The sequence below is a fragment of the Nonomuraea harbinensis genome (genome assembly GCF_019396385.1).
GTDB lineage: Bacteria > Actinomycetota > Actinomycetes > Streptosporangiales > Streptosporangiaceae > Nonomuraea > Nonomuraea ferruginea.
The window spans coordinates 1-56153 of the sequence record NZ_JAHKRN010000057.1; the positions used below are offsets into that span (position 1 = coordinate 1).

Genomic DNA, 56153 nt, shown 5'->3' on the forward strand with positions numbered 1-56153 from the left:
GTCAGACTTGCGAGCGGCCGACAGCGCAGCGTTCTTCTCATCAATCCAGTTGAACACCCGCTCGACGGTCGGCACGAACACCTTGTCCATCCGCACGTTCTCGAGCACTCCCCGGATATGCGTCTCATAGTGGGAGACGTAGCCGAGCAGCGTGCTCTCACGGATGTCTTTGAGGCGCTCCCGCCGCTCCTTCCAGTGCTGCCAGTACTCACCGAAGGTCATCGCCTGCAGCGGCTGCCCTGTCCGGTACTTCCGGTGTAGTTCCTCATGCGCCGGTAGCGGCACGTGCCTTTGATGCGCCTCCTTGATCATCTCCAGGATCTCCATCCTGGCCTCGTGCCCCTCCGGACCGGGCTCGGGGATGTCGAGCAGGCGTCCGGCCTGCTGATAGAAGGCAGACAGCTCGGTTTCGCTTCTGAAACCACCCAGCCTCAGGTAGACGCGCTTGCCATCAGGTCCGGCCGGCAATTCTTCCTTGCCGTGCCAGGTGCCGTGATGCGGATTCCACGTGCCGTCCTTGCGGCGGAGCTTGGGGCACTTAGCGCCGAGCTCGCGGCCGTTCTCCCGGCATTTGCAGCGTTTGTATCCGTTTCCCGTCAACTGCTTGTACTCACTTCATTCCGGTTTCACGGTGCCTGTATGCGATCTTCCTCGCTTCCAGGTAGTCCTCGATGCTCACCTCCAGCTCGGCGGCCACATCTTCCGGCGACTGCTGGGGTTGGCCACGTTGGTTCAGGGCTATCCGGGCCGCCAGGCTTTCCAGATAATCCAGGCGATCTTCTGGTTGCCGGTCGCCGATCTGCCGCAGCCTGCGGTCGATTTCCTTCGTGACCGCGTCGGTGGGGTGTGTGGTGCCGCGCTCGTAGGCGTCAATGACACCGATTGCGGTCTCTTGCATTCCGGTGCGCACCAGCGCCTCGGTGACGTGGTAGATGAGGTCCGGCACCACCCGCACCGGTGTGCTGGGGATCTTGGTGGCGAACAGTTCACGCAGGCGGAGAAGGTCGGCTACGGCGCTGTGGCGCCGGCGGGACTCTTGTGCCGGCGGAGTCAGGTCGCGTCCGTCGCCCATGGCCTGCAGGATTCGGTGCAGCTTGTCGTAGCCGGCCGTCGCCTCGCGCCAGGAGTCGGCGTCCCGCCACAAGGCAATCGCCTGCTCGGCTGCGTCCGGGTCGACTCTTCGCTGCGCCAGGAAGCCCTCGTAGGCGGCGCGGCTCTGCTCTTGGGCAAAGCGGTGACGCAGGCGGGCCCAGGCTAGGAGGAAGCGTGCATACTGCTCTGTAGCGTTGCGACCTTCGTGGGTGACCGTGCGGCTCAGGTCATGCAGGTCCCGGCCTTCGGCGTCGTCCATGGGGAGCGGGAGTTCTTCCAGGGCGATGCCGAACACTCGGGCCAGCGCGATGGCCTCGTCCACGCTGATCGCACGGCGGCTGCCGTCAGGCTTGGGGTTGACGATCTTGGAGATGGCGGACTGGTGGGTGGGACATCCGGCGTTGGTGAGCTCCTGGGCCATGCGTTCCTGTGACCAGCCGCGGCGGCGCATCTCCCAGGCAATGCGAAGGGCGACGTTCTCCTCGCTGAGGCTGCGTACTCCCGACTGATTGGTCTGGTCCGGATCACTTCGCTTCCCGGCTACCGGCACGCGTCACTCCTTGACATCATCCGAGTTTAATCCTGAAGGGATGGAAGATTACCAACGATCGGGTTGATCGGCCACCATCGATCATGCCATCCTGATCGCGAGCGTCAACCCATCCCATTCGCGATGAACCGCTCGGCGCTGCCCGACACGGTCCGAGCGGATCCCTCATCAGAAAGGCGCGTCCTCATGGCCGAAGCATTGACTACCGCGGAACTGCTTGCTCTGCCCGTCACCATCGACATCGTGACCGCCGCACGAGCGTTCGGCATCGGCCGGACCAAAGCGCACGAACTCGCCCGCAAGGGCGAGTTTCCCTGCCCCGTCCTCCGGGTCGGCCACACCTACCGCGTCGGCCGCGCCGCCCTCCTTCGCTGCCTCGACATCGACGACCCCGCCCTCACGCAGGCACCGCCCGCCCAGGCCACCGACCTCGCCTCCTGAACCGAGGTCACCCGATGACCACTCCGTTCACGCACATCCTGCAGGCCCTCTACGAAAAGACCGGCTACGCCCCTCGCGGCTCACGCACTCAGAAGAGCGCGGCCTGTCCCGCCCATGACGATCGGCAGCCGTCGTTATCCGTCGGCGTCACCAGCGACGGCATCGTCATGATCACCTGTCATGGAGGGCCGAAATGCCCCACCGAGGACGTCATGCAGGCGCTCGATCTGCCCATGTCCGCCCTCTGGCCCGAGCAGTTACGAAACCCACACTCCCCCAAGCACTCTGGCGATCGCTGGATGCCCTGCGGTCACGACCGGGTGGCCGAGTACCTCTACCGGGACGAACAGGGCACCGTCCTGTACGGCGTCGCCCGGTGCAGCCGGAAAGGGAACGGTTGTCAGGGTTTCCGCCAGTGGCGACCCGACCCGGCCAAGCGCTCCGGCCGGCGCTGGAGCCTGTACGGCGAGGACGGCAGCATGGCCGTGCGTCTGGTGCCCTACCGCCTGCCCGACGTCATTGCCGCCGTCCGCGAAACCCGGGTCGTGATGATCACCGAAGGCGAGAAGGACGTCGAAGCTCTCCGCGCGCATCCGGGTATCACCGCGACCTGCAACGCCATGGGAGCCGGAAAGTGGCGACCGGACTTCGCGCGCTACTTCTACGGCGCCGACGTCTCCATCGTCGCCGACCGCGACCAGGCTGGGCGTGACCACGCCCTCACGGTCGTGGAGAACCTCATGCCCGTGGCCCGCTCCATCTACGTCCTGCAGGCCCGGCACGGCAAGGACGCCCACGACCACCTCTCCGCCGGCGGCACGATCGGCGACTTCCTCGAGGTATGGGCGCCCAAGCCCTACATCCTTGCGGGAGTCAGTGGGTGAATGCCGAAGGCAGCCCGAACTGGGCACCGGACATCGAGAAATCGGGGCGTGTACCGCAAGCCGATCCTCCAGGCGGGCAAGAGGCCTGGGATGAGGTCATTCCTCTCGGGTCCCGCCTCGTACCGCCTCCGTTCCCGCTCGCCAGCCTGCCAGCGTGGCTGGAGGACATCATCACGGCAGTCGCCGAAGAGACCCAGACCGCCCCCGACATCGCCGCGGCCTTCGCCCTGGGTGGACTCTCCACCGCTGCCGGCGGCAAGGCCGTGGTCCGGGTGCGCGGCGACTGGCACGAGCCGCTCAACCTCTTCCTCGCCTCGGTCGCCCCGCCCGCCACTCGCAAGTCGGCCGTCTTCCGGGCCATGACCGCACCGCTGTACCAGGCCGAGGAAGCTCTCATCACCGCGGGGAGAGCCAAGGGCCGGCAGGCCGAACTGCTCCGGCTGCAGTTGGAGGAGGCCGACAAGCAGGCCCGGACCAAGGCGGTACGCAGCGGCTCCGCGAGCGATCTGGCCGAGGCCGAGTCCACCACCCTCGCCCTCCAGGAGGCGGTCGTGCCTCCGGAAGTCCAGCTGATCGGCAAGAACGTCACTCCCGAGGAGTGCTCCACCATCCTGTCCGAGCAGGGCGGCCGGCTGGCCATCCTGTCGGCCGAGGGCGACCTGTTCGACATCGTGTGCGGCCGATACAGCAACGGCGTGCCCGCCCTGACTCCGTTCCTCGAAGCCCACGCTGGCGACGTGCTCAAGGTGAACCGTCGCGGCCGATCCGAGTACGTGCGCTCCCCCGCCCTGACCATCGCGGTGTGTATCCAGCCCACCGTGCTGGCCTTCATCGCCCAAAAGCCCCGCCTGCGCGGCCAGGGCCTGCTGGCCCGTTTCCTGTACGCGCTGCCGAAGGACACAGTCGGCTACCGCAAGAGCGAACCCGACCTCGTCCCCGACGAGGTTCGGAACACCTACGAGCAGAACATGAAACACCTCGTCATCAGCCTGGCCGAGTGGGACAAGCCGCAGATCCTGGCGCTGTCCCCGCCGGCCACCAAGCTCGTTATCGAGTTCCAGGACGAGATCGAGCCCAAGCTCCGTGCAGGGGTCGGCGAGCTCGACAGCCTGCGCGACTGGGCGGGCAAGCTCGTCGGCGCCGCCGTCCGCATCGCCGGGCTCCTCCACCTGGCAGAGCATCCGCAGGATGGCTTCCGCAAACCGGTCGCTGAGGAGACCATGCGGCATGCGATCGATATCGCCCGCTATTACACCGCCCATGCCTCAGCCTGTTTCGGTGTGATGGTGGAAGGCCGGTATACCCAACTGGCCCGGGACTCCCTGGCGTGGATCACCAAGAACGAGACCGTCAGGAAGGCCCGGAAATTCAGCCAGCGTGACCTCCACCGCGGGATGCAGACGAGGTTCAGGGACGCCTCGACCGTAACCGCCGTGCTATCTCTCTTGGACGCGCACGGTTACATTAGGCCCCTTCCCGAGGCTTCCCGCGGATCGCGAGGCGGGCGCAGACCTTCCCCGCAGTACGCTCTCAACCCCGCACTCATCGGAGAGTCGTGACAGAACTGCCACAGCAGAAATGACCTGCGAAAACAGCTGAGACAGATGGTCAGACAGAACAGTGACAGAATGACGGGCAGTGACAGAACACCTCCCAGTGCGTTGTATTTGCCATAACCCACACACAGGGCTCCGGTTCTGTCACCCACCAAGGAGATCTGTCAGCGTTCCGTCACTGCGGCATCAGGCGCCGATGAACCAGGTCAGAGACGGCATTCCGTGTTCTGTCACTTCTGTCATCAGCCAAGAGCCCAGCGCCAAAGGGCGAAACAAGGAGAACATGGCGCGCCCCAAATAGCACCCAAAAACCGATATCTTCTTGATAGAGTCGACCGTATGGAGGCCAGCGCCTTACGAGTAGACAATTCGCGCACCACCCATCTGGCAGGCACCAGCATCGACCGCTACGACGTCGAACTCCCTGCGCCGGCCTGCCATACCGGAATCGCGGGCTGGGATTCGCGACGGCTACGCGCCTCGACGGCGCCGGTGAACTGCCGCCGCTGCCTGCGACTCCTCGAGCGGCGGCAGACCCCTGCTCTGCTTCAGGAGACAATCTTTTGACGGTGCTTAGGTCGATCCGTTGGATCTAGGCCACTTAGGCGGCAGATCGACGGTGACCTCGCGGGTGGCGGACTTAATGGTGATCGTGGTCTCACCGCGTCCGATCGCCTTGTCAATCTTCTTGATTTTTGACCAGGAAAAGCCCTGTCGCCGGTACTTGTTCCGCTGGCTCGGCTTCATGTGGCGAATGTCGTCCTTGGCAACCCTGATCATTCCTGGATGCCATGCGCGTGCTGTTCCGCGGGTCATCTTGACCATCAATGCCCTTTCGAGGGTGAGCATGAAGCTGGTTGCTTGATGTGAGGTTGTGAGCAACAAGGCGGATCTGCAGTTTGATATCACATCACCGCCTTCGTCGCAGCCACGGACCTCTTTACCTGCCACTACTCAGCCCTGCTCACCAGCCGCACTGCGACCGGGTCCCGTCCCTCAGCGACCACTATCGGTGGGGTAGTCGAACTGCAGGCGGACCGGCTCAACCAGCACAGCACGAGCTCCGTCGAAGTCAGCCAACCGGGCCGCCACCGTGGCCACCGCCAGCCGTTCCGGCAGGACTGCAGAGAACTTCAGCCCGTTGACGGCACGGCGATCGACGTCCGGCAGCACCAGAATCTCCCCGTCACCTACGCTGCTGCGTGCCTCCTGCCAAGCCGTAGGCGTCAGGTCCTCGCGCAGCCGTACAGAGAGATCTGTCGGACGCTGAACCGGGTCTGCGATCGAGGGCAGCGTGGCGGCGAGCGTCGCGTTGGCGCGATAGCCGGCCCAGGTCCACCACCGCACGTCGTCACCCGCCCGGGTGATCAGCGTTCCTCCGGGGTGCACGAGGCCGGGAGCCTCCTCCTGCCGCCATTCGGCGAGTCTCGCCTGCGCGCGGCGGGTCAGTGAAACAGGAGGGTCCGCACCGAGCAGGACCTCTCGCATGGCCTGGGTCAGGGCGTAGGACAGACCAGCGATGCCGCCGCTCGTCCACTTGGCGACACCGCCGCCGTTGGCGGGCTCGACGAAGGCCCGCCTGCGTGCCCAGTCGATGAAGGTCACCCGCCAGCTCCGGCCGCCGAGCAGCAGCAGGCGAGGGCCCGTTCGCTCCTCGGTCAGCACCGAGGGGTCGGTGCGGCCGATCTCCTGGCGTCCGGCCAGCACGGTGAATTGCGGCGGCGCGGTGAAGGAGGCTGTCAGCTCGATGAAGTGGCGCCGCCCGAAGTGTTTTTCGGCTTCGGGGCCGATGAACAGCATCCCGCCGTCCTCGTCCAGGAACCCCTTCTCGACCATGTGCCGCACGATGGGAGCGGCTGAGCGGTCGAAGGGTGCCAGGCCGTTCCACTCCTGCGGCCACACGTGGTTGCCGATCCGGTGCTGCTGGAGGGTGACGGCGAGCAGTTGCTGCGCCACCAGGTGGCGTGGTTCGGGCGGTGCGGTGACCGGTTCGACCCAGCCGCGGCCCCACAGCAGGAGCAGGCCCGCAGCCTGGAGCAGGGATTCTGCCTCGGTTGCGAGGAACAGGCAGTTGCGTACGGTGCCGGCTCGCCGGCCGGTGCGCCCGATGCGCTGTAGGAACGAGGCGACGGTGCTGGGCGCGTCGATCTGGATGACCCGGTCCAGGTCGCCGACGTCGATGCCGAGTTCGAGTGTGGAGGTGGAGACGATGACGCAGTCGCGGGCTTCGGCGAAGGCTTGCTCGGAGCGGGCGCGTTCGTCGGCTGACAGGGAGGCGTGGGACAGGAAGACGTTCACTTCGCGCGCGCGCAGGGCCGCACCGAGTTGCTCCACCTGTCGCCGGGAGTCGCAGAACACCAGGCGTTTCTCGCCCCGGTGCAGTGTGGAGATCAGTTTTGCGGCGTTGTCCAGTGAGCCGACGTAGTCGAGTTCGACATCCCCGGCCGGGCGGGAAGCCGCCGGGAGGGAGGCGTTCAAGGAAGAGGCCGCGCGACCGAGAACGTCGGGGTCAACAGTGGCGGTGGTCGCAGAAGGTAGATCAGGTGCCACCACCTGGCCGGTTCGCTTTCCGGCACCGGCCCCCTGTAGCCATTCGAGCAGTTGGTGCGGGTTTCCCACGGTCGCCGACAGGCCGATTCGCTGGAGGGGGTGGCCGGTCACGCGCTCCAGCCGTTCCAGTACGGCCAGCAGGTGCCAGCCGCGGTCGTCGCCGGCGAAGGCGTGCACCTCGTCGACGACCACTGCCCGGACTCGGCCCAGTAGGTGTGCGTGGTCGGTCTTCACGCCGATCAGCATCGCCTCGAGTGACTCGGGGGTGGTGAGCAGGATGTCGGGTGGGTCGGTGCGGATCTTCCGCCGCTGGGATTCTCGGACGTCGCCGTGCCAGAGCGAGGCCCGGCGCCCGAGCCACTGGGCGTAGGAGTCGATGCGCGGTAGGAGGTTGTTGAGCAGCGCCTTGAGTGGACACAGGTAGAGCACCGACGTACCGGTCCAGCTCCGTTGCGCCATCACGGATAGCAGCGGGAAGCAGGCCGCCTCGGTCTTGCCTCCCGCGGTCGGGGCGAGCAGGACGGCGTCCTCGCCGTCCATCAGCGGTCCGATCGCCGCCCGCTGCAGCGGGCGCAGGTCGGGCCAGCCGAGGCTGTTGACGATGTGGTGCAGGACTACCGGGTCGAGCCGGTCCAGCACGTCGCCAGGCCCGCCGCCGGACGCCATCACAGGTCCAGGTCGACGTCGTCGGCCGAGGCGGCGAGGTTGCGTTCGGTGTCGGTGAGTTCGTCGCTCCGCACGGTCAGCGTGTAGTGCCGCCGGGGGTCGAAGTCGTCGAACTGGTCGATGCGGTCGAGCACGTCGCCGACGAGCTTCTTCAGGAACAGCCGGGGAGCCACGCCGACCTTGCCGGCCAGCGCTCCGCCGACCGCCCGCGCCAGGTCGTCGATGTAGGCGTCGGCGGCGAGTTCCTTGATTCTTTCCGGGGCGTCGGCTCCGGTGGTGTAGAGGTCGCGGACGGTCACGCCCAGGTTCACCAGGGATTCCAGGGTGAAGCCGGGCAGCCGGAGCTGCACCGCGCGCGGGTTGTCGAAGCGCGGATCGGTGGTGAAGTCGGTCGCCAGCCGCTGGGCCAGCGGTGCCAAACGCTGCACTCCCTGTTGCCCGTCGTAGAACGCCGGAGTGCCGGTGATCACCAGATACAGGCCGGGGAAGCGGCCCGAGTGCACCTCGTCGATGAGCTGCCGCAAAGCGTTGAGCGCCTTGTCGCGCGCATCGGCGCGCACCCGCTGCAGGGTCTCGACCTCGTCCAGCACGACGAGGAGCCCGGGATGTCCGGAGTCACGCAGCACCGTCAGCAGCCCCTGCAGGAAGCCGAGCGCCCCGAAGTGGTCGAGATCGCCGCGCACGCCCGCGAAACGGCGCGCGGCCGCGGCAACGTGCGGCTGCCCACCGAGCCAGGCCAGCACTGCGGCGGCGGTCGCCTCGTCGCCTGCGGAGAGCGCGGCCCGGTAACCGCGCAGCGCGGCCGCGAAGGACGGTGCGTGCCGCGATACTTCGGTGAGCCGGGCGACCAGCAGCTTCTCCACCTCGGCGCTCAGTTCGTTCTCGTCCGCCCCGGCGGCGAGGGCGTCTTCCTCCAGCGCGTAGAACCACGCATCCACCACCGACCGCAGCGCGCTCGGCGGAAAGCTGGCGGTGGTGAGCCGTTCGGTCAATCGCCGGTAGACGGTCTCCAGCCGGTGCAGGGGCGTCTCGGTTTCCGAAATCTGGATCTCGGAGACGGCGAAGTTTCGACGTTTGGCCCGCTCCCCCAGCCACCGGGCGAAGAAGGTCTTGCCGGAACCGTATTCTCCCCGTACGGCCTTGAACACCGACGCGCCGGAGGCGACCGCGTCCAGTTCGGCGTCCAGCGCCGATTCGAACCTGTCGAGGCCGGTGGCGAGCAGATCGAGCCCGCTCTCGGGTACGGCACCGCGCCGCAGCGCGTCGATCACGGCACGGCGGCGCACGGCGCTGACCTGGGCGGAGCGGGACGACCGAGCGGTGTTCACGCCTGCCAGTCTCCCATCGTGCTTGTCATGTCAGTTCGAACTGGTCACGCAGGAGCCCTGTGTTCAGCCGCAGCGTGCGCCCATCGGCCAGGGTCTCCAGGACCTGCACCCCGTCATAGTTGAGAAGCTGACGCAGGACGGCGGCGAAACCGTCGGCTCGCCCAGGCGGATAGCCGACGCGCTGGGCCAGCGCCGTGACCGGGAGAGCGCCGGCGTCGAGCAGGGCCCGCACCGCCGTTTCGACCTTGTCCAGTGGCGGCTTGCGGGCCAGCAGTCCCACCTGCGCCTGGAAGATCTCCGATGCCAGCAGGGCATCGACCAGGGCGTCGTCGGGCGAGGCTAGACGAGGGGCGAGGAGGGCGTCATCACCTCCGGGAGCCAGCACTACGTCGAACAGCGCGTCGCCCATCGCGGCCTGCGCCAGCGCCGCCTTTGACGGCTTGGCGCGGCGCTTCGGCTCGGGCGCCACGACGGGGATCGGGGTGGCGGGGCGGGCAGGCGCCGTCTCATCGGACCACCAGGCCGGGCGCTGGTCGCCGAGCTCGCGCCATCCCTTGGGCGGCTCCGCGCCGAAGGGCAGGAAGGCCAGGACGGGGATGGTGACCTCGGCGAGCGAGGCGCCGCCGTGATAGCCGGCCTTCTGCGCGGTGTAGCGGGAGTCGGTGTCCCACAGCGCTACGATCTCGGCGCCCGGTTGCGGCCACACGACCCGCGGCCCGCGCAGCACGATCTCGGTCTCGCCCAGCGGGCCGCCGGGGGTGCGGTGCCGGGCGGAGGCAATGCCGTTGCCGTCGACCTTCGTACCGGTGCGGTCCACGACATGTCCGTGGTCGCTGGTGAGGATCACGGCCATGCCTTGGGCCGCGGCCACGCGCAGCAGTTCGCGCAGTTTCCCGATGTGGTCGAGGCGCCATGCGCCGTCGCCGAGCTTTTGTTCCTTGGCGAGCCGGTCGTCGATGGTGTTGAGCACGACCGCCACGTGTGTGTGCTCATCGGCGAGTGCTTCGGTGAGTTCGGGTCCGAATGGGTCGCCGGCGCTCTGGCCGCGCAGGTCGTCCTTATGGAAGACCGCAGCGCTGGCCCCGCCCCAGAAGCGGTGCGCGGGAAACAGTCGCTTCTCGTCGGCCTGTGCGCCTTTCAATAGCTTGCCGGCGAACAGCGAGGTGCGGGAGATCGCGGTCAGCGTCGGGATGGCGGCGGCCATGGCGCGCCGCCGCGGGGGCCGGTTGGCCAGGTCCGGCAGCGGGTCGTATTCGGCCCAGTGCCGGCGCAGCTCTTCGCCAAGCTCGGTGGCGATCGCCGCGCTCATCCCGTCCAGGATCAGCAGCAGCACGCGCCGCCCGGTCTTGGCGGCCACGACCGGTTTCACGACGCGGGCGAGAAAGGTTTCCACGGTCAGCATCGAGCCGGGGTCGGTGCCCGCGGCGGTCCAGATAGCGAGGGTTCGTGCGAAGGCTTGGTCGATCTCGCGCCGTCGTTGGCGCACACGGGTGCCGAGAGTGTCGTAAGCGGCTTTCAGCTCGGAGTCGGGGTCGCCTCCGGCCTCGATGTGCTCCAGGGCCTGGTCCACCCAGCCGGTCTCGGTCAGGTGGCGTTCGATCGCCGCCGCGACCGTTTCCGCGCCGGTGGCCGGGTCGGTGGCGAGCCATCGCGCGAGCCGCTGTCCCATCCGGGCACGCTCGATGCGTACTTCCGCGTCCGGGTCGGCGGCCAGGCGGTGAGCGGCCAGTTTTGTGAGGGCCTGGGTGAGCGCGTGCGGTTCTTTTCCGGCCAGCGCCCGACCGGCCTGCGCGAACCGGGCTTCCAGGCCGGCCGCCAGCACAGGGCTGGCTGCTGCCGCGGTCTCGGCGCCGAACTGCCGGGCCAGCACGGCGGCCCTGTCCAGCACCGTGCTGGACAGGCGGCGCGCGTCGCGCGCCGTCTCCTGTTCTGCGCCAGTACGGCCCGCCTCCAGCAGCATGCTGACGAAGTCCTCGCAGGAACGGCCGAACGCGGCCACGAGCGCATCGAGGGCCTCACCGGTCGCAGGTGGCTCCTCGCCGAACCACCGTTCGGCCCGTCCTCGTACCCGGTAGGTGGGCGCGTCGGGCTCGGCGTGCTGCCACAGTGCCGCGCACACCAGCCCGAAGGGCACCGCGTCGGCCCCGTGCTCGGCCTCCACCAGCGCGAGCAGCGCCCGGCCGGCGAGCCCCGCCTGGTCCTCCTCACCGAGGAATGCCGACAGCCCGGCGCGTTCCGGGCCGCGCAGTGCCAGCAGCCGCTCCGGTCCACCGGGGATGAGCGACCACCGCAGCAGCGTGTGAGTGTCGAGGCTGTCACCGCTCGGCGTCCGGCTCGCGCCCGGTGTCGTGTCGGTGTCGTAGCGGCCGAGGCGCAAACGGCGCAGGGCGAGCGCCGACAGCGCGGCACGGCGCGACAACACCCCTCCAGCCAGCGGCGGCCAGCCTCCCGGCGGGGTGGCGTCGAGCAGCGCTTCGGCGGCCCAGCCGTCGGCTCTTAGGCGTGGGTCGACCTGTTCAGCGCCGAACGCTTCGCGTACGACGTCCCAGCCGTCGACGGTCTCGATGCGCTGCTTGTGGGTGAGGGCGAGAATCGCCGGGTCGAGTTCGCTTTGCTCCCGGTCGGTGAGCACGACCAGCACCGCCGGTCCAGTGGCCTCCGAGAGGTGGTCGAGGACCAGTTCGTGCACGGCCAGCGGCGAGGGGGCGGCCGCGATGCGGGCCTGCCGGCCCTCGCCCCAGGCGAGTTCTTCGAGCCCCTCCCACTGGGGCGCGGAGCGCAGCAGCACGACGCGCCGCCGTCCATCTCCGGTGAGGGAGCCGGTCAGTGACGTCTGGGCGGACAGGAACTGGGTGACGGTCGCGGCGGTCAGCCGCAGCACGCCTGTGCTATCGCCGGTGACCTGTGTGGTGGTCGCGGTGCCCATCAGTCCACGACCTGCCAGCTGATCTCGATGGTGGCGCCCGGCTCGCTGGCCGCCAGGTCGGCGAGTTGCCTTTGCAGCTCGGCGACCACCGCATCAGCGTGTGCCGCCTTCACCTGCTTGCTGCCAGACCGGCGTACCCCGCCGCCGGTGATGGGACCGGGAGGGGATCCGGTGCCGGGGCCTCGTCCGGACTCTTTCCCACCGGACACGGGCGGGTGATTGCTCGTACCGCTCAGGTCAACCTTGTCGGCGTCTCCGCCAGGGCGCGGTACGGGGTCGGCCGGAGGAGGGGTGGGTACGGGTGGCTGGTTGCGCTTGATCAGCGCGGTGACCTCTCGGCGGGTCTTGTCCAGGGCGGCGATGAGGTCGGCCGTCAGCTGGTCGGCCTGTGCCGTGCCGCGCAGCACCTGCAACAGCGCCTGTCCTTCGGCGCCCTGTCCCTCGGCCAGCTCCAGCGTGTCCCAGGCAGCCGCGGCCAGTGCTTGGGCGACGTCGTGCGCCCGCTTGACGGAGTTTCCGTACCGCTCGGCGTTGACCGGGCTCAGGTCGAAGCGGGCCAGGGTCTCGACGGTCTTCTTCGCCCCGCCGCCGCCTGCCGCTCCCTGCCCGGTGGCGATCAGCTTGTCCAGCAGGTCGCGTGCGCGCCGGGCGAGAGCCAAGCGCCCCTTCTCGTCGGTCTCGTCCAGGGCGAGGAACGCGGCATGCAACTCCAGCCGGCGGACCAGTTCCGCCGCGGGCTCCCGGTAGGTGCGGGCGCTGTCGACGATCTGCCGGGCGAGCTGGTTGATCATCCGCCCGCGCCGCAGCGCCGGCGCCTTGTTCCCGAAGATGGTCTCGTACCGCCAGCGAGCCTCCATCCAGTCGTCCTCGCTCGGCAGCGGCTGGCTGCGCAGCGCGTCACCGGACTTGATCTGCGACAACTCGGGCGCCGGGTCGAGCGGGACTCCGCCGCGCACCCACACCCGGTCGTCCATCTCCGCGAACGCGGCGACGACCAGGTTTGCCAGGAACGGCTCCAGCCCGCGCGGGTCCGGCTTGTCCGTCCAGTCGACGAGGGTGATCAAGCTCAGGTCCCCGGTCGCACCCTCCGTCTGCGCCATCCGCCGGAAGTGGTCAGCCCAGCGGGTGGACAGCTCGAAGTAGGCCTCCTTCTGCTGCCCGAGCTCCAGCGGCTCGGCCACCCGCTTCATCAGCTTGCGTTCTTTCTCAGGGACCTCGACCCGCCGGTCGCGGGCCTCGGCTGCCGCGCGGACGTGGGTGAACACGGTCCTGGCGTCGGCTGGTTTCACCGCGACGCCGGTGCCGTCCCGGTCGAGGTTGGGGTGCGCGGGGAACTGGTGGGCAAGCAGTTTGCCCGCGAGGTCCCTGACGGCCTCGCGCATCGGTTTGGCGAAGGAGACGGACAGTCCGCCGACATCAGGCAGCGCCACGATGTGGTCGTCGAAGCCCAACTCGACGTCGGACGCCTTCTTGTCCGCCAGCCCGTACGCCTGCTTGAAGGCGGTCTTAACCTGCCTGAGCAGGGCCCCGCGCTGAGTCTCCAGCAGCCCCTTGGCCCGGGCCCGGTTGTCGGCGTTGAGGTGGGCGGCGTACTGGGTGGCGAAGCGGTGCTCATCGGCGAGCGCCTTGTCGATGACGAGGAGCCTGCGGAGGTCCGCGAAGCGCTGGGCGGACAGGTGCGTGGGCACCCAGGCGAGGGTGCGGGCGGGCTCGCCCTGCCGCTCCCGGAGCGCGCGCATCCGGTTGACGTCGTCGACGGGCCCGTACGCGCCCTCGTCGAAGGGCAGATCGACCACGATCCGCCAGTGGCCGTCGAGCTGCGGCTGCATCTCGTGGTCGGGCAGGTCGTCCTCGTCGGCGATATTGCCGAAGATCACCTCCACTGAGCGGTTGGAGCCGCGCCAGACGAAAGTCAGGTCGTCGGCGCCGAGCCTGCCGTCGGAGCGGTCCACGCCGAGTTCTTCGGCGAGCAGGCGTTTGGCGAGCGCCATCCGGTTGCCGGGGTTGTCGTTGACGGCGGCGTTGGCGATGACCGAGTCGACGTCGACGCCGGACAGTTCCAGCCGCACGCCGGCGTTCGCGCCGGTGCCGGTCTCCTTGATCTCGGGGAAGCGGGCGGCCCATTCGGCCACCTTGCTCTTGATGATGCCGACTTCGCTGCCCGGGATCGGCGCCGTCACTGAGCCGTGGTTGAGCGCGCCGAGGCGTCGGATCGTCAGGTCGCTGAGCGCGGGCACGCTGGGCGCGAGCGACGACAGCAGCAACGTGCAGATCAGGCGGTTGTCGCCGATGAACGACTTGCAGCGCTGGGCCAGTGCGGGGTCGGTGATGCTGTCGGGCCGGTGCTGGTACCGCTCGATGTCGTCTTCGGTGACGTCGTACGAGGTCAGCAGGTAGGGCCGGAGCTTGGTCTTGTACAGCTTGTCGGCGGCTTCGAAGACCACCTTCAGGCTGTCCACGAACGGCTTGTCGCCGCCGTCGGCGATCACTGGATACAGATCGCCCACCGGGACCAGGTCACCAAGCCTCAGGTCGTCTCGGCGGGCGGCGAGCAGTTGGCCCATCAACTTCAGACCGGTACGGGAGCGCTGTAGCGCGGAGGAGATGTGGACCAGGGTGTCCATGAAGGCCGGCGAGAAGGGATAGGTAAGCCGGAACGACTCCTCATCCGCTCCCGTCTTGCCGGAGTCCGAGCCGAGCAACGTGTCCCACACCTGCGGGCCGACCCTCTTGGTTTGCTCGAAGGCCGCGTCGACGAGCGGCTCGTTGCCCGGCTTGGGCTTCAGCAGGCGGGCGTTCGCGATCTGCGGGAGGTTGCGGTCCTCCAGGGTGATCTTGTCGAACCGGCCCGAGGCGAGGTTCAGCGTGTCCTGAATGGACGCCTCCGCCGCGCCCGACACCTCCTCGCCGACCAGTTCGCGCAGGTCGCGCTGACGTGCGATGAACGACACGACGGGGATGGCGCGCCGGGCGTCTCCGCCTTCCACAAAATTGGTGATCTTGCTGGCCTCGCGGGCCACGAACTTCTGGTCGTGGATGAGGGTCGCCAGCCACAGGATCAGCTCGTCCATGAAGAGAATCAGGCCGTGGTAGCCCAGCGATTTGGCATGTTCGGCGATCACAGACAGGCCGGCGTCGAGGGAGATGAACCCGTGCTCATCCTCGGCCGCGTTGCGCGCGAATCCAGGCAGCAGGTTGGTGCTCGCGTCCTGCACGAGCTTGGCCCGCAGCTCGGCAGGGGTGCTCGGGTGCACCAGGTCCAGCGGCGTGGCGCCGTCGTGCACCTCCTCGGCGGACAGGGCCGCGTCCAGCAGTTCGGGCGTCCAGGCGAACGACTCGCCCCACTCGTCGTCCTCGTCGGTGTCCCCGCCGCCGGAGCCGAGCCCACTGATGACCGCCGCGTCGCCCAACCGGCCGCGCATGGCCCGCAGGTCGGCGAACAGCGAGTCGGTCCGGTACACCTGCGGGATGGGCGCGTCAGGGTGCAGCTTCTTGACGTGGCTGACGTAGCCGCCTAGCACCCGCTGCTCCAGAGCCTTGGCGCCGAGCATGTGGTACGGCACAAGCAGGAACCGTTTGCCGTCGGACTCCAGCCACTCGTGCTTGGTCAGCAGGAAGTCGAACTCGCCGCGCGCTCGGGCCGCCTGGTTGCCGCTGAGCAGCGCATACAACACGGCCATGAAGTGCGACTTACCGGAACCGAACGAGCCGTGCAGGTAGGCAGCTTTGGAGGTACGGCCGTCGAGGGCGGATTTGATCAGCCCAAGCGCCTCGTCGAAGTTCTCCAGCAGCCGCTCGGTGACGACGTAGTCCTTCAGGGCGTGCTCGGCCCCCTCGGGTGTCACCGCCTCGGCGAGGCGCAGCACGAAGTCCGAGGTGGAGATGGACTCCTTGATGTCGATGACATCCTTCAGGAGGGGCTGCTGTGCCATACCTGTCTCGTTCTCCTTCGCTTCCGCCACTTCGTGCGCCTCTGCCACCCCGCACCGGATTGCAGGGGGCCGGTCCGGTTACTTCTTCGCGGTTCGACGTCCGCGAGCGGGCGCGGCCGGCCGCCAGTTGCGCAGGTCGTCGTCGGTCAGGCCGTGCTCGCCCTGGATCTGCTGCCGGTAGCCGGCGAAGAAGTCGGCCGGGGAGCCGCTGTAGAGCGCGTCGAACTCGTGGTGCCACTGATACAGCCACGGCTGCAGCTCCAGCAGGCCCGCCAGGAACGGAGCGATCTCCTCGCTGGTCAGGGGCTGGTTGGTGAAGTACGTGGCCAGCGCTTGAGCCTGCTCCCGGTGGTCCCAGCCCGCCCATCCGTACAGCTCCGGCAGGCCGGAGGTGGTCGAGGGGTAGGAGGTGAACCGCTCCTTGGGCACATCCAGCTTGCCGCGCGCCCGCCAGTAGGACGCCTTGACAAAGTCGGCCGAGGTGTACTTCGGCGGCACGAGGATCGAGTCGCGGATCTTCCGCTTGGCCGGCTCATCCGGGGCGGCGTCCTCCTGGCGCTGCAGGTCCCAGACGTGCTCCCAGTCGGCGCGCTTCTTCACCCCGCTCGGCTTGTAGCGCAGGGCGGCCAGGAACGGCACGTGTTCGTCGGCCATGAGGTCGGCGACGACGGCCGCCAGTTCGCGGCGGGGGGCGTAGATGCCGGCGACGGAGATGAATTCCTCGTCCCGGGAGAGAGCGTCGATCAGCCTGGGGAGCGTGAGGATGGCGGGCTGGCCGTTCTCGTCGTACCAGTGCTCGCGCTTCTCGATGCGGTCCAGCAGCCAGGAGCGCAGCGCCTTCTCCTGTAGCGCGTCCCACCCTTCGGTGGCCCAGCGCCGCTTGTACTCGGGCCGCTCGATCATCCCGATTGCACGGGAAGATTCGATGGCGTCGATGCGCTTCTGCACGATCTGCTTGTACGGCTCAGGCCAGTGCGCTGGTATCTCCGTGATCGGCTTGGAGCCGTGGCGCTTGAACCACTCGTCGGACACCTCACCCTTGGCCACCTTGCGGGCGAGAACGATCTCGAAGGCCCGCTCACCGAGGACGAGTTCGGGGATGTCGGCCTCGTTCGGCGTGCGCAGGTCCTCGGGGTGAAGGTTATAGAGGGAGTAGACCTGCCAGTCCAACTCCTCCTGGAGGGCTATCACCCGAGAACGGGTGGAAAGCCACTGGTCCTTTGCCCCGCGCAAGACAGCAACAGCGGGGATTCCGACTATGACCACAGCAGACGGGCTAGTAGCGGCTAGCCGCTGGGCGAGAGCATCGAGGGCAATAGCAAGGACAGCGGGATAGTCTTCAGGCAAGGGAAACTCTTCAAGAGTAGTGCCTGTAAACTCATAACGCTCCTCCCAAGCCTCACTTTGAATTCCACGCCCAAGTCCACTCCCACCCTTTGCCTGACTCATCATTTTGAGCCAGAAGCATGCAGTTGAGCTGTTGAGCAGCCCGAGCAACCGCAAATACCCCTCCTCGCGCATCCCCTCCCGTAGCTTGATCACCGGCGCAGACCTGTTGAATACCTTCCCGCCCCGATCCAGTACGAAGTGGTTGTGCGTCGCCACAAAGGCAAACGTGATCGACAGAGGCTTGCGATACCGGCCCGCAACCCATCGGTACCACGCCCACCACGGTTTACCCAGGTCTTGCCGTGTCTGACCGTCAAAATCTGTCGTAGAGCGAAGGTGGCTTCGTGTCGCCCAAAGCAAACGCCCCCACGCGCTCGTCTCATCATAGGGCAACGGGTGGAGATTTAGGTCGTATGGAGCGATAGCGTTCTCGATACAGTGTGTGTTCCAGTCACGGACCACCTCTCCTACAATAAGCGGCCTCGACACGAGGTTACTAATGCCTCGACGACGAAGCGCTTCTGGTGTGCTTATGAAGGCGTCATCCTGGCCAGGAAAGCTGGCGAACCCAATGTCGCGGGACAACACGCTCTTCAGATTTGACGGACAGTTCGCCTGGATCTGCTCGTTAAGCTCCAGACCACCGTCAGCTAGGATCCACGGCTGCTTGCTGAAGTAGCGCTTTCGGCTCAGGTTCTCCACCGAAACCCAACGATTGCCGGGGTCGGATTCGTCAATTTGATCGACAATTGCGCGCCAGACCAGCCCGTTCTCGGCGTTTTCAGGCGCAGACGGCTCCCCCTGAATACCTCGCACTGCCCGGACGGTCTCTCCTCGCATGTGACCGGATCGCCGAGAGCCTATGAGGATGACTGTCGGCGTGCCATGCCCAGGGATATATGCGCCCGAGGTGTCGATGACCTCAATCAATTCCACCTTGTGGGCAAAAAACTCTTCAATTAGCCTAATGCCGAACTCGCGCTTCATGAACGAGTTGGCCGTAATCTGCCCGACCAGGCCATATCCACGTCCGTCGACGTGGCCGCGCTTGGCTAGTTCGAAGAAACGCTCGGCGAACGGTATCGAAAGTGCATACTTGCCCGCGCAAGAATCGTAGAGCTCCCGGTATAGCGCGTTGAGCTTCTTGTCCTTGACCGTGATGTACGGCGGGTTGCCGACCACCACGTGGTAACGCCCCTGTTCCAAGATGCGCGGGTGCTCGTGCACGTCCTCGACGGCGTAGGCGAACTCCACCAGCGGATCACTGGGCACTTCATCGCCAAGCTGCAAGGGGAGCTGCCGCGCCTTTATGAGGGAGTCACCGACCGCGAGATGCATCGGCCAGTCGTACTTGGCCGCCACCGCCAGGGTCCGCATGCCCGCAGCTGCCATCGCGGCGACCAGGAGGCGGAAGCGAGCGATCGCCACCGCGAACGGGTTCACATCCACCCCGTGCACCGAGTCCATCGCGGCCCGTACCCGCTCGTACCGCTCGGCGTCCGGCCGGCGCTCGGCCCAGAGCCGTACCAGTCGCCGGAACGCGCCCAGGACGAAGTGGCCCGACCCGCAGGTCGGGTCGATCATCTTCAACTCCTCGAAACCGAACTCCCGCACCGCCGGTTCCATCGTCCGGTCGAGGATGAACTCCTCCACAAACTCCGGTGTTTGCAGCAGCGCGTACGTCTTGCGCGCCGCCTCAGACAGATCCTGGTACAGGTCGCCCAGGAAGCGGGTGTCCCACCCCGCGGTGCCGTCCTCGCTCAGCGGGTCGGCGAAGTTATGGATGAGCGTGCCGGTCCCGTCTCGCTCCCTCCAGAACTCGACCAGCGTCCGCGCCCCGTCATGCGAGAGCGGGATCTGGAAGAGCGGGTTGTGCACCCGGTCGAACAGCAGCCTGCCCGCCTGGCCCTCGCCCAGCTCCGCGAAGGCACGTTCCAACCAACCGCGATACGTCGGGTCCGGGTCCTCTTCGACGTACGCCTCGTACCGCGCGTGGGCCAGGTCCCGGCGCTCGTCATCCGGAGCCGTCAGGTAGGGCTCGGAGATCAGCATGTTGTCCTCGCAGAACCTCACGAAGACCGTGCCGAGCACCCATGCCACCGCGACCTGGGTGACGCGCTCGTCCAGCCAGGAGGTCCAGGTCGCCGCCGTACGGCCCAGCTTGCGTGCCTGGTCGTATTCGGCGCGCAGCCGCGCCCCAGTCTCCGGCAGGGCCTTGACCTGCTTGGCGAGATCGGCCTCGACCGCCTTGACCTGCTGCTTGAGATCCTCCAACAGAGCCTTGCGGTCGATCATCTCGCCCCTTCCCACGTCTTCTGGTTCTTCGCGCTAGCTCGGTGTTCGTTACGCACCCATGCGTCGGGGAGCTCTATCCACTCCCCCAGCCCTGTCTGGTACGGCACCGCGACCGTGCCCAGCTTCGGCTCACGCCCGGGGTCGCTCTGCGGGCAGAGCAGCCAGAGGCCGCGCAGACCCTGCCGGGCCGCCGCCGCGAGCCGGTCCAGCAAGCCCATCGCGTCGTAGCGGGCGAACACGGCGGCGTCGGTGAGCAGCACCGGGCCGGTGCCCGTCTCCAGCAGTTCGCGCACGCGCGGTTCGATCCGGCCCCAGGCCGTACGGGTGTACTCGGCGAACTTCAGCGCCGCCCGCGTGCCGGGCTCGGCAACGTCCGCGCGGAGGATGGTCTCCCAGGTCGGCTTCGTGCCGGGTGGCACCAGCTCGTGCAGGGCCTGCAGGAACAGCCCGGTCATCGAGACTGCCTCGGCCCCGAACCTGCTGGAGGTGTCGGAGAGCTCGGCAATCGCCTGCCGGGTCAGCCCGGCGCGCACGGTCAGCACCCGGTACCCGTCGCGCCGAGCCGAGACGGTGAGCCGTTCCTCCGCGCGCACCGCGCCCGCGATCTGCGGGTCGTCGGCGTACCGCGTGACGCCGGCGTCGGCCGTGGTGTGCCGCCAGGCGCGCACGGTCAGATAGCTGGAGGCGGTGTCCATGCGCGTGGGCAGGTAGCGCAGGGTCCCGGTGTCCTCACGGGTGGACAGGGTGAGGTCGAATCCGGCGTCCCGCAGGGCCTTGGTCAGGGCTCCTCCGGTCGGCAGGTCGTAGCTGCCCCGGCCGTTGGTCAGCTCGGGGAAGCGGGCGCGTACCCGCTCGTGGATGTCCTCGGCGGTCAGGCCCGGCTGCCGTCCCTCGGGCACGCCGGGGATGAGCCGCACCAGGCCCGCCTGCGTGAGCCTCAGGGCCCGCACCAGCGACAGGTTCCGAGGGTAGATCTCCAGCCGCGGGGTGGCTGCGGCGTTCCGGGAGGCGGCGACGGCCAGTTCGACCACGCGGCGCTCATCCCACTCGATGGTGCCCGCCGGCGGGGTGATCGCTCCCAGCTCGCTCAGTACGGTGGTCGCGGTCGGCAGCGTGTCGAGCTCGGCGAGACGGTCGGCGGCCCGTCCCAGGCGGTGCGCGTAGTCGAGCAGGCCCGGAGCGGACGGGGTATCGGGTGAGTCGTCCTCGCCGACCTCCAAGGCGAGCAGGCCCGCGCCCATCGCCTCGTCCACGGCCTCACGGTTGGCGGCGTGTCTGAACGCGCTCTCCTCCGGGACAAGCTGCTCGACCTCCGCCACGGCGCGTACCGCGGCCAGGGCGAGCGCGCGGCGCTGTTCGCGACCCTTGATGCGGGTGCCGCGCCGCACCGCCAGGGCGTCGGCGATCTCGGCGGCTGAGGCGACCCGGCCGAGTCCTGCCAGCAGGTCCAGGATCTCCTCCCGGAGTGCCTGCACCGCGGGGAGTTTCTTCCACCTGGTCCGCTGACCCTTCAGCATCTGCGGAATGCGTCCATGGCTGAGACCGAGGGCGTCGGCCACCTCCCGCTGCTTCGGCCAGACGCCGATGCCTGGTAGTTCGCCTCGCTCGTCGGGCAGGCGCAGCAGCAGCCGCACCATCTCGGCCTCGTTCTGGTTCGACCCGTTCTTCTTAAGCTCCGGGACCAGCAGCGCGGTGAGGGTGTCGAGGCTGACAGAGCGCAGGGCACGCTGTGGGAGGTCACCCGCGCCCTCGCCGGCGGCGAGGGTGTCCACCAGGGCGGACTCAGTGGCGCTGAGCCGCTGCAGTTCCTCTTGGGCGGCACGGCGGCCCTCCGGCGTGAGCGGAGAAACGGGTGCCTGGCGCAGGCGCTCGCCCCACTCGCGCTGGCGGCGCTGGATCTCGTTGCGCGTCTTGGCACCCAAGCCGGGGGCGTTGACGAGGTTGCGCTGGCTGTAGTCCAGCAGCTCGCCCACCGTCGTCACGCCCAGGCCGTACAGGAACGACTCGGCGGCCGGGCTGAGGCCGGAGGCCGACAGGTGGGTTTCTCGGGTCACCTCGGCGGCGAGCCGGTCACGTTGCTGCTCGGCGGACTCCGGCTCTACGGCTGCGATCACGGCGGTGGTCGGCTCGGCCTCGACAGGTGCCGGATGCCGGGAGCCACGGGGACCGGACGGCGCTGTCTCCGCCAGGTCCAGGAAGATCTTCTTCCAGGCGTCCCGCATCGGCTTGAGGTCCCGGAAGCGTTGTGCGGCGTCCCGGTGAAGGGCCTTGCGGAAGAAGGCGACGAGCCCGTCCCGGATCGCGGGGTCGAACGCGTCAGCGGCGATCGTCGGGTACGACCACTTCTCCGGGTCGGTCTGGCGGGGCGAGACCTTGCCATCACCCCACTTGGGCAACTCACCGGAGGCCATCTCGTGCAGGGTGACGGCGACGGCGTACCGCTCGGCGTGCGCGTCGTACACCGACCGCGTCAACGTCCCGGTGAACGGGTCAAGGTAACCGTCGGTGCCGGCGTCCGTCTCCTGCACCGGGTATCCGGCCAGCGAGAAGTCGATCAGCACCAGCTCGCGGGTGCGGTTGGGGCGGACGCGGATCGCGATGTTGTCCGGCTTGATGTCGCGGTGCCAGACCCCCTCGCCCTCCAGGAAGTCGACCGCGCCGAAGAGGTAGTCGCCGTACGCCTCCAGCTGGTCGATCTGGAGCCGGCCGCTCTCGCGCAACTGCCGCGCTACGGTTTCTTCGCGGCGACGGGTCCCGCCCGAGGCCTCTGCGTTCTCATCCGGGTCGCGTTCGTCGCCGACGTATTCCAGGATGAGGACCGTACGGCCACCGATGGTTAGCGGCTCCGGCTCGACCAGCCGGATGATGCGCGAGTCGGGGCGCAGCCGTCCCATGACCTCGGCTTCGCGAGCCAGGACCTCGCCGCGGCTGTCAGACAGGGCGACTTTCAGCACCGCGAGAGCACGGGCGCCCCGCACGGCCGGATCCGCCCGCAGATCGCGAACGAGGAAGGCGCGACTCGTGGAGCCGGTGCCCAGGCGGCGCCGTACCTCCCAGCGGCCGGCCAGCACGTCGCCCGCGACGGCCTCCAGCGGGTCCTTCTCCGGAACCTGCGCGGCATCGGTGTCGTGAGGGCCCGAGGTGGGAGCGGTCAGCGAGTCCTCGACGCACTCCAGCATCTCCAGGAACTCATCGACCGTGGCAAGCCGCCGCTCCGGCAGGTAGGCGGTGGCTGCCTGCACCAACTCGTCAATGTCCTCCGAGAGCCCGTCCACGATCGCGCTGGGCCTCAGGCCCTCCCCCGCCTCCAGGCGCGCCAGCAGTTCGGCCTGGCTCGCGGCGGGAGGCCGGCTCGTCGCCAGCAGGTAGGTGAGCACGCCGAGCCCGTACACGTCGAGGGCGATCGGGTCGGGGTTCGTCGCGGTCAGCTCAGGCGCAAGGTACGGGTCCGAACCTTCTGACAGGTGGATCGCCGACAGGGCTGTCGGGGCGAATCGCGTCATGCCCTGTGACGGCCCGCTGCCGCTGCGCTGCGTGGCGATCTGCCAATCGGAGATCTGCAGGCGTGGTGCGAGCCAGGCGGCCTCTTCCCCAATGGTCTGGCCCTTGCGGCCCCGGTTGCGGGGAATCACGTGCACGGAGCGGGCGGCCAGCGCACGGTGATGTATTCGACCTGAATGGGCCGAGCGCATCGTCTCGGCGAGCTGCCTGACCAGGGCCATCCGGCCGAGGATGTCGAGCTTGTCGCCGTACTGAACCAGGTACTCGTCCAGGCGGAGGGTCTGCGGGTGGTAGTCGAAGATCAGGGCGGGGCCGGCCGAGTGGCCGGAGGGGTCGTACTGCTTCAGCTGGACGACACCGGGGTGACGGAAGCGGCGCAGGACGGCGGCCTCGCGCCGGGCGGCGTTCTCCACCGACGCGCGGATCGAGGCGTCCGAGCCGCGCTCTCGCAGGTAGATGCGGACGCGAGCCAGCTCGGGCAGTTCGCTGTGGCGGGCCAGGTAGTCGGCCCAAGTCGGGCCGGTGTCGAAGGACTTGCGCTCCAGGAGGTAGGGGCCGACCTTGTACTCCGCGTCGCTGCGGCGGATGCCGACCCGCTCCAGCGCGCCCTTGATCTCGCGAGAGTCGGTGGCAGTGATTCGTCGCCGTTCGTCTCGCGCGGGCTGCTGCAGCATCTCCACGAGCTCGTCGATCGTGTAGACGCCGTTCTGGTCGTGGGCGGGAAGGTGGATCCTGAGCGAGGAGTTCGTGAAGCAGACCGCTGCGGACACCCACACGCGCTTGCCGTACTGCCCCAGCAGCGCCGCCAGCTCCTTGGCCTTTTTGTTCACCAGATGCAGCGGGTTGCCGTGGGGGACGCGGCGGCCATCCTTGGTGGTCTGCACCCAGGTGCCGTTCTCGGTGGTGAGGCTGCCGCGCCAGTCTTTCAGTTCGATCATGTGCACGCCGCCGGGGGTAACCACCAGCAGGTCGACCTCTCGCACGTGGCCTGCGTGCGCGGTGAAGGTGAAGTTCGACCAAGCCCGCCACGGCTCGCCGTCCGGGAGCTTCTTACGGATGGCCTCCAGGCCGCGGCGCTCATGGTCGAACTCGGACTCGGTGACGATGGTCCACCGACCTTCGAGCATGCGCCCCACTCCGCTGTCTTCGCTATGTCCTGCCGGCCGCTGAGCCGACTCCGAGCCAAAGCCCCGATGCTATAGGCGGCCCATAACGTTTCGATGCACGATGAGGAAGAACACCTGGAGACGCACGGCGCCGCTCGCCTGTTCGGAAGGTTTCTGCGTCGGCTCCGCACTGCCCTGTCCGCGAAGAGAGACATTAATGCTTCTCCGTTTCATGAACAACTTGTGACTTATCGTCCCTACAGTTGCGAATCTGGAGAAGGGCGAGACGGACGCGACACCCCTTTGTGGATCGCTCCAGGACGCGCGCCGTCAAGCCAAGGAGACGAGGACGGCATCCCTTGCGCTCTTACAACTGGTGGCAGGACCGGCTCAGCGAAAGGTTCTTCGGGCCCGACCAGGCCGGCCGCCCGTTGCTGTTCTTCGTCGACGATGACGAGGCCGCACGGCTGCATCGAGATGCTTCAGCCACCGGCTCCATCGACGACCTCTGCATCGCCGTCGCGCAGGAGGCCATCGACTGGCATAACCGCGCCTACCGATGGGTCGACCGTGAGACCTCGCTCTGGAGGCGATGCTCCCGGGAGGACCCGCCGCCCTGCCTGCCGCTGCTCGCAGTGTGCGTGCTGGCGGCGACGCACATGCGTGGAGACGGCAACCGCGGCGCTCCCGCCTACTACTCACGCCTGGGCGAACTTCTGCCAGCACCACGTCACGTCCGCCATGTCCAGTCTGAGGAACATCTCAAGCGTGACTACGGAACCGTGAAAGAGCTCTGGGGATGCCTCCATGAGTGGCTGGAGGAGCAAGACGGGTCACGCGGAGTCAGCACCCTGCATGCGTACAAGGGACGCGAAAGGATCGGATACGCCCAGTCACAGGCCCTCATATGCGCGGCCGACCACGACCGGTTGGCCCCGTTCTTCAGAGAGTGCCGAGAGCGGGAGGCCGGCACCATCTTACGGAGGCTACGCCAGTGGAGAGGGAGGAACGGCCTATCCCCGGGATTACGGGAAGCTCTGAGCAGCAATGCTCGGGATAACTTACTTGGGCCGCTGCTGCTCGCCCTGGCTGATTCGACCAAGCACGCCTCTTACGTGCCGAGAGGGCTCAGGCGGCTGCCGCTCCAGATCAATGCCACCGACGATCCCCGCATCGGTTGGACTCTGAAATGGCGGGCGATCCGTGTCCCTGGGGTCACCGAAGACAAGCTGATTCATCATGGCGGGCATGTCACCCTGACGACACGAGACGAAGGCAGCCTGTATGTCCTCTCAGGCGATCTACCCGACCTCCGGCGAGGGCTCCAGGAGGGCGTGACCGCACAAGGCGAGTATCTGTCGATCGCATCCCCCCCACGGCGGCATCCGATCGTCCTCCAAGAGGACCCTCTGGGTGGGTGGACCGAGGTTGCCGCTCCGACCCCGCACACGCCGTCCCTGCTTCTTTTCAATAGGGCGAGTGAGAAGGAAGCCCAGGACCTCGTCCACCAAGCAGGTTTCGAGTGGGAGGAGCCGGAAGAAAGCACCTTGGACGGGTGGTTCGTGGCAGCCGACATCGAGTTCGTCGACCGTGGGAAGACGCCAAGGTCCAGGCTCGCAGGTGGATTGCGCCTGCGGCCCAACAATGAACGACGGCACTATCTCGTGGGCGGTGAACCGGACCTGATACCCCCGCCGGACGTGGCTGTCGTGCGGCTCGACAACAAGCCCATCGCCACTTGGGGAAAGCGAACAGAACTTCGCGGCCGCGGACTTACCGTCGGTGAGCACGTCATCCACGACGGCACCAACCCGCTGACCTTTTACCTGCATGATCCCCAACGCCCCGCTCCTTCTGAATCTGGTGATGTGCTGGCAACGGTCCCCGTCTCCGTTCCCTCCGCCCCTGCTCCCGTCGAGGGTTCCAGGGTGATCGACGCCGAGGGCAACTTCACCGACCTGGGCACGACAGCGAGACTCGGATGGTGGAGCGAGCGTGGAACCGGATTGCGCACCGTTGCGGGGGTGGAGATCCCGCAGTCCGCAGTTTGGCTCGTGGTCGATCACCCGGACGGCAGCGTCGAAGTGCGACTGCTCCGTAAGGAAAAGCCTCGCATCACTCGCATGACCTTGACCATGCGGGAGCGCTGGATTCCAATGTTCACGATCGATCATCCACCCGCGGAGCGGAGACTCTGGATCAACTATCTGCAGGAAGTGTTCTTGAAGGGCCGTAGCTGTGCCTGAGAGTTCCCATGCATTCGATCCGGACCTGCTCGTCGCCTGGCTCGCCGAGGTCGGCTCAGGCCAGATCGATCGGCTGCGCAAGGATGTCGCCTGGGCCGCCAGGGCCGATACGTACAGCGCAACCCGATGGATTGGTCTAATGGAAGATCTGGGGTTCCTCCGCGTCAGCTGGCTCAGTCGGACGTGGGTGGTCGAGCCACAGAGATTTACGTTTCTTCCAGGGACGGTAAGGGTGGCATTGCTCGTCGGCGCCCGCCCCGCTCCCGACTACTGGAAGGGCCTTCCCGGTGCTGTCGTGTACCAAAACCAACCGCAAGAAGGCTGCATTCAGCCGCCGTCAACGGTGTGGTTCCAGGATCACGAAGAACAGGCGAGTGCGGTGCTCGGGGCTCCGCTGACGGCATGCGCGGCGGAACAGATCGCCGGCGCCCTGCCTAAGCTGGAATTGCCCCCTCCGGGACACAGGCCATCGAGGCAAACGGAACTGGCCCTGTTCGATGGTTCATCAGGACGCTTCAAGCCATCAGGGTCGGCCGGATCCCCTCGCGAAGGGCTGTATCGGTATTTCCTGTACGGACGAATCCCCCATTACGCCATCTTCCGAGATCACCACTGGCACGGCGTCGATCGTGATGAGGGAATTCATCTTGTCCTCCCTCCAACGACCTTCCCCTTTCTCTGGAAGGCGGATGGGGACAACCAGCATGGCCTGGGACGGCTGACAGTCAATAATCGCGCTCCTCTGCCCCACAGGCAGCGGAAAGCAGCGGTGCTGTGTACAGGGCTACCACCGCTGAGATCAGCGGACGGTCACGTGTACGACGGGGTGCCGAGGCCGGTCGCAGAGCAGATCGCAGAGTCGTTGCACCGGAAGCTGGAGATTCAATGAGTGAGCTCGATGCGAAGCAGACGTTCGAAGCGTTGCGCGAAGCTTACGTGCGCTACTACGACACGGCGTTCCGGCTTCGGGACCGACGGCTGCGTGATGAGCGGCGAGCGTTGCTCGATGTTCCAGGCGGCATGTACACGGAGCCGTACATAGAGATCCGACCGGAGTATGCGACCACGGGGCGCACACTCGCCGATTCGGTATCGCGGGCGGGAGCCCCTGCCGAACTCGCGGAGTTCGCCCACCTGGGGTTGCTCGGCCCGGGGCGCGAGCTGTACACGCATCAGGAGAGGGCGTTGGTATCGGCGCTCAAGTCCGGTCGGAACGTGGTCGTGACCGCAGGGACCGGCTCAGGGAAGACTGAATCGTTCCTTCTGCCGATCATCTCGGATCTCCTCAAGGAGTCCAGAGCATGGGATGGGACTCCAGGAGAGGTTGAACGTTGGTGGGAGCGTTCAAGCTCACCATATGTACCTCACCGGTCCGGAGAGCGGGGACGTCCCCGAGCCGTCCGCGCCATGGTGCTGTACCCGACGAACGCGCTGGTCGACGATCAGTTGGTCCGGTTGCGCCGGACGTTGGACAGCGAAGCCGTGCGAACGTGGCTCGACGCGAGCAGGAGTGGGCATCGGTTCTATTTCGGTCGGTACACGGGAACGACTCCGGTGCTGGGCAGACCAGAACAGGCGGGAGCGGTCGACGAACTGCGGGCGTTCATGCGTGAGGCGGATAAACGGCATTATCAAGCAGCGAAAGCTGATGCCGAGGCACCTCGGCCTGACAAGGGAACCCGGTATTTCGCCCCCCGGCCAGGTGGGGCGGAGATGCTGTCGCGGTGGGACATGTACGATGCGCCGCCAGACCTTCTCATCACGAACCACTCGATGCTGAACATCATGCTGCTGCGAGATCGTGATGAGGGCTTCTTCACCGAGACCCGCAGATGGCTTTCTCAGTCCCCCGAAGCTCGGTTTACCCTTGTTGTCGACGAGTTGCACATGCACCGGGGTACTGCCGGCACCGAGGTCGCCTACCTCATCCGGAACCTCAGGCAGCGGCTGGGAATCATGGATGATCCGGAGCGGCTCAGGGTCATCGCGACGACGGCGTCGCTGGATTCCGATCGCGAGCGGGACCGGAAGTTCCCCGAGGAGTTCTTCGCGGTCAGCCAGGGTTCGTTCGACTTCATCCCTGGAGAGTTGATCGCGGGCGGCGGTCGTACGGTCCCGCTGAGCGACGCCACGCCCTCCCCTGGGGAGAAGATCCGCGCCCATCTGTTTTTTCGCAACGTCGCCGGAATGTGGGCATGCTCGGATCCGTCATGCCCGGACATTCCTGGCCGCGGATACGAGGGTCGCAGCGTCGGCCGATTGTACGCGCAACCACGGACGTTCTGCGACTGCGGTGCACGGGTGCTGGAAATGCTGTTCTGCCGGTCATGCGGAGACGTCTTCCTCGGCGGCTACGCCCCGCGGGATGCATTCGACCGGCCTGGCTTCGAATCACAGCTACTGCCGGACACGCCCGACCTGTCGAGGGTCCCCGATCTGGCGCGGCCGGACCGTACCGCCCATAACTACGTCGTGTACTGGCCCCGCACAAACAAGCAGCAGGCGAACGACAACGATTCGTACCAACGGGGAAAGGGCGCGTTGACCTTCTCCTTCCGGCGTTCTTCCTTGGACCCGAGATCCGGCACACTCGTGAATCGTGAGGAGGGCGCGACCGGCTGGAGCTTCCACATCAACTCCGCCAAGAATCCGAAGACAGGGGAGCCTCAGGTCGAGCTCGACAAGTTCTCCCCTTTCCCGTCCAGCTGTCCCGCATGCGCCAGCAATTGGGAGCGGACACGAGACCGCTCCGGCACCCCCCTTCCCCTCGACCACCCCGACCGGCAATCCTCTCCCATCAGCGCCATGCGTACGGGTTTTGAGAAGGTTAACCAGGTCCTTTCAACGGAACTGGCGACCCAGTTCGCGACAGTTGAAGAACGGAAACTTGTCGTCTTCTCCGACAGTCGGCAGAACGCCGCGAAACTCTCTGCTGGTGTCGCCCTGCGCCACTACCAGGACCTGGTGAGAATTTTCGCTTTGCAGGGCACCCAGGAAAACTCCATCAGCGACGACGATGTCGCCCGTGCCCGTGCCTCGAATGCACAAGCTGACCTTGACAGGCTCAAGGCGAAGGATCCGGACGCGTTGAAGGACCTGAGGCTGGCCTGGCTTGACGGCGACGAGGAGGCCGCGGCGGTCGCCACGGCGAAGCTCACAGCCCCGCTCCGCCTCGATTTCCTCGCCAAGACGGCCATCCACCGGCAGCTGATGATACTCGGAGTGAACCCCGCGGGGCCTCGGCCTTCAGTGCAGCAGCCAGGTGGAACCGACTGGCATACCCTCTACGACTGGAGGACCGAGCCACCACGCCTCATTCCCGGGCTCTCTGACGGGCTCCGTGACACCGTTCTGAACGCCGAGGATGACCTTTTGGAAAACGTCGTGGAGGCGCTCTTCTCCGGTTCAAATCGTGATTTCGAATCACTCGGGATGGGGCGGATTGACGCCATCACTCCCCCCAAGAAGACGACAATCGAGGGCCTCGGTCAGGCCAGTCTGCGGATCCTCGCCGAGCTACGGCGCTTCCCCAATTTGCGGGACCCGTACCCCACTGGCGTTCCCCCGCGATTGAGAAACTACTGGAAGAAAGTAGCGGCACTCCACGGCTTCGATCCGGGGGACGTACGGGACCAGGCAGAGGCTTACTGGCGGGGCATCGTCACCGACTTTCTCATTGACCCTGCAAAGGTCGCGATCCATCCTTCAGGAGAGAAGGCGTGGCACTGTGGGACCTGCGATCGTCAGCATCTCACGCCCAGCGCCGGGATCTGCACAGGCTGCAATTCACGACTCCACGCTGAACCGCAGCCGCTCCGACCCGCTGAAGATGACTACTACGGATGGAAGGCCCAAACTGGATCAGGAGCGTTTCGATTGAACTGCGCGGAGCTGACCGGGCAGACCCGCCGCGTGGAGGCGCAACGACGACAGGCGAGGTTCCAAGGAGTTTTCCTCGATGATGAGCAGCCTCGGGTGCACGGCCTGGATCTGCTCTCGGTGACCACCACGATGGAGGCGGGAGTCGATATCGGACAGCTATCCGCCGTCGTTATGGCGAACATGCCGCCGACTCGCTTCAACTACCAGCAGCGCGTCGGCCGAGCCGGCCGACGCGCGTCACCGGTCGCGGTTGCCCTTACTGTCTGCCGTGGACGGAGCCATGACGAGCACTACTTCCGCAATCCTGCAGCGGTGACCAATGATCCCGTTCCCGCTCCCTATCTGGCGCTGAATCGACCGGAGATCCTCGAGCGAGCCGTCGCGAGCGACACCCTCCGCATGGCGTTCGCGGAGACGGGTCTGTCGAGTACCAGCCGTTTCTCCGGGGTCCATGGCCAGTTCGGCACCGCCACCGATTGGCCTGATGTCGAGTCAGCCATCCGTCGGTGGTGTCGGGAAAATCTGGATCGGATCGCTTCGAGCGGTGCCGCGTTCACGGCTTTCACTGCGCTCTCGCCCGAGCAGTTCGATGAGGCCTGGGTGGAGCAGTTGCTCGACCGTGTCGGAGATCTTGCTGCCCGGACAGGTGAGACTGATGATCTCGGCGAGCGGCTCGCACATCTTGGCGTGCTTCCCATGTTCGGGTTCCCCACCCGTGTCCGGAACCTTTACCTGAGACGCCCTGAACGCTCGTATCCATGGCCGCCGGAGGACACCATCGATAGGGACATCGCGCTTGCGGTGTCCTCGTTCGCTCCCGGTAGCGAGATCGTCAAAGACGGCCAGGTTTTCGCGGTGGTAGGTGTCACCGATTTCGTCCCTGCCACTCGCGGTATACCGGCTGAAGTCGCGCAGCCACTTGGTAGCTCTCGGCCGGTCGGCCTGTGCCCTGACTGCAACCACCTGGGCGACGGCGTCGAAGGCCCATGCTTAATGTGTGGTTCGTCCCGGTTCCGAGTCGTCGATCTGCGAGAACCTGCAGGTTTCCGAGCCGGTCCTCCACGGGACTTCGACGGGAATTTCTCCTGGTCGGCTCGGATGGTGACCGCCCGCGCTACCACCAATTTGCAGACGCTGCGCCACAGGGCGTGGCGTGCTGCCGATCTGTATACGGGTCCGGGAGAGCGCTACATCGTCAACGACAATGACGGTAGCAATTTCACCTTCCGTAGGGTCAATGCAGGCAAGTGGGGCGGGTACGTCGTGCAGAACGTCGACCCGGTGGTGGAGCGTGGCTTCGGGGAGCCGGTACGGGCCGCGTTGGGTGCCGTTCTTCCCACGGACTTCCTGTTCATCGGTCCTCAGGCGACCACGGATCCCACGCAAGGGCTTCGGCTGGGGTTGCAGGAGCCCAGGCCCAGGTTCCGATCTGACCTCCATCAGGGCCGACGTGCTGCCTGGTACTCTCTGGCGTTTCTCCTGCGTACCGCCGCCGCGGAGTTCCTTGACGTCGATCCGCGCGAACTCATCGCGGGTGTGCACCCTGGCCCTCATAGGGACGGGACGGCGCTGTATGCCTTTCTTGCGGATGGGCTAGAGAACGGTGCGGGGTTCAGCACCCATCTCGGCGAAGTCGCCCCCGAGTTCGCCGAACACGTCGCCAGCTTTCTCAAGGATCTCGCAGTTCCCGAACATGCCGACGTATGCCAGACGTCGTGCTACGGCTGCCTGCGCGACTACGAGAACATGGTGTTCCATCCGCTGCTGGACTGGCGGCTCGGTGCGGACCTCTTCGCTGTCCTTTCCGGGGAGCAACTGGTCCACGCCGACTCAGCCGTGAAGCGTGAACGACTGTCCCTTGAAGGGCTACGGGCGCTGTACGACGGTACGTTTATTCTTCCGGACGCCGGCGTCATAGGGATGAAGGCGCGTCGTATACCCTATGCGGTCGTATCCCGTCACCCTCTTGAGGCTTGCGAAGAGGGCCTTTCCAGCCCTCGTCTAAAGGTGGCACTCGATGTGGCGCTGGCTTACGCAGGTGACCCATCGAGAGTCGTGGTCACGGACTGGTTCACGGCGGAGCGGAGCCCTCTCCTGATCATCCAACAGATCAGCACCGGTCGTAGACGAGCCAACAGCCGATAGGGCACCTGGGCTCGTTTCGGAGGACTGGAGACCCGCAGACCAGCGTTCTTACTCCTTCGTGGCTGTCCCTTCGTTCCGCGTAGTTCAGCGGCCTGGAGTTACGAATTTGGGGCCTGACCTGCGTGGACATGGGTCAGGGCGCTGAGTGGCGTTTCTCCAGGCACTGGTGTTCGTGTTGGTCAGCGGGGCGCGGTTCGACCCAACCCCATCGAGTCCACTTCGCCACCGTCCGGCACCGCACCAAGGTCACCACGGGGCCGGGCTCCCGCGTGGCCGGGCTCGCGATGGCCTTGGCCCGAGGAATCACCGGCCGTCGATAACCCGGCAATAACCGCTCAAAGATCTTGATCCACAGGTCTTGACGATTGCTCGGTCCCAGAGGAGTCACCCTAGCGATAGAGCCGTCGACGACGCTGACGGTCCACCTCAGCAAAGGAGTTCGGTCACGGTGCCCCGGCGTCACTTGCAGCGACTGCACTGCTGCTGATCAGTACGGACCGTAAGCGGACCTATCGTGGAGCATCATGCAGATGAACCGGGTCGCCATCGTCGGGTCTGGTGGGAGCGGCAAGTCCTATGTGGCCCGCGAGTTCGGATGTCTGCTGGATGCGCCGGTCACCCACCTGGACGCCGTCTACTACGACGACGCGTGGAACCCGCTGCCGCCGGAAAAGTTCGAAGCCGCCCAGCGCGAGCTGGTCGCGCTACCGCGCTGGGTGATCGACGGCAACTACAACTCCTCGCTGCACATCCGGCTGCAAGCCTGCGGCGTCTACAACCGCATCCACTGGGGCGTGATCACCTACGTCGCCACCTACCGGCGACGCATGCGCCCCAAGTGCTGGCCAAGATCAACGAGATCGCCGCAGGCAAGCAGGTGGTGCTCCTGACCAGCCGTACCCAGACCCGCCGGTGGCTGGAACAGGTAGCCGCCAACCGCTGACCGCGCCGCGGCGGCGTCAACAGGCCAACTCTATGGCCTGGCCCACATCATGCACGAAGAGGGAGCCAGGTCAGTCCGAGAAAGCGGTCCTCAGCGTTTGCGGGCCACACCGCCCAAGACACGTACCCGCCCAGGGATGAAGTCATCGGCGAGGCCGTCCGGTTGCCAGCGCTGCACATCGACCATGCCCGGCGGCAGCAGTTCCCAGTCCGGCTGGTCGAAGAAACGGGCGATCTCCTCCACCGTCCGGTACGTGATCGGGTTGCTGAGGTTGTTGGAGTTGGTCGCCATCAGAATCTTGTACAGCTCCGGGTCCACGTCGGTCCTGCTGACATGGGAGAAGATCAGGTAACTGCCTGCCGGCGCGGCCTCCATCAACCGGTAGACCACGCCGTAAGGGTCATCGGCGTCGGGCACGAAGTGCAGCACCGAGCACAGCACGACCGCCCACGGCTGGGCGGGGTCCAGATGCCGCGTGGTCTCGGGGTGGCTGAGGATGCCGTGCGGGTCACGGACGTCGGCCTGGATGTACCGGGTTCGGTCATCGCCGATGATCAACGCCTGGGCCTGCGGCAGCACGCTCGGGTCGTTGTCGACGTAGACAGTCCGCGCAGATGGGGTGACCGACTGGGCGATCTCGTGCACGTTCTCCTGGGTGGGCAGGCCGGAGCCGATGTCCAGGAACTGGTTCACGCCCTGTTCGGCGAGGAAGCGGATGGCGCGGATCAGGAACTGCCGGTTGGCCGTGGCGATGGTCTTGATCTCGGGCGCGTAGGTCAGTCCCCGTTCGGCCGCGTCCCTGTCGACCTGGTAGTTGGTGGTGCCGCCCAGGAAATAGTCGTACATGCGGGCGGGAGAGGGAGAGGACATCTCTTCGTCGGGCTGTTGCGTGCGCACGCCACTCCTCGAGTCACAGGGTGATTTTCTCTGACATCGGGCCCGTCAAGATCATAGTGAGATCCCGTACGAATTGGCGAGAAGATCTTCCGCAATCGGCTTGTGATCGAATTTATCGATCCCACACGCTGACCGGCGGTTCGCGACCGAGAGTCACCCCGATCAACACCTCACCGCAACGGGTCCAACACCGGCCCTCCCTACCTTGCGGCAGGTGACCACCGAGGTAACGAGTAGCCCGTTCACCGTCGCCGACTCGCACGCCCCGCTGGGCTTGACCCACCAACCACAGTACGTAGCTAGCAAGCCTCCAACCACACCAGATACACGAGAGCGGCCGAGCTCGGCCGGCCGCCCCATGAGCCAGGCCCGTCCCGGCCTCCACCCCACCCGGGGCGGGCCTGCCAAACGCGGCAGCCACCGCGCGCGAAACCGCCGCGGACTGTTGCTCACCGCGTCCTGCACCGCCATGGCGGTGATCATGGCTGATGCGGGGGTGACCACGCTGGTGGTCGGCGAGCTGGCGACCGACCCGACGGCCGATCAGGTGACGGCGTCCCAGCTCACCTGGGTCAACGTCATCAACTTCGCGGCCATCGCGGCGCTGCTGGTGGCCGCGGGCCGCTGGGCCGATGCGCTCGGCCGACGCGGCGTGCTCGCGGCGGGGGTGGTGCTGTTTGGCCTGGGAGCCGTCGCGGTCGCGTGGGCAGGAAACTGGCCCCTGCTGCTGGGCGGACGGCTCCTCCAGGGGATCGGTGCGGCGATGATGTTGCCGACCTCACTCGCGCTGCTGCTGGGGGAAATACCTCCTGCCCGCCGCCGTGGTGCACTGGCGATCTGGAGTGGCTGCTCCGGACTGGGCGTCACGGTGGCACAGGCCGGTGGCGGTGTGCTGATCGCCGCTCACGGGTGGCGGGTCGCCTACCTGTGCAGTGCGGGGCTGGCGATCATGCTGCTTGCGGTCGTCCCGCTGCTGCCGAACAACCAGACACGGACGGCCCGGCCCGAGGTGGCGGACACGCTCGTGCCCGCCGCCGGGATCGCGGCCGCGGTGCTGGCCATCTGGCAGGGCGGCGAATGGGGCTGGACCTCGCCGCAGACCGTGGGCTGCATGGCGGTCGCCATGGCGGCGGCGGCCGTCAAGCTGGCGATCTCGCTTCGCCCCGCTGGGAACGGGCACGCGCTTCGGCACCGTCCGAAGATGGCCGCCAGCACGATCGCATCCGCGCTGTTCGGAGCGGTGCAGTACACGGTCCTGGTGATGACTCCGCTGTACCTGCAGCAGATCCACGAGTTGGAGGTCGCGGAGGCGGGTTGGTGCCTGATCTCGATCTCGCTGGCGGTCCTCATCGCCGCGCCGCTGGCCGGCAGGCTGGGTCGGCGGCGCGGCACCACTGCGGTGATCTATACAGGGGCGATCGCCGTGGTGGCCGGGTGCACGCTGTTGCTGGGCATCGGCGAGCTGTCGGCCGGGATGGTGCTCGCGCTGGCGACCATCGGTGCCGGGATCGGTGCGCTGGCCACGGGCACCTTCACGGCGGGCACTCTGACGGCCGAACCACAGCAGTTCGCCACGGCGGCCGGTGCTGTGACCGCAGCTCGCATGGTCGGTGGGGCGCTGGGAGTCGCGGGCTCGTCCATCTTGCTGGAACACCCCGTACTTTCCGGTCCGCCCGCCGGTTTCACCGCGGTGCTCGTCGCTGTCATCGCCGTCGCCTCGCTCCTGGCGGCCGCCGCCGTCTTCACCGCGCTGCGCGCCGCCCGAGGAGCCCATTCCCGGGAGAACACGAGGCGCGTCCCAGCCGAGCAGGAGGTGCAGGAGTTGCACCGGCTGCTGGCCGAACTGCGCGCCGCCCTCATCCAGGTGCGCAGCGAAGCCGACTACGAGCTGTCCCGGCTGACCTCCGGCGTCCGCCCTGCGTACTCGTTGTCCCTTCACTCATAGGAGAACCACATGCACTCCCGCCGACACCCCGGCGACCTGCTGGCCTTCCCTCTCCCCCGCCCCGCCTCCGATGCGCCCATCGAGGTGACCACCGCGCGCATCCCCGTGCTCAACGTGGCGTCCGCCGACCGGCTGTGCCGGCTGCACCACGTCCGCAACGTCTGCCAGAACGCCATCACCGCCATCGACGCGGCGCTCAACGGTGAGGGCGGGACGGAATGACCGAGCATGTCGCGGGAATCACCGGCCGCGTCGCGCTGGTGACCGGAGCCGCGCAGGGTATCGGCGCAGCGATCTGCGCCCGGCTCGCCGCCGCCGGTGCCCAGGTCGGCGCGCTGGACGTTCAGTACGGCCCGCTACAGGACCTCCCGCACGTAACGGCCTTCCCGTGCGACGTACGGGACCCGTACACGGTGGAGGCCGCGGTCCGATCCATCGAGCAGGAGCTCGGCCCGGTGGCCATCGTGGTCAACGTCGCCGGCGTGCTCCGCCACGGCCCGCTGGTACAGCTGAGCGAGCACGACCTGTGCGAGCTGTTCGAGGTCAACACCCTCGGCACGATCCGGATCTGCCGAGCGGTGGCCGAGCCGATGGTGCGACGCCGCCAAGGCACGATCGTCAACATCGCCTCCAACGCCGGCCACGCGCCGCGCATCGGCCTGGCCGCCTACGGCGCGTCCAAGGCCGCCATCGTCGCCTTCACCCGACACCTCGCGCTGGAACTGGCTCACGCCGGCATCCGCTGCAACAGCATCTCGCCCGGATCAACCGACACGGCCATGCTGTCCGCGCTCACCAGCGCCGACCGAGCGATCGCGGGCGACCCCGACCGATTCCGGCTGGGCATCCCCCTGGGCCGCGTCGCGCAACCGGCCGACATCGCCGAGGCCGTGCTCTGGCTGGCCTCCGAGCAGGCCCGCCACATCACCATGCAGGACCTCGTCGTCGACGGCGGCGCGAGCCTGACCGGGTGACGCCCTCCGCCTTCCCTTGCGAAAGGAACCTCCACCGTGACCGTGTCCACGCCGCCGCTGATCCCCATGCGCACTCCGGTGCCCGGCGACGCCCCCGTACCCCTGTCGATCGACATCACCCCGTCCACTTTGGTGATGAGCACTCCAGCCCATCTACTGCTGGCGGACGACAACGATGAGCAGGCGCCGCTGACCGGCCCGCTGACGGCGCTGGCCAGCCAGGTCGCCACCACGCTGCACCAGCCCGGCATGGTCGCTGCCGGACTGATCTCCTTCGACGCCACGTCCTCCCGCCTGGCGCTGTGCAGCGCTCCCCGCTGGGCAGATCCGCTGCTCGCTCCGTACTGCTTCGGCTGCCGCCACCCGTCCTGGACGCTCAAGGCCGAACCCGAACCGGCTGCCTACCTGGCGGCGGTGCGGCAGGCCCAGGAGATGATCAAAGCCGGGCCGCTGCACAAGGTGGTCCTGGCGCGCACCATGGTCCTGGAGGCGGACCGCCCGCTCACGGTAAAGGAGCTGCTCGCCCACTTACCGGGCCCCAACGCGCGGTACGTGTACGCCGCACCGACCGGTGAGGACACCTGGCTGATCGGCGCCAGCCCCGAGTTACTCGTCTCCCGTCACGGCCGGACAGTTGCCACCACCCCGATGGCCGGCTCGGCGCCGCGTAGTTTCGATCCGACCGTCGATCAGGCCCGCGCGCTGGCCCTGCAGGGCTCGGGCAAGGACCTGCAGGAGCACCGGCTGGTGGTCGACGCCGTCGCCCGGGCGCTCGCGCCGTTCTGCGAGCACCTGTACGTCCCGGCCCGGCCGCAGCTCACCGCCACGTCCACCATGTGGCATCTGAGCACGCCGATCACCGGGCGACTACGCGATCCGGGCACGTGCAGCCTGACGCTGGCCGCCGCCCTGCATCCCACTCCGGCGGTGTGCGGTACTCCCGAGAACCTGGCCCGCGAGGTGATCGGCGCGCTGGAGCCGGTCGAGCGCGGCTTCTACGCCGGGCTGGTCGGCTGGCAGGACGCGGCGGGTGACGGCGAATGGGCGCTGGCGCTGCGCTGTGGCGCCGTGTCCGGCAACACGCTGCGCCTGTACGCGGGAGCGGGCATCGTCGCCGGTTCCGAGCCGGAAGCCGAGCTGGCCGAGACCAGCGCGAAGTTCTCCACTCTGCTGCGCGCACTGCGCGTCCACACCGACCTGTGAACCCGAACTGAAAAGGAGCTGTCGTGGCGATCCCCGCCATTGCCCCCTACATGCTGCCCGCCCTGCCCGACAACCGGCTGAACTGGACGTTGGAGGCGGATCGCGCCGTGCTGCTCATCCACGACATGCAGCACTACTTCCTGCGCCCCTACGAGATGGACGCCTCCCCCATCGCTGACGTGCTGTCCAACCTGCTGTCCATCCGGCGGCGCTGCGCCGACCTGGGGGTGCCCGTCGTCTACACCGCCCAGTCAGGCTCTCAAGACCCCGCCGACCGCGGGCTGCTGGCCGATCTGTGGGGTCCCGGCCTGACCGATTCCAAGTCGGACACCGACATCTGCGCCCCGCTCATGCCCGAGCCCAGCGAGATCCTGCTGGCCAAGCACCGCTACAGCGCCCTGGTACGCAGCCCGCTGGCCGGCCTGATGCGCAACTCCGGCCGGGACCAGCTGCTGATCGGCGGCGTCTATGCCCATATCGGCATCCAGGCGACCGCGGTCGACGCCTTCAGCAACGACATCAAGCCCTTCGTCCTCGGCGACGCGATCGCCGCCTTCAACGCCGATGACCACCGGGCCGCGCTGACCTACATGGCCCGGCACTGCGCCCGGGTGGAAGCCACCCGTGAGGTGATCCGAACGCTGAGCGGCCGCGTGGCGCCTTCCTTGATCAACCCGCTGGCCTGACGCGAGAGGCACTTTCTCATGTTCATCTCTCATGTGGTGACGCGCGCCCGTGTATCCGGGGAGCTGCGGTGATCCCGGTCGCCGAGACGGTCGGCCGGGTGCTGGCAGCGCTCGGGGTCCGGATCGTCTTCGGCGTGGCCGTGGACGACTGCCCGCTCACTCCTGCCCTGACCGCGCATGGCATGCGGGTGGTCGCCGCCCGGCACCCGAGCGGGGCGACGACCATGGCCGAGGCCTACACGCGGACCAGCGACGAGCCCGCGGTGCTGGCCATCTCGCAGGGGTCGGTTCTGACCAGTGCCATCACCGGCATCCTGGAAGCGGCCCACAACCGTACGCCCCTGCTGGTCCTCGCATGTGAGACGACCGGCGGCCACAGCGGCATGGCCCGACAGGCGGCGTTGCTGACCGCCGCCGGGGCGCTCATCGAACCGGTCATCGACGCGGCCGAGACGGTCAGCGTCGTCGCCTGGGCCCTGCACGCGGCGCGCACGCAGCGCCGCCCGCTGGTGCTGACATTGGCGCGGGAGGTGGTGGCGGCCTCCTGCCCGCCTCCGCCGGACGACCTGCTGGCCTCGCTCGGCGACCTGCGAGCTCCTGCACTTCGGGTGCCGGATGCCGAGACGGTCGCGCGCCTGGCGGACCAGCTGACCGCCGCGTGCCGGCCGGTGTTCATCGCCGGGCGCGGCGCCCGGCACGCCGGGCGGGAGCTTGAGGAACTGGCCCAGCGCACGGGCGCGCTGCTCGCTACGTCCGCCGCGGCGCACGGCTTGTTCGCCTCCAGCCCGTGGAATCTCGGGATTGCCGGCGACTGGTCCACTCCGGCGGTCGCCGACCTGATCCACGATGCCGACGTCCTGATCGGCTGGGGGTGCTCGCTGCACGAGCGGACCACCCGCCGCGGCGCCCTCATCGCATCCCGCGCCCACGTGACGCAGGTCGACCTCGACCCAAGCATGCTCGGCGTCCATCGCGCCATCGACCTCGGCGTGGTCGGCGACATCGCCGCTACGGCCAGCGCCCTCCTCAAGAGACTCCCCTCGACCCGTACGGGCTACCGCACCGAAGAGATCCGCCGCCGCATCAACGAGCAGTCCAGCTGGCACGACGTCGGCTACCAACCGATCAACATCGACGGCCGCATCGATCCCCGGACGCTGTCGCAACTGCTGGACGCGCTGCTGCCCGAGGAGCGGACGCTCGTCGTCGACCGCGGCGACTTCATGAGCTACCCGATCAGCCTGCTGCGGATCCCCGACGCGCAGGGGTTCTGCTCCTGGCAAGCCTTCGAGGAAGCCGGGCTCGCCCTGGTCGGCGGCATCGGGGCGGCGCTGGCCAACCCGGACCGGCTGACTCTGGCGGCGCTCGGCGACACCGGCGCGCTGAGAGCGGCCGCCGAGTTGGAAACCGCGGTACGGCTCGCGCTGCCCCTGCTGATCGTCGTCTACAACACCAGCGACGACGGCCCGTACAGGCTGGTCGACCTGGCGGCGCTCGCGACCGGCTATGGCTGCGCGGCGACAGTCGTCCGGCAGGGCCGGGATCTGAAGGCGGTTCGCGACTGGATGGCCGGGCCATGCCTGGGACCGCTGCTGCTCGACGCACGCATCGCCTCGGTGCGGCTGCCCGACACCAGCTCCTGGAAGGAGGCTTCATGACGACCTTCTACGTGCTGGACCAGCTCGGTACGTCGTCCGCGGCCCGACTGAGCCAGATCGATCTCGCCCCGGAAGGGCTTCCATCCCGCCATCTGACGGGCGGCTGGTGGCAAGCACCGGCCGACGGCGCTCCGCATCCACTGCACAGAGCAGCCGGGCGAGCCGCCCGCCGCCAGCGGGAGCTGCTCAGGTACCTGTGGAACACCGACGTGCCGGTGGCCGACGTCGTGTGCGAGCGCGACCTGCGCCCCGGCCACGAGACCGTGACCGCCTACAGCGGGCTCCGCCTGCGCGATGCCGTCCATCACGTGTTCATCGGCGGCACCCCGCCCGCCGACTCGAGAGTGGACGATCTGCACGAGGTGACCGTCATCTCGGGCGGATGCCACTTCAGCACGCGCGCCGCCCGATTGGTCACCGAAAGCGGCCGCAGCGTCCCCATCACCTCGCTGCGCCGCGATCAGGTCGGCGAACCGGTCGTGGGGCTGCGGCTGGACGACGACCTGACGGTCTCCGAGGCCGAGACCGCGGCCCGGCTGCCCGCCGTGGGCGCGGGTGTGTTGTCACGTGTCCCGCCCAATGTTCCGGTCCGGGTGGTGCTGGATGTGCCGGATGCCGCCACCGCCCTGACCTTGCTGCAGGCCGCGCAGCACGGTGAAGTCCCGGCGGGGCTGCTGCTGGAGTGGTGCGAGGCGGTCGCCGCCCGCCATCCCCGTCTGGCCGGCCTGCACGCCGAAAGCTGGCGAGCCGCCCTTACCTACGCACCACGGGTCCGGCCGGTGCGGGTGGAGGGCTCGGCCGAGCTCGAAACCGTCGGCGCCTACCTGCGGCACGCCCTGAGCTGTGGCCGGGTCCCGTCGACCGCGGAGCTGGTCGACCTCGTCGCGGCCCAGGACCGGCTCTGGCGGCTGCTCGTGCAGGTCGCCCCGCCCACGACCCCGGTCGAGCTGGCCGAGCTCAGCTACGTCGCCGCCCAGCTGCGCGCCGCCGTCTCCACGCCGCACGCTCCGCGGCTGGCGATCGCGGTGGAGAACGTCTATGAGACCAAGATCCAACAGCGCTCCAGCGCCTTGGCCCGCGCCTTACGCGCCGAAATGCCCAACGCCCGGTTCCCTCTGGTCGGGCTCTACCCGCTGGGTCGGCTCTGGGTCCGTGACACCGACGGCGCCATCCGGCTGAACCTGCACACCCACGACCCCGGCCGATGGGCGGTTGACGAGCACGGCCACAAGATCGACCTGATCCAGCTCGCCACCGGCCTGTATACGGCGGCGACCCGTCCGCTGGCAGGTCATGGATGAACGGCGTGCGATCACCGTCCCGGTCATCGCGAAGCCGGCCGGTACCCCTTTCATTCCAGGAGAGCCGATGTGGCACTCGCTATCGGACGACGCCCGCGAGGTCATCGAGGACCTGCGGCACCGCTACGGCGACCGGCTGTACGACTACCTGCGAACCGTGCTGAGCTCCGGCGAGGCCCGGCTCGCCCTGGCCGGCACGCTGGTGTCGGCCTGCGTGCACGCGGAGCGCGTGGCCGACGATGAGCACCTGCGTGCCTGGCTGTACGGGCTGGCTCGTGCGCACCGTACCTTGGCCGTCCAAGAGGGCTCTGCGTCGCACCTGGACCGGAACGGGCCGCTCGGTGAGGCGTTGGCCGAGCTGTCACCAGGCCAACGCGAAGTGCTCGATCTGGCCGTACGGCATGAGCTGTCTGACATCGAGATCGCCTTGATCTTCAACGTCGGCGCGGTCCAGGTTGAGACCCTTCTAGCCCAGGCACGCGAGCAGGTGGCGGCATGGCTTGCGATGAACGCCGCCGGGGCTGACCTGGCCCGAGACGTACCGATCCTGGCCGCGCCGGACACGCTGACCGATGAGCTGCTCCTGGCCAAGCCGCTCGGCGAAGAGGAAGCACTGTGGCGTGCGGACGAGTTTCCGGTTCAGCCATCGCTCCTGCCCGATGCTCGGCACACGCCCAGCATCCGGCTCCCGGCTGCGGCCGACGACCGGCCGTTTCGGAACTGGGAGCAAGGCAGCGAGCATGTGGAGGAGTTCTGGCGGCGGCGCCCGGACGAGGCCGATCCCGAGGCCCGCCTGTCCTTGCGTCCTGTGGTGCCGGCGCTGCGGGTCTGCATGATGGTCGTCGGGGCGGTCGCGGGTGTGTCGCTTATCGGCATGGCCTGGTCGGGACTGCACTCAGCCCGCCAGGGACCACCCTCGGCTCCTGGGGCTGAGACGATTACCCTGATCGCCACGCATCCGCCGTTCGAACCGGCGGTCGAAGAGCCGCCCCTTGTGGCGACGTCCGCGCCCGTACCTCACCGCACCGGGTCTGCTTCGGACGATCGCGCCAGTGCCAAGCCCAGCCCCGCCGTCACCCGTACGGCCGATCCGGATCGGGCAACTGGGCGTACCGGCGGGCAGGAGCCGACAGGTCGCGCCACCACCACGAGCAGTCGCCGGTTGCCCAAGCCCGCCGCGCCATCCGCGCGGGTCTTCCCGACCGGCATCAGCCTGGGCGCGGCGCGGACGGGCTCGTTCACCATCGAGTTCTCTCCGGGCGGCGGCCGCGTGGTGTCGGCCTCCGCCAGTGACGGCATGGTGGTCGACGGAACCCGCTTCATCGTTAGCGCGCCACAGGCCAAGCCGGGCTGCTCCTCGTCGAGAGGCGCAGGGACGATCACGCTCACCTGGCGCGCCGCCAACACCGGCGACGGCAGAATCTCGGCCGGCACCACCACCGCGAGCGGTACGGCCACGGTCCACGTGAGCTGGACCATCGCGGCTGACAAGGGCGTCTGGATACCCACCGGCAACCACGTCGGCGACGGCCAGGGCCACTGGTCGAACTGCCCCCACGGCTGACCCTCTTCGAACGCCCTCCCTGGAGCATCCCAGATGAGACAGTTCTTCTCCGGCATCACCCGGCGAGAAGCGCAGTTCACCGTGGCCGGCAGCGTGCTGGCGCTCGTTGTGTGCATGCCACTCCTGGCCAGGGCCGACCCCGGCGTGATCCCCGGCAACAACCCAGCGGACTCCGGCGCCGAGCAGGCCATGGACGTACAGCGTGGCGATTCCTGCCGGGACCTGCTGCCTGCTGATACTCCGACCCACGTGGTCTGCCATTGGCTGACCCCACCGCAAGACGCCGCCGAGGTCGCCGCGTTCTGGGCCGCCGATGGCGGCGCCAACCTGGAGGCCGCCGAGCCGCTGTCCACCGCCTCCGCCACGGTGCGTCCCAGCCCTCGCCGATCGGCCACGACGAGTTCGACCTCGGCCCCCACGCCGACGGCCACTCCCGTCGAGAGCAGGTCGCCCGACGCCACTGCGAGCCCTTTGGCGACAGAGCAGCCGGGCACCGCCGCGATCAAGGCCGCACGAGCGGCCGGGCTGCGCATCTGGGTGGAGAGTGACCTTGCGGACGACTATCTCGCCGGCGCCACGCGATTCCAGACAGCTCTGGACGCGCTCGCCGAGGCCGCCCGTCAGCCTGGCGTGATCGGCGTCAAGTTCGTCGACAACCTCGCCTACAGCGGGTTCACGAGCGCGGACGACGTCGAGGCCTTTCTCAGCCGCACCGTTGATGCTTTGCGCCAGGCCGTGCCCGGTAAGCGGCTCGCGATCGGCGTGGTGGTGCCCGAGCTGGGCTGCGGCGCGGCAACCGCCTGCGTCGCGGCTATGCGGGACAAGGCGCCGCTGGCCACCAAGAAGCTCGTCGAGCGCTACATCAAGGCGAGCGCCGTCGAGCAGGTGTACGTCTCCAACGGTTTGTTCGCTTCCGCCTACCACCAGCATCAGCTGCACGACCCGAAGACCGGCAAGCAGCAGCCCATCACACCCGCGATCGCCACCCGCGCCCAATGGCTGAGCATCAAGGCCCTCGACTGGGACACGCTGGCCCAGATCAGCTCGCGAGAGTACGGCCTGGCCCACAGCGGCCGCGCCGCCCCCTGGGACGACACCCAGGCCACAGCCCAGATCAACACCCGCATCGGCACCGTCATCGGACTGGGCGTACCCACGGTGACGCTGTGGGGGCACCACGCCGTCGACGGCGGCCGCACCTACCGGCTGCTCGACGCCGACCTGGCGGGCAACCCGCTCTGGTCGCAGCTGATCCGCCAGCAACTGCGCGAGCGGCTCTCGGTGGTGTTCGACCCGCGCTCCACCGAGCTCGGCATCCGGCAGGACATCGCCGCCCTCAGCAAGGCAGCCGGCGAGATCTTCATCCTCGTGTGAGCCACGTCGAAAGGGTGCAACACCTCATGCCGTCCGACCCTCCAAACCTGCCCGAAGGCCGCTTCGACGGCGACGAAGGCCCGGCCGCGTTCGCTGACGTCGGCGCCGGATACCCCGTCGAACTCGGCCCGGACAGGCGGAACCCGTCTGCGGACGGCGGGAAACCGGACGCGCCTCTCACGCCGATCAACACGCGCCGCCTGCACCACCCACCACCCGCACCTGCCACAGACGACGAGGACGAGTTCGAGCCGGCCCGCACCGACTGGCGCAAGCTCATGCCTCTGACATTCACCCTGGTCGCCGCCATCGGCCTCGGCACCTGGCTGGCCCTCGCCCCACTGGGACAGCACACCACCGAACCCGACGAGCCTTTCTCGTACGTGCAACGCACCCCGCCCACCCGCCACCCACCGACCACTGCCCAGCCCAGCCCCAGTCCGACCCTCAGCGCGACACGCACCTCGGCGTCCCCCCGCAGGACCGCCTCCACCAAGCCCCGCCCATCCCCCACCTCGTCGGCCAAGAAGCCCAGCAGGCGGCCATCCGACAGGCCTGTCAGGCGAGCATCCAGCAGGCCCGCCGTGACCGTCACCGAGACGGCACGTGCCGCACCCACCCGCACAGCCCGCACCCGTGCGCCCCGGCGCGGCGGGCCGGAGGAACCGCCGGGCACACTGCTCGCTCCGACCTGTCTGACCTGGGCCGAATGCCACGACGGACCTCCCCGGTGACGCCGATGACCACGGGGTTGGCCGGTAACGGCTGGCCGCAGTTCCCGCACACGGGCTTGCTCGTCGCTGCGGGCGCTGCCCTGATGGCCACTTCGGTGGCCGCCGTAGTCGTCCACCGCCTGCGTAATCCGCGTCGCCGTCAAGGGTTGGCGTTGTGGTGGCGGCTGCGTCTGCGGATGTATCCGGGCGCGGGCTTCGCTCGCCGTCTGGAGCTTTACCTGCACTACGGGCTGCCGGCCGCTCGCAAGGTCGCCCGCCACGCGCGCCCGTCGGTGCGGGGCTGGTGGCGGCGGCGGTTGCTCGCGCACAGCGAGATCGCCCTGTTCCTCGGCTGGGCGCAGGGCTGGATCTTCCGCATGCGTACGTACGCCACCTTCGAGGACGGCCTGCTGTGTCTGGCTCCGCAGAAGGAGGGTAAGACCGCTCACCTGGCCGGGCGCATCCTGGACGCCCCGGGCGCGGTGATCGTCACCAGCATCCGTGACGACATCGTCGGCCTGACCGCCGGGCTGCGCGGCGAGCGCCGGCGCGTCCACCTGTTCAACCCTGACCGGTTCGGCACCTGGGCCTCCACCGTCCGCTGGTCCCCCGTGGACGGCTGCCACGACCAGGCCACCGCGATCCGGCGAGCCGCGCACATGGTCGCCGCGGCGGAGACCGGCGGCGTATCCGACGAGGGATTCTGGACCAACCAGGCCGCGATGGTGCTGGCCTCACTCATGCACGCCGCCGCTCTCGAACGGCTGACGATGGAGCAGGTCTACGCCTGGGCGCTGGACGAGGACCCGACTCCGTTGAAGATCCTCACCCGCCTCCGTCCCGGGCTCGACACCGACCGCGCCGCCGCTCTGGTGCGTCGATATCACACCCTGCACGTCCGTACGCGCGACAGCATTTTCCTCACCCTCCGGCAGGTGTTGCGCTGTATGGACGACCCGGCCATCGCCCACATGATCTGCCCCGCTCCCGGCGAAGGGCTCGACCTCGATGAGCTGCTGCGGCGCCGGGAAACCCTGTACCTGATCGCCGGCGATGACGTCACCCCGGCCATCCCCGTGCTGTTCACCACCCTGGTCGCCGAACTCCACCACCACGCCCGCGCGCTTGCCTCCCGCCGCCCCGGACGCCGGATGGACCCGCCGGTGCTGTTCGTGCTGGACGAGGCTCCCGAGGTGTGCCCAATCCCCCGGCTTCCCGGCTGGCTGGCCACCGCCGCCGGCGCCGGCCTGGTCTTCATCGTCGCGGGCCAATCCCAGGCGCAGTTCCGCCAACGGTGGGGGCCTGAGGGAGCCCGAACCATCTGGAACAACGCCAAGGCCAAGATGCTGTTCGGCGCCACCTCCGACCCCGAAGACCTCAAGACGATGTCCGAGCTGTGCGGCGAGATCGCGATGCCGTACTGGGAGACCTCGGTCGACGGCTCGAGCCGGCGGCTGCGCACCCGCCGCTGGGAGAACGTGCCCGTGCTGCCGCCTGAGCAGGCTCGCCGGCTGCCGACCTGGCGGGCCCTGGTCCTGCGCCGCAACGCCACGCCGACCATCGTCCGTATTGAGCAGATCTGGAAGCGCGCTGACTACAAGCGTTGGCGCAAGAAGGGTCAGGTGCCGCTGCCGGCCCTGAAACCGTCGGCGCTCACCTCCACCGCTTGCCAGCTTCCTCAACCCCCGGCCACTATGAGCCGCCGCCCCCGTCTGGCTCGGCCGTGGCACGTCCGCGACGACGAACCGGACGACGACCGACAGTGACCGGCAGGCGCAATGACGGCGGAGACGACGCCCAGCCGGAGATCATCACCGGCCTGGCCGCCGAGCTGGAAGAACTCGCCCACACCGTCGCCCAATTGAACACGTCCCCCAGCCGATCCGAGCGCTCCAGCGGCAAGCCGCCCGGGGGAGCTCCGTGCCCCTGGTGCTGGCCCCGGATGCCGCATCAGGAGAAGGCCGAACGCCTGGCCGAACTGGCCGACTGGGTCCGTGACGTGCTGTTCGCCTGGCCCGACGCCCCCCGAGCCATCCTGAGCTGCTGGCCGCGCCACTGGGACGTCATCGAAGAGCTGTCCATGCTCTACTGCGCCTGGCGCACCGCCTACACCTGGGAGGGCGCCACCTCCAGCGACGCCGCCCACTATCTCGACCGGCTCCGGCCCAGCACCGTGGAACGCCTGCAGGTACGGATGCGTCCGTGCGGCCAGCACCACCAGCCGGACGGGTCACCGCGCGACGATGCCGGCATGGTCGACCGCACCATCACCGAGCTGAGCCTGCTGTAAAGTCCGCGAACAGGCGAGAAGTGCCGGTCCCCGCGTGCCATACCGCAAAGAGGCTACGCCCGCGACGCCCACCACAGCGTCGAGCGTGGGCTCCGGGCTCGGGCGGCCGATCAGATCACATCATTCGGATCCCATTGGAACACCTACCGAGCAGCTGAAAGACATGCGACCACCAGAACCCGGCCTTCCTTTTTCGGTAGATCACGTGGAGTGCGCCTATCTGCGGTAAGCGGCGTCCGAAACTATGCTGTGACCCATCTCACACATTCGGATATGCCGGATCCATAACTTCACGGTTGACCAGCATGCATGATCCCCGTCAGCCCACGGCTTCTGACTGAGGGTGTCGGGTAAGCGACACTCCCGTCGTTGACCGATCTTCGTTCGACGATCACATTCCTAGTGATCGTCTTATTGCTGCTTTATGACGCACACAAGACCCCTTCGTCGGGGTCTGCGTCAGCGTGCCCTCGAAGGGATCCGACATGCGCGGACGGTTCGCAGCGCTGCTCATCGGCCTGGCCTGCTTAATGCTGATCTCCAGCATCGGCGTGCCGGACGTGCTCATCCCGCAGGCAGCCGCGGCCGAACCAGATCCGGAACAGTCGGTGCAAGGGCGTGCCGTCCCCGGCAAGAAGGTGCCCAAGGGCGTCGAGGAGTCCGTGCCCGAGGTGACGCGCGAGAAGCCGGTCTGGCCGCAGGCGGGCACCGCCGAGGTGGATCTTGCCGAACCCGGGAAGGTGACGGCGGCCGAAAAGCTGCCGGTACGGCTCGGCCAGGTCAAGGGAGCCGGGCCGGCTCGGGTCAAGATTGAGACGCTGGCACCGGAAACGGTGCGCAAGCTGGGCGGCGTCGGCCTGGCCGCCCGGATCACCCGTACCGACGGGGAGAAGGCGGCGGGCACGGTGCGGGCGGAGTTCTCCTACGCCGCCTTCCGCGACGCCTACGGCGGCAACTTCGCCGGCCGCCTGCAGTTGGTCCGGCTGCCGGTGTGCGTGCTGCAGGAGCCGCGGCCGCGCTCGTGCGTGACCCGGCCACAGACCGTGCATGCGGTCAACGACGTCCAGACCGGCACGCTCACCGCCGAAATCGAAGCCGCACCCGCCGGCGCCACCCCCGCTGCCGCCGAACCTGTGACGGGCAAGGACAAGCAGGCGCTCGCCAAGGCCAGGACCGCAGCGCTGGAGGCACAGCTGGCCGCTGGGTCGGTGTATCTGCTGGCGGCCGGACTGACCGGACCGGACGGCAACTGGGGCGCCACCGATTTGAAGCCGGCGGGCACCTGGCAGGCGGGCACCTCCGGCGGCGGGTTCGACTACGACGTGCCGCTCCCCGAGGCGCCCTCCCCGGCCGGGAACGGGCCGGATCTGTCGCTGCAGTACGACGCCTCCTCGGTGGACGGGCAGGGCCGGTGGACCAACAACCAGTCCGGCGTGGTCGGCGTGGGCTGGGACCTGAACGCCGGGTTCATCGAGCGCCGCTACCGCCGCTGCTACGTGGACAACTGGTTCGACGACAACTCCGGCGAGCTGATCTGGTGGGCCGAGGAGCTCGGGATCGGCGGCGGGGCGCTGTGCTGGGAGTCACCGGACCAGAACGACGGCGATGCGGCCACCAACGACCAGACCCAGTCAGAGCTGGTGCTCTCGGCCGGGGGCCGGTCGGCCTCGATCGTGCAGGACCGGAACAGCGGCGCGTGGAAGACGGTGCCGGACTTCGGCTGGAAGGTCGAGCAGGTCGCCGGCGGCGCCGACGGGCAGCCGTACTGGAAGATCACCGACCAGGACGGGCAGGTGTGGCGGTTCGGCCACAACCGCGACGCCCAGTGGCAGACCCCGTACGTCGGCAACGAGCACGACCCGTACGTGGTGGCCGACGAGCCCTGCTACGCGCGCTACTACAACGACGAGATCCCGCCCACCTGCACCGGCGTGTGGCGGTGGAACCTCGACCAGGAGATCGACCGCAACGAGAACGTCATCGACTACTCCTACACCCGCGAGACCAACTACTTCTGCCTGCCCTCCTGCGGGCACGAGACCTACCGGGTGCTGCCGTACGACCGGGGCGGGTTCCTTTCGCAGGTGGTGTGGGGGCACAACACGCAGGTGGCCGGCAGTCAGCCGACCGCCCGCACGGTGTTCACCACGGCGGCGCGTGACGGTGAGGACGTGCCCACCGACCTGCACTGTGACGCCCCTGCCACCTGCGCCAACGACGCGATCGCGTTCTACTCCACCCGCAAGCTCACCGCGGTACAGACCGAGTCGCGCAACCCGGGCACCGGCGAGTGGGATCCGGTGGACCGGCTCGACCTCACCCACGAGTGGATCTACCAGCGCACCGACTTCGCCTGGGCTTATGACCAGGTGATGTGGCTGGACACCGTGCAGCAGACCGGCATGGCCACCGAGCCCGAGGTGATGCTGCCGCCGCTGGACTTCGACGCGGTGATGCTGGCCGGGAAGATGGACTACGACAACTGGTCGGACTGGACCGACTTCCTGTCCTGGCGGATGGTGCCGCGTATCGCCGCCATCGGCAACGGCATGGGCGGCCGGATCGAGGTCACCTACGGCCAGGCCGACCCGTGCGGCGGCGGCAAGGGCCGCGTCGGCGGCAACTACCTGACCGACAAGGTCGGCGACTGCTACCAGCTCGACATGGGCAGCGACCCCGACCAGGGATACGAGACCTGGAGCCGGTTGTTCAAACAGCTGGCCACCAAGGTGGTCGAGCGCGACATGGTGGCCGGCTCCCCGGACATGGTCCACCAGTACGAGTTCCTCGGCGGTCCCCGCTGGATCGACCCCAACCAGTACGCCGAGCCCGGCCAGGCCCCTGACAAGTCCGAATGGCGCGGCTACGGCCAGGTGCGCACCATCACCGGCTCCGGCAGCGACCCGGCCGGCTACACCGTCGGCACCCGCACCTTCCTCGGCGGCACCGGGCAGAGCGTCACCGACTTCGACGGCAACACCATCACCGACGCGCCGCTGCTGCAGGGGCAGGTGCTGCAGGAGCAGTCATGGAAGATGACCGCGCTCAGCCCGCGCGCCTACACCGAGATCGACTCCACCCGGTACGAGTACACGATCACCCCCACCGGCACCGGCACCGGGGAGCGGCAGATCGCCTTGGTGCTGGCGACCCGCGAACGCTCCCGGGAGAAGCTGAGCAACGGCAATTGGCGCTACACCGACGAACGCACCGCCTACAACAATGACGGCCTGCCGATCCGGGTCAACGACTACGGCCAGGAAGGCGTCGCCGCCGACAACACCTGCACCTCCACCACCTACGCCCGCAACACCGACGCCGGGCAGTGGATGACCGCCTTCCCCTCCGTGGTGGAGGAACGCGCCGGAGACAGCTGCACCAGCGGCACGCTGATCGGCAAGAACATCACCCTGTACGACGCGGGCACCAACCCGGCCACCAACAAGCCCAGCGACGGCAACCCGACCGAGGTCCGCGCCTACGCCGACGCCACCACGATCTCCACCGGCAAGGCGACCTTCGACGACTACGGCCGGCCGCTGACCGCCACCGACCCGCTCAACAAGACCACCACGACCACCTACAGCCCGGCCATCGGCTGGCCCGCCACCGGCGTCACCACCACCAACCCGCTCGGCCACGCGGTGACCGCGCGCCTGTCCCACACCCTCGGCGAGCCGGTACGGGTGACCGACGCCAACGGCAAGATCACCGAGATCGACTACGACGGGCTCGGCCGTACCACCGCATTGTGGAAGCCGGGCCAGCCGCGCAGCGGCGGCACCCCAAGCGCGACCGTCGCCTACGACATCCCGTTCGACGGCTGGCTCGGCCAACCCGACGAGCCGATCAAAACCACCGTCCGTGAGCTGCTGACCGGCACCACCTACACCAGCACGCACAGCTACGACGACGGGCTCGGCCGCACCCGCGAAGCCCAGACCGCCTCCCCTGCCGGCGGCCGGATCGTCACCGCCACCACCTACGACGCCCGCGGCCTCACCGCGGCGGTTTCCGAGCCCGTGCACAACGCCGACGATCCAGGCAGCGGACTACTCAACGCCGCGCTGACCGATCTGCCGCAGTGGACCAAGACCGTCTACGACGGCCAGGAACGCCCCACCGCATCGATCGCCTACCACCTGGGCACCGAACTGCGCCGCACCACTACCGCCTACCCGGGCAGCGAACGCACCGAGGTCACCCCGCCGTTCGGCGGCAAGACCGCCACCGTCACCGACGTGTTCGGCCGCGCCGTCAAGGTCGAGGAATGGTCGAACGCCAGCCAGCATGCCGACACCACCTACGGCTACGACCTGCGCGGCAACCTGACAACGATGACGGACGCCAACGGCAACGTCCGCACCTACACCTACGACTGGCTGGACCGCCGCACCACCGCCGACGACCCCGACGCCGGCACCTCCAGCTACGGCTACGACCTGGCCGGACAGCAAATCTGGAGCACCGACGGCAACGGCCAGAAGATCTCCAACATCTACGACGACCTGGGCCGCCGCACCAGCCAGTGGGCCGGCGAGACGGGCACCGGCACCAAGCTGGCCGAGTGGACCTACGACTCCGTCGCCAAGGGCCAACCGACTGCGGCCACCCGTTTCACGGCGGGGCATGCCTACACCCAGGCCGTCACCGGCTACGACAGCGACTACCGGCCCACCGTTAACACCGTCACCATCCCCGCCACCGAGGATGCGCTGGCCGGCACGTACACCTTCACCAGCAGCTACGACGCGGCCGGGAACCTGCGCCAGCAGGGCTTACCCGCCGCCGGAGGGCTGGCCGCCGAGACGCTCACCCACACCTACACCGACCTCGGCTTCGCCAAGGCCACCACCTCCGACCTGGGCGGCTTCACCTACGTCCACGACACCACGTTCACCCTGACGGGCAAGCTCGAAAGCCGCTCCCTGGGGGCGGGCGGACAGGTCAAGCGGGTCCTGGAACGAGACGCCACAACGGACTGGCTTTCCCGGGTCACCACGCAGACGAAGGCTGACACCTCCAGCCCGGACACCGTCCAGGATGATCGGTACGGCTACAACATCGCCGGCAACATCACCCGCGTCCTGGACGCCGCCTCCGCCACCGGCGGCAGCGACGGCCAGTCCGAGTGCTTCGCCTACGACGGGCTGCGCCGCCTGGCCACCGCCTACACCACCACGGCAGGCTCATGCTCGGGCAGCGGGGACAGTAACGGCCTCGACCCGTACGACCAGGCGTACACCTACGACAAGGTCGGCAACATCACCACCCTGACCGACAACGGCCAGGCCGCCACCTACACCTACCCCGCCCCCGGCGCGAACGCCGAGCGACCGAACGCGGTCACCGCCATCACCTACCCCGGCCGCACCGACACCTACGCCTACGACGACGCCGGCCAGCTCGCCGCCCGCACCGTCGACAACCAGCAGGCCACCTTCACCTGGAACCCGCTCGGCCAGCTCGACCAAGCCGCCATCGACGGCCAGGACACCGCGATGGTGTACGACGCCGCCGGCGAGCGTCTCATCCGCCGCGACCCCGACGGCAGCACCACCCTCTACCTGGGCGCGGTCGAACTCCGTCTGTCCGCCGGTCAGGTCACCGGCAAGCGGTACTACAGCAGCAGCGACGGCTCCCTGGTTGCTGTCCGCGAACCCGGCGGCGTCACCTGGATGCTGGGTGGCCTGCACGGCAGCACCCAACTGGCCGTCAACGCCACCACCGGCACCGTCAGCCGCGAGCGCTATCTCCCCTTCGGCCAGCGCCGCGGCTCCGACGACCTGCCCTTCACCGACCGCGGCTTCCTCGGCAAGACCGAAGACCCCTCCACCGGTCTCACTTACCTGGGTGCCCGCTACTACGACCCTGCCATCGCCAAGTTCATCTCCACCGACCCCGAACTCGACCTACGCACCCCCGAGTGGGCAAACGCGTACTCCTACGCCGCCAACAACCCCATCGACCAATCCGACCCCGACGGGCGTCGGGTGGACGCCGGCGGCGGCAGCTCAGATAAGAGCTACGGCTACTCCCGCGACAAGAACCGCCCGAACGCCAACCAGAACCTCGCCAAGACCCACCACGCCAGCGGCAAGAAGAAGACCGCCCGCGAACGCAAAATCCACAAAAAGCGCATCAAGGAGAATGAGAAGAATCGCCGAAGCAGAATACGCGAGCAAGCGCGGGACGCGCAGATCAGCGACAAGAAGGACGGCGAGGAAGAATTCCGTCGGCGGCAGCAACGTACCGACAAGGCGACGCTTTGCAAGCGGGATCCTGTTCACTGCGGAAGAGGGACCGTTCAAGAGAACGACGACGTAGCGACGATTGTCGGTGTCGCCACGGGAGTCGCCGGCGTCGCCAAGACGGTGATAGGAGCCATCGTCAAAACAGGCGCAAAAGCCGCATCGCGCGCAGGAACAAAGGAGGCCGCACAACAAGCTCGTGACGCCTTGGGGAATGAGCGCCGAAGGAAGCATGCCACTTATATCGGCGGCAGAGACAAGAAGGGAAACATCTACGCCGGATGTTCAAAGAACCCCACGGGCTGCGCCGAGGATGATGTGGCCAGGCAAGGCGCAACCGATTTCACCAATGCCTACGGTTGGCGCAGAAACAAGGTGACCGGCGAGCTGGAATGGACCCGGATTCCCACCTGTGTAAGATGTCAGGACAAGTACTCCAGGAACCAATTCCCCAAGGACAACACCTATGACCCGGGAGGCAGGTGGACACGATGACAGATCGACTTCTGTACAACGTAGAATTGGAGCGGCATGACTGGCCTGCTCTCACGGTGTGCGGTGGGACCGCGGTAGAGATTCCCCAGACGGTCGAAGCCATGCTCTCGTCGTCGGACGCCGACGAGGTCGAACGTCATTACTGGCAGCTGGAGAATCGCGCGGTGGTGCAAGGACAGCTTTACAGCTCAGCCCCTCCCCTCGTGTCGGTTCTCATCGCAGCCCTTCTGGGCGAGCTATCCAGACCGGCCAGGATCGGCGCTCTGGAGCTGCTGTATCAACTGGTGACGGGCACATCGCACCCGGAAGAGGCCGAGGCTCATCCGGACTTGGGTGATGAATGTCAGAAAAAGGCACGCGAAGGGCTGTGGGTACTGTACAGAGAGCTACTGCACGGCGAATCCGATGCCGCCAAAGACATTCTGGACGTGATTGAAACCGATCCAGGCCGTCTTCGCTTCTATCTCGCTCAACTCGTCCATGGATAGGTCATCTTCGGCGGGCACGACCTCCAGCGACGTCACCCCTTACCTCGACCGCCTCCGGGCCAGCAACATCAACGCCTGCAGGTACGGACGCGCCCCTGCAGCCAGCATCACCAGCCGGACGGGCCACCCCGCGACAACGCCGACACCGTCGAGCGCACCATCACCGAGCCGACCCTGCTGTGAACCAAGGCGAGAACTGTCGGCCCCCATCCGTACCGTGAAAGCCCCTGCTGGCGACGCCGAGAAGGACATGACCATGCCGGGTCCGGACGGATCCGCCGGTGCGTCCGCCCAGCTGACCCTGACCGTCGACGGTGATCGGCTGCGCATCGAGATGCGCGGCAACGACGCCGACGGCGGGCTGCTCGCCGACCTCAGCACGTCGGAGCGTCTGAACAGCTCGGCGTTGCTGGTCAGCGCCTCGCCGCCGAACTCGGCGACGAGCGCCGCCGCGCGGCCGGAGCCGGAGTCGGGCCGTCGACGGTACGCATCACGTTGCTGGGATGGGTCCGCTACGGCGGACGATCCCGACGCATGCGGGGATGGTTCGCTCCGCGACCCGGTCGGCGAGTTCCTGCCACTATCGGCCTCGCGTGCGAGGGTGGTCCCGGGTTCGTGCCGGTCTCCATTGATGGTGATTGGCGGGATCCGCCGACCGAGGAACGACAACAAAGGGCCAACCCAGGCGCGAGATCATCTTGCTTCCCTCGTGGGGGACCGTAGGGGGACCGGTAGTCCTGGACACCTCCTCCGCAACCGCTCTGCGTGGCACCAGAGCCGCGCTGGCCTCCGCGGCCGCGTGCGCTATCTCTGGGAGCACTGATGTGTAGATATCTGAAGTGATCAATTGACTGGAGTGGCGCAGCATCGACGACGTCGTCT

32 protein-coding genes are annotated in these 56153 nt (G+C 67.8%); 22 read left to right on the forward strand and 10 right to left on the reverse strand.

Going from position 1 to position 56153, the window contains the following annotated elements; translation table 11 throughout:
• Together KME79_RS37660 and KME79_RS37665 are read right to left on the reverse strand one after the other, a co-directional pair.
• The coding region (locus KME79_RS37660) for a tyrosine-type recombinase/integrase (protein WP_219550253.1) at positions 1-600 on the reverse strand (600 nt) is incomplete at its 3' end.
• A 10-nt stretch (positions 601-610) separates the two neighbouring features.
• On the reverse strand, positions 611-1642 hold the full coding sequence (locus KME79_RS37665) for a helix-turn-helix domain-containing protein (RefSeq protein WP_219550255.1): 1032 nt from the start codon (positions 1640-1642) through the stop codon (positions 611-613).
• A 186-nt stretch (positions 1643-1828) separates the two neighbouring features.
• Here KME79_RS37665 and KME79_RS37670 point away from each other — a divergent pair, with 186 nt between their 5' ends.
• The 4 genes from KME79_RS37670 (at position 1829) to KME79_RS37685 (ending at position 5090) form a co-directional block, all read left to right on the forward strand.
• Positions 1829-2083 (forward strand): helix-turn-helix domain-containing protein, encoded by a 255-nt coding sequence (locus KME79_RS37670; protein ID WP_219550257.1) that lies wholly within the window; start codon positions 1829-1831, stop codon positions 2081-2083.
• Between the two features lie 14 nt (positions 2084-2097).
• The gene (locus KME79_RS37675) at positions 2098-2967 is read left to right on the forward strand and encodes a hypothetical protein (protein ID WP_219550259.1); all 870 of its coding nucleotides are present in this window, start codon (positions 2098-2100) and stop codon (positions 2965-2967) included.
• The gene (locus tag KME79_RS37680; RefSeq protein WP_219550261.1) at positions 2964-4526 is read left to right on the forward strand and encodes a YfjI family protein; all 1563 of its coding nucleotides are present in this window, start codon (positions 2964-2966) and stop codon (positions 4524-4526) included. Before KME79_RS37675 ends, KME79_RS37680 begins: the two co-directional genes overlap by 4 nt.
• Positions 4527-4862: 336 nt before the next feature.
• Positions 4863-5090 carry a hypothetical protein gene (locus tag KME79_RS37685; RefSeq protein ID WP_219550263.1) on the forward strand — a complete coding sequence of 76 codons (228 nt, stop codon included), beginning with the start codon at positions 4863-4865 and terminating at the stop codon, positions 5088-5090.
• A gap of 6 nt (positions 5091-5096) precedes the next feature.
• Here KME79_RS37685 and KME79_RS37690 read toward each other — a convergent pair whose 3' ends face one another.
• From KME79_RS37690 to pglW, 7 genes are all read right to left on the reverse strand, one after another.
• The gene (locus tag KME79_RS37690) at positions 5097-5372 is read right to left on the reverse strand and encodes a hypothetical protein (RefSeq protein WP_219550265.1); all 276 of its coding nucleotides are present in this window, start codon (positions 5370-5372) and stop codon (positions 5097-5099) included.
• A 147-nt stretch (positions 5373-5519) separates the two neighbouring features.
• A complete protein-coding gene (locus tag KME79_RS37695; RefSeq protein ID WP_219550267.1) occupies positions 5520-7739 on the reverse strand; it encodes a DEAD/DEAH box helicase in 2220 nt (739 codons plus the stop codon).
• On the reverse strand, positions 7739-9067 hold the full coding sequence (brxD, locus tag KME79_RS37700; protein ID WP_219550268.1) for a BREX system ATP-binding protein BrxD: 1329 nt from the start codon (positions 9065-9067) through the stop codon (positions 7739-7741). Before brxD ends, KME79_RS37695 begins: the two co-directional genes overlap by 1 nt.
• 25 nt (positions 9068-9092) lie before the next feature.
• A complete protein-coding gene (pglZ, locus tag KME79_RS37705; protein WP_219550270.1) occupies positions 9093-11993 on the reverse strand; it encodes a BREX-2 system phosphatase PglZ in 2901 nt (966 codons plus the stop codon).
• A complete protein-coding gene (gene pglY, locus KME79_RS37710; protein ID WP_219550272.1) occupies positions 11993-15925 on the reverse strand; it encodes a BREX-2 system ATPase PglY in 3933 nt (1310 codons plus the stop codon). The genes pglZ and pglY overlap by 1 nt, the downstream gene beginning before the upstream one ends.
• 78 nt (positions 15926-16003) lie before the next feature.
• Positions 16004-19609, reverse strand: a complete 3606-nt coding sequence (gene pglX, locus KME79_RS37715; protein WP_219550274.1) for a BREX-2 system adenine-specific DNA-methyltransferase PglX — start codon at positions 19607-19609, stop codon at positions 16004-16006.
• Positions 19606-24237 carry a BREX system serine/threonine kinase PglW gene (gene pglW, locus KME79_RS37720; RefSeq protein WP_219550276.1) on the reverse strand — a complete coding sequence of 1544 codons (4632 nt, stop codon included), beginning with the start codon at positions 24235-24237 and terminating at the stop codon, positions 19606-19608. Before pglW ends, pglX begins: the two co-directional genes overlap by 4 nt.
• 338 nt (positions 24238-24575) lie before the next feature.
• Between pglW and KME79_RS37725 the strand changes: the two genes are divergently transcribed.
• From KME79_RS37725 to KME79_RS37740, 4 genes are all read left to right on the forward strand, one after another.
• Positions 24576-26462, forward strand: coding sequence for a hypothetical protein (locus KME79_RS37725; RefSeq protein WP_219550278.1), 1887 nt, complete (start codon positions 24576-24578; stop codon positions 26460-26462).
• On the forward strand, positions 26455-27351 hold the full coding sequence (locus tag KME79_RS37730; protein WP_219550280.1) for a hypothetical protein: 897 nt from the start codon (positions 26455-26457) through the stop codon (positions 27349-27351). The genes KME79_RS37725 and KME79_RS37730 overlap by 8 nt, the downstream gene beginning before the upstream one ends.
• On the forward strand, positions 27348-32489 hold the full coding sequence (locus tag KME79_RS37735) for a DEAD/DEAH box helicase (RefSeq protein WP_219550282.1): 5142 nt from the start codon (positions 27348-27350) through the stop codon (positions 32487-32489). Before KME79_RS37730 ends, KME79_RS37735 begins: the two co-directional genes overlap by 4 nt.
• Positions 32490-33013: 524 nt before the next feature.
• Entirely contained in the window at positions 33014-33379 is a 366-nt protein-coding gene (locus tag KME79_RS37740) for a P-loop NTPase family protein (protein ID WP_246641102.1), read from the forward strand.
• A gap of 143 nt (positions 33380-33522) precedes the next feature.
• Here the strand turns inward: KME79_RS37740 and KME79_RS37745 are convergent, their stop codons facing one another.
• Positions 33523-34329 (reverse strand): SAM-dependent methyltransferase, encoded by an 807-nt coding sequence (locus KME79_RS37745; RefSeq protein WP_219550284.1) that lies wholly within the window; start codon positions 34327-34329, stop codon positions 33523-33525.
• A gap of 469 nt (positions 34330-34798) precedes the next feature.
• Between KME79_RS37745 and KME79_RS37750 the strand changes: the two genes are divergently transcribed.
• The 14 genes from KME79_RS37750 to KME79_RS37815 all read left to right on the forward strand — a co-directional run bounded on the left by KME79_RS37750 (position 34799) and on the right by KME79_RS37815 (position 55271).
• On the forward strand, positions 34799-36274 hold the full coding sequence (locus KME79_RS37750; protein WP_219550286.1) for an MFS transporter: 1476 nt from the start codon (positions 34799-34801) through the stop codon (positions 36272-36274).
• A gap of 9 nt (positions 36275-36283) precedes the next feature.
• Entirely contained in the window at positions 36284-36496 is a 213-nt protein-coding gene (locus KME79_RS37755; RefSeq protein ID WP_219550288.1) for a hypothetical protein, read from the forward strand.
• A complete protein-coding gene (locus KME79_RS37760; protein ID WP_219550290.1) occupies positions 36493-37248 on the forward strand; it encodes an SDR family oxidoreductase in 756 nt (251 codons plus the stop codon). Before KME79_RS37755 ends, KME79_RS37760 begins: the two co-directional genes overlap by 4 nt.
• Before the next feature lie 36 nt (positions 37249-37284).
• Positions 37285-38451 carry an isochorismate synthase gene (locus KME79_RS37765; protein ID WP_308249197.1) on the forward strand — a complete coding sequence of 389 codons (1167 nt, stop codon included), beginning with the start codon at positions 37285-37287 and terminating at the stop codon, positions 38449-38451.
• A gap of 23 nt (positions 38452-38474) precedes the next feature.
• Complete coding sequence (locus KME79_RS37770; protein WP_219550292.1) at positions 38475-39137, forward strand: isochorismatase family protein; 663 nt, start codon at positions 38475-38477, stop codon at positions 39135-39137.
• 68 nt (positions 39138-39205) lie between these two features.
• The gene (locus KME79_RS37775; protein WP_308249198.1) at positions 39206-40795 is read left to right on the forward strand and encodes a thiamine pyrophosphate-binding protein; all 1590 of its coding nucleotides are present in this window, start codon (positions 39206-39208) and stop codon (positions 40793-40795) included.
• Entirely contained in the window at positions 40792-42096 is a 1305-nt protein-coding gene (locus KME79_RS37780) for a hypothetical protein (RefSeq protein WP_219550294.1), read from the forward strand. The genes KME79_RS37775 and KME79_RS37780 overlap by 4 nt, the downstream gene beginning before the upstream one ends.
• Positions 42089-43660, forward strand: coding sequence for an RNA polymerase sigma factor (locus tag KME79_RS37785; protein ID WP_219550296.1), 1572 nt, complete (start codon positions 42089-42091; stop codon positions 43658-43660). The genes KME79_RS37780 and KME79_RS37785 overlap by 8 nt, the downstream gene beginning before the upstream one ends.
• A gap of 33 nt (positions 43661-43693) precedes the next feature.
• Entirely contained in the window at positions 43694-45034 is a 1341-nt protein-coding gene (locus tag KME79_RS37790; RefSeq protein ID WP_219550298.1) for a hypothetical protein, read from the forward strand.
• Complete coding sequence (locus KME79_RS37795; protein ID WP_219550300.1) at positions 45031-45768, forward strand: hypothetical protein; 738 nt, start codon at positions 45031-45033, stop codon at positions 45766-45768. Before KME79_RS37790 ends, KME79_RS37795 begins: the two co-directional genes overlap by 4 nt.
• A 146-nt stretch (positions 45769-45914) precedes the next feature.
• Positions 45915-47513, forward strand: coding sequence for a type IV secretory system conjugative DNA transfer family protein (locus KME79_RS37800; RefSeq protein WP_219550302.1), 1599 nt, complete (start codon positions 45915-45917; stop codon positions 47511-47513).
• Positions 47510-48037, forward strand: a complete 528-nt coding sequence (locus KME79_RS37805; RefSeq protein WP_219550304.1) for a hypothetical protein — start codon at positions 47510-47512, stop codon at positions 48035-48037. Before KME79_RS37800 ends, KME79_RS37805 begins: the two co-directional genes overlap by 4 nt.
• Positions 48038-48522: 485 nt before the next feature.
• Positions 48523-54783, forward strand: coding sequence for an RHS repeat-associated core domain-containing protein (locus tag KME79_RS37810; protein ID WP_219550306.1), 6261 nt, complete (start codon positions 48523-48525; stop codon positions 54781-54783).
• The gene (locus KME79_RS37815; protein WP_219550309.1) at positions 54780-55271 is read left to right on the forward strand and encodes a hypothetical protein; all 492 of its coding nucleotides are present in this window, start codon (positions 54780-54782) and stop codon (positions 55269-55271) included. Before KME79_RS37810 ends, KME79_RS37815 begins: the two co-directional genes overlap by 4 nt.
• The last annotated feature ends 882 nt before the right edge of the window (positions 55272-56153 follow it).

Bases quoted from the DNA above. Each gene is read 5' to 3' on its own strand.
- KME79_RS37815 (WP_219550309.1), top strand. From the start codon at position 54,780: ATGACAGATCGACTTCTGTACAACGTAGAATTGGAGCGGCATGACTGG.
- KME79_RS37755 (WP_219550288.1), top strand. From the start codon at position 36,284: ATGCACTCCCGCCGACACCCCGGCGACCTGCTGGCCTTCCCTCTCCCC.
- KME79_RS37735 (WP_219550282.1), top strand. From the start codon at position 27,348: ATGAGTGAGCTCGATGCGAAGCAGACGTTCGAAGCGTTGCGCGAAGCT.
- KME79_RS37695 (WP_219550267.1), bottom strand. From the start codon at position 7,739: ATGGCGTCCGGCGGCGGGCCTGGCGACGTGCTGGACCGGCTCGACCCG.
- KME79_RS37685 (WP_219550263.1), top strand. From the start codon at position 4,863: ATGGAGGCCAGCGCCTTACGAGTAGACAATTCGCGCACCACCCATCTG.
- KME79_RS37780 (WP_219550294.1), top strand. From the start codon at position 40,792: ATGACGACCTTCTACGTGCTGGACCAGCTCGGTACGTCGTCCGCGGCC.
- KME79_RS37760 (WP_219550290.1), top strand. From the start codon at position 36,493: ATGACCGAGCATGTCGCGGGAATCACCGGCCGCGTCGCGCTGGTGACC.
- pglW (WP_219550276.1), bottom strand. From the start codon at position 24,237: ATGCTCGAAGGTCGGTGGACCATCGTCACCGAGTCCGAGTTCGACCAT.
- KME79_RS37675 (WP_219550259.1), top strand. From the start codon at position 2,098: ATGACCACTCCGTTCACGCACATCCTGCAGGCCCTCTACGAAAAGACC.
- KME79_RS37750 (WP_219550286.1), top strand. From the start codon at position 34,799: ATGGCGGTGATCATGGCTGATGCGGGGGTGACCACGCTGGTGGTCGGC.
- KME79_RS37790 (WP_219550298.1), top strand. From the start codon at position 43,694: ATGAGACAGTTCTTCTCCGGCATCACCCGGCGAGAAGCGCAGTTCACC.
- KME79_RS37670 (WP_219550257.1), top strand. From the start codon at position 1,829: ATGGCCGAAGCATTGACTACCGCGGAACTGCTTGCTCTGCCCGTCACC.
- pglZ (WP_219550270.1), bottom strand. From the start codon at position 11,993: ATGGGCACCGCGACCACCACACAGGTCACCGGCGATAGCACAGGCGTG.
- KME79_RS37785 (WP_219550296.1), top strand. From the start codon at position 42,089: ATGGATGAACGGCGTGCGATCACCGTCCCGGTCATCGCGAAGCCGGCC.
- KME79_RS37740 (WP_246641102.1), top strand. From the start codon at position 33,014: ATGCAGATGAACCGGGTCGCCATCGTCGGGTCTGGTGGGAGCGGCAAG.
- pglY (WP_219550272.1), bottom strand. From the start codon at position 15,925: ATGGCACAGCAGCCCCTCCTGAAGGATGTCATCGACATCAAGGAGTCC.
- KME79_RS37690 (WP_219550265.1), bottom strand. From the start codon at position 5,372: ATGCTCACCCTCGAAAGGGCATTGATGGTCAAGATGACCCGCGGAACA.
- pglX (WP_219550274.1), bottom strand. From the start codon at position 19,609: ATGATCGACCGCAAGGCTCTGTTGGAGGATCTCAAGCAGCAGGTCAAG.
- KME79_RS37810 (WP_219550306.1), top strand. From the start codon at position 48,523: ATGCGCGGACGGTTCGCAGCGCTGCTCATCGGCCTGGCCTGCTTAATG.